This is a genomic window from Vibrio sp. 10N.222.51.C5, assembly GCF_041474575.1.
GTDB classification, from domain to species: Bacteria; Pseudomonadota; Gammaproteobacteria; order Enterobacterales; family Vibrionaceae; genus Vibrio; species Vibrio crassostreae_C.
Map to the genome: position 1 here is coordinate 114171 of NZ_JBFRUJ010000015.1, position 57671 is coordinate 171841.

General features: G+C 44.0%; 55 protein-coding genes, 2 tRNA genes and 1 pseudogene (2 of these 58 cut by a window edge). 18 read left to right on the forward strand and 40 right to left on the reverse strand.

Annotation, left to right across the window (positions count from 1 at the left end):
* The 5 genes and pseudogenes from AB4558_RS05655 to AB4558_RS05675 form a co-directional block, all read right to left on the reverse strand.
* Positions 1 to 315, reverse strand: partial view of an AAA family ATPase gene (locus AB4558_RS05655; RefSeq protein ID WP_372158304.1) — the beginning only. Its footprint begins 3402 nt before the window's first position; 315 of the gene's 3717 nt are visible here — the first part of the coding sequence; it begins with the start codon at positions 313 to 315; its stop codon lies beyond the left edge, outside the window.
* Between the two features lie 5 nt (positions 316 to 320).
* On the reverse strand, positions 321 to 1574 hold the full coding sequence (gene sbcD, locus AB4558_RS05660) for an exonuclease subunit SbcD (protein ID WP_372074067.1): 1254 nt from the start codon (positions 1572 to 1574) through the stop codon (positions 321 to 323).
* A 213-nt stretch (positions 1575 to 1787) separates the two neighbouring features.
* Positions 1788 to 1945: pseudogene (locus tag AB4558_RS05665) on the reverse strand (porin family protein); the annotation flags it as partial.
* A gap of 13 nt (positions 1946 to 1958) precedes the next feature.
* Positions 1959 to 2555, reverse strand: coding sequence for a LysE/ArgO family amino acid transporter (locus AB4558_RS05670; protein ID WP_017059193.1), 597 nt, complete (start codon positions 2553 to 2555; stop codon positions 1959 to 1961).
* 14 nt (positions 2556 to 2569) lie between these two features.
* Positions 2570 to 3094, reverse strand: coding sequence for a GNAT family N-acetyltransferase (locus AB4558_RS05675; RefSeq protein ID WP_017059192.1), 525 nt, complete (start codon positions 3092 to 3094; stop codon positions 2570 to 2572).
* A 459-nt stretch (positions 3095 to 3553) separates the two neighbouring features.
* On the opposite strand from AB4558_RS05675, the gene AB4558_RS05680 reads away from it, so the two are divergent.
* Positions 3554 to 4297 carry a class I SAM-dependent methyltransferase gene (locus AB4558_RS05680; RefSeq protein ID WP_029235856.1) on the forward strand — a complete coding sequence of 248 codons (744 nt, stop codon included), beginning with the start codon at positions 3554 to 3556 and terminating at the stop codon, positions 4295 to 4297.
* Positions 4298 to 4426: 129 nt separating this feature from the next.
* Here the strand turns inward: AB4558_RS05680 and AB4558_RS05685 are convergent, their stop codons facing one another.
* From AB4558_RS05685 to AB4558_RS05700, 4 genes are all read right to left on the reverse strand, one after another.
* Positions 4427 to 6472, reverse strand: a complete 2046-nt coding sequence (locus AB4558_RS05685) for a TonB-dependent receptor domain-containing protein (RefSeq protein ID WP_102333278.1) — start codon at positions 6470 to 6472, stop codon at positions 4427 to 4429.
* Positions 6473 to 6653: 181 nt separating this feature from the next.
* Entirely contained in the window at positions 6654 to 7574 is a 921-nt protein-coding gene (locus AB4558_RS05690; RefSeq protein WP_017059189.1) for a LysR family transcriptional regulator, read from the reverse strand.
* A gap of 229 nt (positions 7575 to 7803) precedes the next feature.
* A complete protein-coding gene (locus AB4558_RS05695; protein WP_372074065.1) occupies positions 7804 to 9993 on the reverse strand; it encodes an immunoglobulin-like domain-containing protein in 2190 nt (729 codons plus the stop codon).
* 487 nt (positions 9994 to 10480) lie between these two features.
* The gene (locus AB4558_RS05700) at positions 10481 to 11479 is read right to left on the reverse strand and encodes a DHH family phosphoesterase (protein ID WP_372074063.1); all 999 of its coding nucleotides are present in this window, start codon (positions 11477 to 11479) and stop codon (positions 10481 to 10483) included.
* 239 nt (positions 11480 to 11718) lie between these two features.
* Here AB4558_RS05700 and AB4558_RS05705 point away from each other — a divergent pair, with 239 nt between their 5' ends.
* Positions 11719 to 11958 carry a PAS factor family protein gene (locus tag AB4558_RS05705; RefSeq protein ID WP_004733935.1) on the forward strand — a complete coding sequence of 80 codons (240 nt, stop codon included), beginning with the start codon at positions 11719 to 11721 and terminating at the stop codon, positions 11956 to 11958.
* Positions 11959 to 12103: 145 nt separating this feature from the next.
* Here AB4558_RS05705 and AB4558_RS05710 read toward each other — a convergent pair whose 3' ends face one another.
* The 4 genes from AB4558_RS05710 to AB4558_RS05725 form a co-directional block, all read right to left on the reverse strand.
* Positions 12104 to 13828 carry a methyl-accepting chemotaxis protein gene (locus AB4558_RS05710; protein WP_372074118.1) on the reverse strand — a complete coding sequence of 575 codons (1725 nt, stop codon included), beginning with the start codon at positions 13826 to 13828 and terminating at the stop codon, positions 12104 to 12106.
* Positions 13829 to 14446: 618 nt separating this feature from the next.
* Positions 14447 to 14863 carry a MarR family winged helix-turn-helix transcriptional regulator gene (locus AB4558_RS05715; RefSeq protein WP_017059185.1) on the reverse strand — a complete coding sequence of 139 codons (417 nt, stop codon included), beginning with the start codon at positions 14861 to 14863 and terminating at the stop codon, positions 14447 to 14449.
* Entirely contained in the window at positions 14841 to 15836 is a 996-nt protein-coding gene (gene dmeF, locus AB4558_RS05720) for a CDF family Co(II)/Ni(II) efflux transporter DmeF (protein ID WP_372074061.1), read from the reverse strand. Before dmeF ends, AB4558_RS05715 begins: the two co-directional genes overlap by 23 nt.
* A 276-nt stretch (positions 15837 to 16112) precedes the next feature.
* The gene (locus AB4558_RS05725; protein WP_017059183.1) at positions 16113 to 16985 is read right to left on the reverse strand and encodes a LysR family transcriptional regulator; all 873 of its coding nucleotides are present in this window, start codon (positions 16983 to 16985) and stop codon (positions 16113 to 16115) included.
* 214 nt (positions 16986 to 17199) lie between these two features.
* On the opposite strand from AB4558_RS05725, the gene AB4558_RS05730 reads away from it, so the two are divergent.
* On the forward strand, positions 17200 to 18459 hold the full coding sequence (locus AB4558_RS05730) for an adenylosuccinate synthase (RefSeq protein WP_017059182.1): 1260 nt from the start codon (positions 17200 to 17202) through the stop codon (positions 18457 to 18459).
* A 131-nt stretch (positions 18460 to 18590) separates the two neighbouring features.
* Here the strand turns inward: AB4558_RS05730 and AB4558_RS05735 are convergent.
* Positions 18591 to 18667, reverse strand: a tRNA-Val gene (locus AB4558_RS05735).
* 70 nt (positions 18668 to 18737) lie between these two features.
* Positions 18738 to 18814: transfer RNA gene (locus AB4558_RS05740), tRNA-Val, on the reverse strand.
* Positions 18815 to 19572: 758 nt separating this feature from the next.
* On the opposite strand from AB4558_RS05740, the gene AB4558_RS05745 reads away from it, so the two are divergent.
* The gene (locus tag AB4558_RS05745) at positions 19573 to 20586 is read left to right on the forward strand and encodes a porin (protein WP_065584214.1); all 1014 of its coding nucleotides are present in this window, start codon (positions 19573 to 19575) and stop codon (positions 20584 to 20586) included.
* 127 nt (positions 20587 to 20713) lie between these two features.
* Here the strand turns inward: AB4558_RS05745 and AB4558_RS05750 are convergent, their stop codons facing one another.
* Positions 20714 to 21373 (reverse strand): DUF2726 domain-containing protein, encoded by a 660-nt coding sequence (locus AB4558_RS05750; RefSeq protein ID WP_017065541.1) that lies wholly within the window; start codon positions 21371 to 21373, stop codon positions 20714 to 20716.
* 273 nt (positions 21374 to 21646) lie between these two features.
* On the opposite strand from AB4558_RS05750, the gene AB4558_RS05755 reads away from it, so the two are divergent.
* Positions 21647 to 21832 carry a hypothetical protein gene (locus AB4558_RS05755; protein WP_017059179.1) on the forward strand — a complete coding sequence of 62 codons (186 nt, stop codon included), beginning with the start codon at positions 21647 to 21649 and terminating at the stop codon, positions 21830 to 21832.
* A gap of 153 nt (positions 21833 to 21985) precedes the next feature.
* Here AB4558_RS05755 and AB4558_RS05760 read toward each other — a convergent pair whose 3' ends face one another.
* The gene (locus AB4558_RS05760) at positions 21986 to 23950 is read right to left on the reverse strand and encodes a diguanylate cyclase domain-containing protein (RefSeq protein WP_372158311.1); all 1965 of its coding nucleotides are present in this window, start codon (positions 23948 to 23950) and stop codon (positions 21986 to 21988) included.
* 261 nt (positions 23951 to 24211) lie between these two features.
* On the opposite strand from AB4558_RS05760, the gene AB4558_RS05765 reads away from it, so the two are divergent.
* Positions 24212 to 25318: a M20/M25/M40 family metallo-hydrolase gene (locus AB4558_RS05765; protein ID WP_372158314.1), complete on the forward strand. Its 1107-nt coding sequence runs from the start codon at positions 24212 to 24214 to the stop codon at positions 25316 to 25318.
* A gap of 108 nt (positions 25319 to 25426) precedes the next feature.
* On the opposite strand, the gene AB4558_RS05770 is transcribed toward AB4558_RS05765, so the two are convergent.
* Both AB4558_RS05770 and AB4558_RS05775 read right to left on the reverse strand, forming a co-directional pair.
* Positions 25427 to 25849: a DUF3859 domain-containing protein gene (locus AB4558_RS05770; protein WP_017068290.1), complete on the reverse strand. Its 423-nt coding sequence runs from the start codon at positions 25847 to 25849 to the stop codon at positions 25427 to 25429.
* A gap of 74 nt (positions 25850 to 25923) precedes the next feature.
* Positions 25924 to 26292, reverse strand: a complete 369-nt coding sequence (locus AB4558_RS05775) for an ATP-binding protein (protein WP_372158318.1) — start codon at positions 26290 to 26292, stop codon at positions 25924 to 25926.
* A 275-nt stretch (positions 26293 to 26567) separates the two neighbouring features.
* Here AB4558_RS05775 and metA point away from each other — a divergent pair, with 275 nt between their 5' ends.
* A complete protein-coding gene (gene metA / locus AB4558_RS05780) occupies positions 26568 to 27509 on the forward strand; it encodes a homoserine O-succinyltransferase (RefSeq protein ID WP_017066439.1) in 942 nt (313 codons plus the stop codon).
* Between the two features lie 168 nt (positions 27510 to 27677).
* Positions 27678 to 28445: a type IV pilus biogenesis/stability protein PilW gene (pilW, locus tag AB4558_RS05785; protein WP_017065536.1), complete on the forward strand. Its 768-nt coding sequence runs from the start codon at positions 27678 to 27680 to the stop codon at positions 28443 to 28445.
* Between the two features lie 90 nt (positions 28446 to 28535).
* Here the strand turns inward: pilW and rlmF are convergent, their stop codons facing one another.
* The gene (rlmF, locus tag AB4558_RS05790) at positions 28536 to 29858 is read right to left on the reverse strand and encodes a 23S rRNA (adenine(1618)-N(6))-methyltransferase RlmF (RefSeq protein ID WP_372158321.1); all 1323 of its coding nucleotides are present in this window, start codon (positions 29856 to 29858) and stop codon (positions 28536 to 28538) included.
* Between the two features lie 4 nt (positions 29859 to 29862).
* Complete coding sequence (locus AB4558_RS05795) at positions 29863 to 30360, reverse strand: YgjP-like metallopeptidase domain-containing protein (protein ID WP_004734935.1); 498 nt, start codon at positions 30358 to 30360, stop codon at positions 29863 to 29865.
* Between the two features lie 137 nt (positions 30361 to 30497).
* On the opposite strand from AB4558_RS05795, the gene AB4558_RS05800 reads away from it, so the two are divergent.
* Complete coding sequence (locus tag AB4558_RS05800) at positions 30498 to 30734, forward strand: glutaredoxin family protein (RefSeq protein ID WP_016786183.1); 237 nt, start codon at positions 30498 to 30500, stop codon at positions 30732 to 30734.
* Between the two features lie 89 nt (positions 30735 to 30823).
* Here AB4558_RS05800 and AB4558_RS05805 read toward each other — a convergent pair whose 3' ends face one another.
* Entirely contained in the window at positions 30824 to 31696 is an 873-nt protein-coding gene (locus AB4558_RS05805; RefSeq protein WP_372074058.1) for a LysR family transcriptional regulator, read from the reverse strand.
* A gap of 110 nt (positions 31697 to 31806) precedes the next feature.
* On the opposite strand from AB4558_RS05805, the gene AB4558_RS05810 reads away from it, so the two are divergent.
* On the forward strand, positions 31807 to 33006 hold the full coding sequence (locus AB4558_RS05810; RefSeq protein ID WP_372074056.1) for an MFS transporter: 1200 nt from the start codon (positions 31807 to 31809) through the stop codon (positions 33004 to 33006).
* 85 nt (positions 33007 to 33091) lie between these two features.
* Positions 33092 to 33658: a DUF1415 domain-containing protein gene (locus AB4558_RS05815; RefSeq protein WP_017065531.1), complete on the forward strand. Its 567-nt coding sequence runs from the start codon at positions 33092 to 33094 to the stop codon at positions 33656 to 33658.
* Positions 33659 to 33686: 28 nt separating this feature from the next.
* Here AB4558_RS05815 and AB4558_RS05820 read toward each other — a convergent pair whose 3' ends face one another.
* Positions 33687 to 34757, reverse strand: coding sequence for a diguanylate cyclase domain-containing protein (locus tag AB4558_RS05820; protein WP_372074054.1), 1071 nt, complete (start codon positions 34755 to 34757; stop codon positions 33687 to 33689).
* Positions 34758 to 34970: 213 nt separating this feature from the next.
* On the opposite strand from AB4558_RS05820, the gene AB4558_RS05825 reads away from it, so the two are divergent.
* Complete coding sequence (locus tag AB4558_RS05825) at positions 34971 to 35546, forward strand: nucleoside triphosphate pyrophosphohydrolase family protein (protein ID WP_008217561.1); 576 nt, start codon at positions 34971 to 34973, stop codon at positions 35544 to 35546.
* Between the two features lie 156 nt (positions 35547 to 35702).
* On the opposite strand, the gene AB4558_RS05830 is transcribed toward AB4558_RS05825, so the two are convergent.
* The 4 genes from AB4558_RS05830 to gntH all read right to left on the reverse strand — a co-directional run bounded on the left by AB4558_RS05830 (position 35703) and on the right by gntH (position 39262).
* Positions 35703 to 36191: a GNAT family N-acetyltransferase gene (locus AB4558_RS05830; protein WP_017068284.1), complete on the reverse strand. Its 489-nt coding sequence runs from the start codon at positions 36189 to 36191 to the stop codon at positions 35703 to 35705.
* Positions 36192 to 36306: 115 nt separating this feature from the next.
* Positions 36307 to 36816 carry a hypothetical protein gene (locus AB4558_RS05835; protein ID WP_372074052.1) on the reverse strand — a complete coding sequence of 170 codons (510 nt, stop codon included), beginning with the start codon at positions 36814 to 36816 and terminating at the stop codon, positions 36307 to 36309.
* Positions 36817 to 36995: 179 nt separating this feature from the next.
* Entirely contained in the window at positions 36996 to 37511 is a 516-nt protein-coding gene (locus AB4558_RS05840; RefSeq protein WP_017068282.1) for a hypothetical protein, read from the reverse strand.
* 125 nt (positions 37512 to 37636) lie between these two features.
* Entirely contained in the window at positions 37637 to 39262 is a 1626-nt protein-coding gene (gntH, locus tag AB4558_RS05845; protein WP_017068281.1) for a guanitoxin biosynthesis MBL fold metallo-hydrolase GntH, read from the reverse strand.
* A gap of 193 nt (positions 39263 to 39455) precedes the next feature.
* Here gntH and AB4558_RS05850 point away from each other — a divergent pair, with 193 nt between their 5' ends.
* The 3 genes from AB4558_RS05850 (at position 39456) to AB4558_RS05860 (ending at position 41406) form a co-directional block, all read left to right on the forward strand.
* Positions 39456 to 40295: a LysR family transcriptional regulator gene (locus AB4558_RS05850; RefSeq protein ID WP_372074051.1), complete on the forward strand. Its 840-nt coding sequence runs from the start codon at positions 39456 to 39458 to the stop codon at positions 40293 to 40295.
* A 98-nt stretch (positions 40296 to 40393) separates the two neighbouring features.
* Positions 40394 to 41113 (forward strand): hypothetical protein, encoded by a 720-nt coding sequence (locus AB4558_RS05855; protein ID WP_372074049.1) that lies wholly within the window; start codon positions 40394 to 40396, stop codon positions 41111 to 41113.
* Positions 41114 to 41172: 59 nt separating this feature from the next.
* A complete protein-coding gene (locus tag AB4558_RS05860) occupies positions 41173 to 41406 on the forward strand; it encodes a hypothetical protein (RefSeq protein WP_372074047.1) in 234 nt (77 codons plus the stop codon).
* Between the two features lie 225 nt (positions 41407 to 41631).
* Here the strand turns inward: AB4558_RS05860 and AB4558_RS05865 are convergent, their stop codons facing one another.
* The 11 genes from AB4558_RS05865 to AB4558_RS05915 form a co-directional block, all read right to left on the reverse strand.
* Positions 41632 to 43098, reverse strand: coding sequence for a lytic polysaccharide monooxygenase (locus tag AB4558_RS05865; RefSeq protein ID WP_372074116.1), 1467 nt, complete (start codon positions 43096 to 43098; stop codon positions 41632 to 41634).
* Between the two features lie 487 nt (positions 43099 to 43585).
* Complete coding sequence (locus tag AB4558_RS05870) at positions 43586 to 43945, reverse strand: DUF6559 family protein (protein ID WP_102320089.1); 360 nt, start codon at positions 43943 to 43945, stop codon at positions 43586 to 43588.
* A gap of 29 nt (positions 43946 to 43974) precedes the next feature.
* Positions 43975 to 44733, reverse strand: a complete 759-nt coding sequence (gene btuD / locus AB4558_RS05875) for a vitamin B12 ABC transporter ATP-binding protein BtuD (protein WP_372074045.1) — start codon at positions 44731 to 44733, stop codon at positions 43975 to 43977.
* Positions 44720 to 45715, reverse strand: a complete 996-nt coding sequence (btuC, locus tag AB4558_RS05880; protein ID WP_017070911.1) for a vitamin B12 ABC transporter permease BtuC — start codon at positions 45713 to 45715, stop codon at positions 44720 to 44722. The genes btuD and btuC overlap by 14 nt, the downstream gene beginning before the upstream one ends.
* Positions 45716 to 45848: 133 nt before the next feature.
* Positions 45849 to 46877, reverse strand: a complete 1029-nt coding sequence (locus AB4558_RS05885; RefSeq protein ID WP_372074043.1) for a succinylglutamate desuccinylase — start codon at positions 46875 to 46877, stop codon at positions 45849 to 45851.
* A gap of 278 nt (positions 46878 to 47155) precedes the next feature.
* Positions 47156 to 48952: a M3 family oligoendopeptidase gene (locus tag AB4558_RS05890; RefSeq protein ID WP_372074042.1), complete on the reverse strand. Its 1797-nt coding sequence runs from the start codon at positions 48950 to 48952 to the stop codon at positions 47156 to 47158.
* 139 nt (positions 48953 to 49091) lie between these two features.
* Complete coding sequence (cobC, locus tag AB4558_RS05895; protein WP_372074040.1) at positions 49092 to 49709, reverse strand: alpha-ribazole phosphatase family protein; 618 nt, start codon at positions 49707 to 49709, stop codon at positions 49092 to 49094.
* Between the two features lie 9 nt (positions 49710 to 49718).
* Positions 49719 to 50339, reverse strand: coding sequence for a bifunctional adenosylcobinamide kinase/adenosylcobinamide-phosphate guanylyltransferase (gene cobU / locus AB4558_RS05900; protein ID WP_372074038.1), 621 nt, complete (start codon positions 50337 to 50339; stop codon positions 49719 to 49721).
* Between the two features lie 9 nt (positions 50340 to 50348).
* Positions 50349 to 51155 carry an adenosylcobinamide-GDP ribazoletransferase gene (locus tag AB4558_RS05905; protein WP_372074036.1) on the reverse strand — a complete coding sequence of 269 codons (807 nt, stop codon included), beginning with the start codon at positions 51153 to 51155 and terminating at the stop codon, positions 50349 to 50351.
* On the reverse strand, positions 51155 to 52219 hold the full coding sequence (gene cobT, locus AB4558_RS05910; RefSeq protein WP_372074034.1) for a nicotinate-nucleotide--dimethylbenzimidazole phosphoribosyltransferase: 1065 nt from the start codon (positions 52217 to 52219) through the stop codon (positions 51155 to 51157). The genes AB4558_RS05905 and cobT overlap by 1 nt, the downstream gene beginning before the upstream one ends.
* 43 nt (positions 52220 to 52262) lie before the next feature.
* Positions 52263 to 52874 (reverse strand): flavin reductase family protein, encoded by a 612-nt coding sequence (locus tag AB4558_RS05915; RefSeq protein WP_017065519.1) that lies wholly within the window; start codon positions 52872 to 52874, stop codon positions 52263 to 52265.
* A gap of 718 nt (positions 52875 to 53592) precedes the next feature.
* On the opposite strand from AB4558_RS05915, the gene AB4558_RS05920 reads away from it, so the two are divergent.
* Together AB4558_RS05920 and AB4558_RS05925 are read left to right on the forward strand one after the other, a co-directional pair.
* A complete protein-coding gene (locus AB4558_RS05920) occupies positions 53593 to 54288 on the forward strand; it encodes an NAD-dependent epimerase/dehydratase family protein (protein WP_371714330.1) in 696 nt (231 codons plus the stop codon).
* A gap of 185 nt (positions 54289 to 54473) precedes the next feature.
* Entirely contained in the window at positions 54474 to 55847 is a 1374-nt protein-coding gene (locus tag AB4558_RS05925) for an L-cystine transporter (RefSeq protein ID WP_372074032.1), read from the forward strand.
* Between the two features lie 112 nt (positions 55848 to 55959).
* Here AB4558_RS05925 and AB4558_RS05930 read toward each other — a convergent pair whose 3' ends face one another.
* The gene (locus tag AB4558_RS05930) at positions 55960 to 56352 is read right to left on the reverse strand and encodes a heme-binding protein (RefSeq protein ID WP_372074031.1); all 393 of its coding nucleotides are present in this window, start codon (positions 56350 to 56352) and stop codon (positions 55960 to 55962) included.
* A 9-nt stretch (positions 56353 to 56361) separates the two neighbouring features.
* Complete coding sequence (locus AB4558_RS05935) at positions 56362 to 57372, reverse strand: aldo/keto reductase family oxidoreductase (protein WP_372074029.1); 1011 nt, start codon at positions 57370 to 57372, stop codon at positions 56362 to 56364.
* A 132-nt stretch (positions 57373 to 57504) separates the two neighbouring features.
* Between AB4558_RS05935 and AB4558_RS05940 the strand changes: the two genes are divergently transcribed.
* On the forward strand, positions 57505 to 57671 hold the 5' portion of the coding sequence (locus AB4558_RS05940) for a LysR family transcriptional regulator (RefSeq protein ID WP_372074027.1). Its footprint extends 718 nt past the window's final position; the window shows 167 of its 885 coding nt (coding positions 1-167); it begins with the start codon at positions 57505 to 57507; the stop codon falls past the right edge of the window.

Below are 57671 nucleotides of genomic sequence, written 5' to 3' on the forward strand. Positions count from 1 at the left end.
GTGTTTTCCACGCGCTCGCTTTTGGTGGAAATTAGATCGGTACGTTTTACCTTGAACTTCAAATTCCAGTTCAGCAAAACACTCACCCGTGCCACGCGTCATTAATTCGTTGTTGCCTTTAGCTATGCTCTTTAAACGCGGTGTGCGGTGGAACAATGCCAAACAAATCGCATCAAGAATGGTGGTTTTACCCGCCCCTGTTGGGCCAGTAATCGCAAACAGACCATTTTCTGCAAACGGTGATTGGGTGAAATCGAGCTTCCAACGCCCTTTCAAAGAGTTCAGGTTTTCAAATTCTAGGCTTAAAATCTTCATACTGGTTACTCTTCTACTTTATTTGGTGTTTGAGCGCTTTCAGACACTTCAACCATCACTTGTTTAAACTTCACCGTCATTCGCTCTAAACGTGCTTTTTCAGAATCGGTTTCAAACTCTTCTAAGGCAATACGCTTCGTAAACACGTCCATCGGGCTCAGTTCAGATAAGGTCTCTGCCGACTCTTGCTCTAATGCTTGATTACGACGCTCTCTTGCTCGGCGCAGTTGAAGTACTTCCACATTCAATCCTTCGGTCAGTGCGCGCATACGTTCTTGTAGATCCGACAAGTAATCTTGCGCTTGCACTTCTATCGATAACCATACGCTTTGGTCGCTATCTAAACCTATGTATTGGTTAAGCTGAGATTCGATCTCGCTCAAGTCGCCTTTGATTTCAGCTAGAGGTTGGAATGTGGGAACAGGCAGTTGAGAAATGGTGCGCTCACCTTCAACAAACTCAACCACACACACTTGTTTTTGAGACTTAAGTTCATCAAAACTTAGTGGGATTGGAGAGCCTGAATAACGAATGTATTCACGCTTTGCCACCACTTGTGGGCGGTGGATATGACCAAGTGCAATATAGTCTGCGTCTGGGAAGCCATCAGCGGCAAAACCATCAAGGTTGCCGACATAGATATCACGTACCGAATCCGATTGTTGAACACCCATCGCAGTTAAGTGGCCGGTAGCGATGATCGGCATGTGCTCGCTGTTTGCAAACGTCGCGCGCTTAGCAACCGCCGCATCATAAACACTTTGATAATGCTGTTTGATTGCATCGCCGAGTTGCTTCTGACGCTCAACGCCAGTGACACCCGCCTGGCTCATCAACACATCGCGAGGGCGAATAAAAGGAATGGCACAAACCAGCGCTTCTACATCGCCGTTCTTACCTTTTAGTTCGACAACCTGAGTCGCATGATCTTCATTGGTGTTCGGAATTACGTCTGCGCCCATGTACTTCAGTAATTGCTGTGTCTCCTTCAACACAGACACCGAGTCATGGTTACCACCTAATAACACCAATTTGCAACCGATCTTGTTCGAATCGACCACAAACTTGTTATACATCTCACGAGCGTAACTCGGCGGTGTACTGGTATCGAAAATGTCGCCAGCAACAATGATCGCGTCGATGTCGTGCTCTGTAACTTGCTCAAGTAACCATTGTAAAAACCGTTCATGTTCATTCTTACGGCTTTTATTGTAGAAGTTTTGGCCAAGGTGCCAATCGGACGTGTGAAGAATCTTCATTGCTGCTCACTGGAAGTCGGTAATACCTTTAATCTACCAAAATAGTCGAGATAATTCCCTTTTATAAGCTTGTGAAAACCAACTAATTTCAGGCTTTGGACCAACTCCGCCCATAGCGTGACCAATCGTTATTTTTGACATAAAAAAACCGCTCAACGTTAGAGCGGTTTTAGGTGTCCATAGCTTTAGCTTTAAGCTATTTCACAGAGGTCGTCAAAAATTGTACGAAGCGCCCAGAGTTACTGTGCTAAACGCTACATCACGGCTTTCGGGCCGAAGAATTCGATATTTACTGCATCTGCTTGTGAGATTAAACGTAAGGTTAGGCTTTCTACTGGCGTGTATTCAACACCTATACCAAAATGGAAGCCTAATTACGCGCAGCTAGACAATCAAAGATATTGCAATAGATGCCATGATCACGCCAACGACAAATTCCAACACCTTCCACGCTCTCGGGTTCTTAAACATTGGAGCCAAGAAGCGAGCGCCATATCCAAGTGAAAAGAAGAACACGAATGACGCCGATACCGCCCCAGCGCCAAACAACATTTGATCCGGTTGATATTGAGTTGAGATAGACCCCAGCAATACCACAGTATCCAAATACACATGCGGGTTAAGCCAAGTGAACGCCAAACACATCGCAATCGCTTTGGTTAATGAGTCTTTAGTTTCTGCCGTGGCTTCTAAGGCGTGGTTTTCGGTAAATGCTGATCGGAAGCTTAAGAATGAATAGACACCCAAAAAGATAGCGCCACCATAACGGGCGAACTGCTCAATTTGTGGGAACTGCTTAACGATTGCGCCAAAGCCCGTCACGCCAAAGCTAATCAGTAAGGCGTCAGAAATGGCACATACAGCACAAACTGCCAATACGTGTTGGTTCTTAAGCCCTTGCTTTAAAACAAACGCATTTTGAGAGCCAATCGCAAGAATCAGCGAAAGGCCAAGGGAGAAACCTGCAAAGTAAGTCGACATCTAAGGCTAGTCTCTTAACGCAACTCAATACTCATAAACTGGCTGTGCGGGTCTAACACATAATCAGCAAAGGGTTCACAGTATCCGAAGCCAAACTTTTCATACAGGTTACGCGCAGCCTTAAAGTAGTCTTCTGAGCCGGTCTCTAAACTGATTGTTTGATACTGGCGGGCGGTTGCTGTATCCAATACGTGCTGTAAAAGTTGGCTCGCAACACCTGACTTTCGAGCAAACTGTGAGGTTCTCATCGATTTGAGTTCAGCGTGTTGGGTATTTAGCTCTTTAATGGCAACACACCCAAGTAGTTGGCTGTCTTTCCAAGCACTGAAAAAAGTAATCTCTGGTGACTTGAGCCCATCTAGATCCAGTGCATGAACGCTTTCGGCTGGCGAAGTGGCGTACATATCAGCGAGGTGCTCTTCAAGTAATTCAATGACTTCCCCACCCGACAAGTCATCCACCTTAATTTCTATTGAAGCACTGCTTTCCAATGCTGTTCTATTTTCCATTGAACCCTGTGCATTTATTGCTGATGTCATTGTTTCAACTCTCCTTGTTTAGTTCGCTTATTTAGCTTGAGTGATTTGGTTTTTATCAACAGCCCACTTTCCTGAATTGTTTCCTTTTCAAGAACTCGGTTTGAATCAGTAAAATTACTGATTAATCATAAAATTATAAATGTCACACTGGGTTTACCTAGATACCATATTTTTCCTATCTCGTCTCGTGATAAAAGCGTTCCGCAAAGCCCGTATGGTCGCTGCATTGAGGGAGCAACACCTGTTTTAGTTAACGAATAAGTAGTCAGGGCAAAGTGAATAGCGATGACACGCGTACTGATGTTGTTGGCAGCTTAAACATCCCTTTAAACGGTCTCATTTAAAACGACCATAAGTTAGAAAATAAAACGCTTTCATTGATCGAATATTTGATTGCGATTTTCCAATTTCGGTATATGATGCGCCACCCTAATTTTTCAGCTTATGCTGCAGGCAAATATGTCCGCCAACGCACTCTATACCGACCTATCCGGTTACTATGATTTAATGTGTGTAGATATTGACTACCAAGCGCAAAGTAACTGCGTACGTAGACTCCATCAAATCTTTGGAAATGAAGGAAAAACACACCTCGACTTAGCTTGTGGCACTGGCCCACACGTTCGTCATTTTATTGATTTCGGTTACCAAAGCGGTGGCCTAGATCTTAACAAGCCGATGTTAGATATCGCAGAAGTTCGCTGCCCGGAAGCCAAGTTCTCAGTACAAAACATGAGTAACTTTGAGGTCACGGAACCACTCGATCTTATCACTTGCTTCCTGTATTCCATCCATTACAACGATGGCCTTGAGAAGCTTAAAGAGTGTATTGAAAGTGTGCATCGTGCGTTAAAGCCAGAAGGTATTTTCTGTTTTAACGTGGTTGATAAAGACAAGATCAGCAATGACCTGTTTGTTAGACACACAACAAACCAAGACAAAGACGATTTCACGTTCCGTTCTGGTTGGTATTACTCTGGTCAGGGTGATAAGCAAGCGCTAAAGCTTAGCATCGAAAAGACGACTGCTGGTGAAACTCAAGTGTGGAATGATGAACACCCAATGGTGGCATTCTCGTTTAAAGAGTTAATCGAGATATTGAAGCCCTACTTCGAGGTTAATATCTTCGAGCACGATTACGATAAGCTGATTCCTTGGGATACTCAGTCCGGTAATGCGCTGATCACATGTGTCAAAATCTAGATTAATAGATAAACGGCAAATTAAACCAAATCTATAGATCAAAAAAGAACCCACACTCGCCATTCTCCTTTTAGAGCATCAGCCAGTGTGGGTTCTTTTGTATCAAGCTATCAGTTACTGAACTCTAAATTAGAAGTCCGCTGTCATACCTACGTAGTAAGTACGTGGCTCTTCAACATAGCCCATGCTCTCTAGCTCTTGTGATACAGCTTCGTCAGTTAAGTTCGTGATACCTGCACGTAGTCGTACTGAAGCATTCACGTTGTAGATAGCACCTAGGTTCAGCGTTGTGTAAGCGTCTTGAGTTAGATCGCTTTCGATCTGACGTTCACCACGGTAACGCGCACTCACGAAGGTACTTAGATCGTAAGTTGGGCTCCAGTTCAGTTTAACTAAACCCGAATGCTTGTAACGCTCAAGTAATTCGTCACCAGTAGACTTATCTTCAGTGTCTAAGAATGTGTAATTACCAGACACACCCCATTCATCAGTAATTTGGAATTGGCCTGTAAGCTCAGCACCTTGAACTACAGCCTCTGATACGTTTGTATAAGTACGCTTACCATTCACATAGCCAGTTGAGCTTGAACTATCAGCGCAACCTTTACCCGATTCAAACACTCCGCCGTTCTCACAATAGGTTTCATCACGATCAATTAGGTCGTTGATTTCATTTCGGAATAAGGCACCTTCAACATTCCAACGAGGTTGGCTATAAATCGCAGCGATCTCATAGTTCAAGCTGGTTTCGGGCTTAAGATCTTCATTACCATGTAAATCACATACGCCTTTACAGCTATTAACTGTGTAGTCTGTCTGATTTTGAGTCAATGTTGGTGCTTTAAATGCTTTACCCACACCACCCTTGATGATCAGGTCATTCGTTGTTTGATGAACCAAGTACACACGTGGGCTGAACTCTTCACCGTACAGTTCATGCTTATCTAAACGACCACCAATGGTTGCCGTTAGTTGATCCGTCATTAACCATTGGTCTTGAACAAATAACGCACCTTGATAAGCTTCAGATGTACCATTGACTAAGTTTTCTTTGTTGGTTAATTCACTCAACTGGTAGTCCATACCAAACGTTACGGTGTGACTATCACCAAGATAAGTGGTCGCCGAAGCTTCAACAATTTGAGTCAGCTCTTCGATGTCACTGCTATAGTTAGTATCTGAGTCCGCAGCATCATTATCTGTCACATTTTCACGTGAATAACGTACTTGCGTGTCACCCCAGCTCCAAAAACCACTATGTGTGATCGCTTGGCTCTGACGTACAACACGTGTGTCAGACTCAATCACAGATGATACGTTTTCCGCAGATGACTCACGTTCGTCGTCACTGTAACCAAAATCGAAATCAATGGTTTGGTTGTCTGTTGCATTCCATGTCAGGCTCGCGAGTAAGCTTAATGTCTCTCTTTCTTCTAACGCAGTAATGTCTGAACGATCGTAACCAGAGCTATGCGTACCAGAATAGGGTTGCCAAGCATCACGGCTAGTTTGGTTAACAGATAGGCGAGCAAACAACTCGTCTTCAATCAACGCACCAGATGTCGTGAAGCCCATCGAATACTCTTCCCCTCCATCACCATCAAGTGGAGATGAAGTGTCCATGCTCAGTGTAGAGCTCCAATCGTTTTCTGGAGCCTTAGTGATGATGTTGATTGTACCGCCCATACCATCTGAACCGTAAAGTGCAGACATTGGGCCACGGATTATTTCAACACGTTCGATCGAATCAGCAGGAATCGTTGATAGGTCGAAGTCGTTACCACGGATGATGGCACTTGCAGAGCTTAAACGACGACCGTTCACCATGATAAGAGTGTAATCTGAATCCATACCACGAATAGAGATCATCTGACGGCCAGCACGTGTGCTATCAAAGTCAGATTCGACACTCGTTGATTCTGCAACGATGTCCGCCAAGGTAATACCAGGGCTGTCTTCAATGTCTTGCGCGGTGATAACCGACATTGAAGCTGGCGCTTGTTTTAGTGCCATCTCGGTACGAGTTGCCGTAACAACCATTTGCTCATCTGTTGCTTGCGCTTCTTCTTGCGCCAACACGTTAGCTGAAAGTGAGGTACAAATAACAGCGACTGCGATCGAAAGGGGTTTACGAACCAAAAGAGGTTTGCGAATCAAAAGAGATCTCTCAGACATGATATTCATTCTTATATGTGATTGGTAATGATAATGGTTTGCATTAAACAACCAACTACCACTCTTATCAACGAAAGTTTCATACCAAAAATCGATTCTCGTTATTCACCATTCAAATAATGAAAGAGATCTATATCCAACTCGATAGGTATTCGTAATTTTCATTCACCCTGCAGATGGATTATGTATAAAGCTCTTTGAATATATTGCGAACCCAGCGACACATCGGGTCGTTATGAAAGCGCTTATGCCAGTATAAGTAGACGTCTTCTGATGGGTGGCGCAACGCTTTAGGCACGCGTTTACAAACAAGATCTCTTTGCGTAGCGGCTTGTTGAGCAAAAGGTGTCGGTAAATGAAAGATGATGTCGGTTGCTTCTGCCATATCCGGCGCGACGTTAAAATTGGAAAGCTGAATTGGAATGGACAGCTGGCGCTGCTTATCAATCAAGCCAAGATCTTTAAATCGACTTTCGATCGAGAGCTTCTTATCCCCTTGCAGTGAGATTTGACCAAGTTGGCTATTCAACAAGTCATCAACCGTGATCTCTTTGTCCGCCAAAGGATGTTTTTTACTCATCAGCAAACGGTAATCGCGGCTAATCACGAACATTCGATACAAATTTTGCTCTGAACTTAACGGCTCGTGGGTCGACAACACAAAGTGCGCATCACCGGATAACAGAGGCTCAAAGTGTCGTTTAGGAATCGAGTCGATATCAACAGTCATGTTTGGCGCTTGTTGACGTATCTCCGCAACTACCTTGGGCAGCAAGTGCGCGACATTAGGCACTAAACCAAAGAAACGAACCGTACTGTCACTGCTTTGTGGTTCGAATACATCGCCATGTACCAGCTTTTCTAAACGTGTCAGAACCGAATTGAGATCTTGCTTAATGGCTTCTGCTTTTGGCGTTAACTCATAGCCATAAGCCGCTCGCACCAATAGATCATCATTGAAAACGGTACGCAGTTTTTGCAGAGATCGGCTCACCGTAGGTTGGCTCATATCCAGCGCCAATGCCGTGTTGGAAACGTGCTTCTCTTCAAGAAGGTGTTTAAGAATAACGAGTAGATTGAGGTCGACTTGAGCAAGATTCATTATGCAAATATTAACAATATATAAAATTCAATGTGCGCATAGTGCTATTTCTTAACATGTAATACAATTGATAATCACTCCTATTTTGATCTAGAGCAATATGCAGAGCAGAGTTTAAGGTTAAGTGGGTTTTAAAGCTCTAAGTCAGAACTGTTTAAACATAAAAAAGAGAGGCACAATGGCCTCTCTTTGATCGTCTACTTTATATTGCTAGCGTTGAGCTTTCAGACTACAGCTTTGTCCAAGCATCTTGCCAGTATTGGCTATCTGCTGGAGCGTAAGACGCGCTTGCACACCATGCCGTGTATGGCCAAGGCTTACATTCGTACAAGCCATTATCGCTGCCGACCACAATGTCACCCGCTGCGTAGTTGGTGCCCGCTTCATATGGAGGATAATCACCTGGAGGAGGTGTTGTACCACCACCGTCTTTAACAGCGAACGAATCGTTTACCATCACCATTTCACCGTCAGATGCTTTACCGACCACTTCAAGTCCATATTGCCCTTCCGCTACATCGTATAAGTCGATGGTAATGGCGCGGCTGTCCGTTACGTTAACCTTAGTTTGCTCAACCACAGTACCTGCACTGTTGATCACCATAGCGGTAACATCTAACGCTTCATTTGATGTCAGTGTTAGATCTAAACGAACATTGCCGTTATCTGGCGCATATTGTGATTGAAGTCCTGAAACCGAAAGCTCTAAGTCATCGCCCGGATCTGGGTTACCACCACATGAAGAGTCTGAAACTTTTCTCCAAACGCCCCACTCACCTGTTGTTCCTGGCTCTTCGCCGCGAGTGTACCAACCTGCTCCCCACGTTGAACCGTCATGAGATACTTGGTCACCTTCAACATAAACGGTGTCGGCATCCCATGCAGCAGCACAGTTAGAACCATCAGTTACAGACACTTTACGGTCAACGGTTACGGTTTGGTTCGCGCTGTCTGTCACGCTATACACAAGTGTGTAGTTGCCGATTTCATTTACATCGACACTGCCAGTGTGTGTAATAGTGCTTGTCAGGTCGCCATCTTCAGCATCATTCGCCGTCACGCCTGCCATAGCATCAAATGCAGTACCCAACACAACTGTTGTGTCAGATACGCCATTAAATACTGGCTTCTGGCTGTAAACCTCTACCGTTCTCGCTTTAGTGGTTTCGTTGTTATCGCTGTCTTTCACTCGGTAAGTCAAAACGTAAGTGCCAATAACACTGGTTTCAACGTAACCTTCAACATCGATTGATGACGTTAGATCGCCGTCTTCTTTGTCTGTTGCCGTCACGCCATCCATAGGATCAAACGTTGTGCCGTGAAGAACACGCGTATTTTCGACACCTTTAAGAACGGGCTCGCCCTCGACTGGTGGTGGCGTTACCTGACCGTGTACAAACGGGCCGTAGTCTTTAATGAACTGCTCGTTGTATTGTTGGCCGTTTTTGTTGGTGCCCATGTCCCAGTTGATAGACCAAGTCATCACACCACGTAGCGGTTGACCTTGCGCCGTTAGGCTATCAAATGCGTCGTATAAATCTTGTGGCTCTTGTACAAAACCGGTTGCTGCAGCATCGATGCTTGAAGGAATACCAAACACGAGCTTGTCATGTGGGATCTTGTGGAAACCACGCGTTCCGTTGATAAGAGAATCAGAAATGTAGTAGATGAACTCTTCTTTTAACGCATCGTTGTTTTGAGCAATCCAACCCACGCCTTCAACCCAGATACCATCGCCACCTTGGTTGTAGAATTGTGGGTTAATCCAGTCGTAATAGCCTTCTAGATTATCGATATAAGGAACGTACTTACCGGCTGTCGTGAGATACGGGAACTCAGGCGCCATAGTAATAAGGAAGTTTTTACCTTCAGCACGGTAGTGGTCTTTTACCAACTTAAGAGCATCAGGAATCACGGTTTGATTGTTTGCGGCGGTTACGGCTGCTTGTTCAAGGTCAATATCTAGGCCATCGAAACCGTAACGCTCAGTTAGACGGATAATCTCATCAGCAAAGGCTCTTTCATCACCGGTTTCTAGCTCTACGTGTGCATCAGCACCACCCAAAGCCAACAGTACAGAGCGACCTTGCTTGTTGAGTTCCGAGATTTGGTCAATAAATTGTTCTTCTGAAAGCCCAATGGTTGGGTCCAGTTTAAAAGTTGGGATTCGACCATCAGCCACATCGTAGACCTTCATGAATGACACATTCACGATGTTGTACATTGGGTTCACTTCATCCAGCGTCACACATGGCGCATTACCACCTTGGTAGCCGCCACCGTCACACCAGTTATGCCAATAGCCAACCACGACGCCAGAGTCTGGATTCGTCATATCTGAACCATTCGCATAAACAGCGCCAGACATTGCCGCCATGCCGAGCGATACTGCTAATTGTAGAGCTTTACGTTTCAACATTAGTCCCACTTCCTTACTTAACAGCTGTGCCAATCACAACCGAACCAATTCATTGTAATCATGAATATTTATAGAGAAGTAATGGAATTTATAGGAAAAGATGACCTTTGATTTAACTTGTGATTTTAAGTCACAGATTGAATATCAGAATCAATATGATTTTGACTTTTCATTCAAATTGAAATGCTAAAAACTGTTATTTTCGGCTGAATGCATTGACCATATAAATATTTAATCAACCTTAATTCACTAAGATAATTAACCAAAAATATAAAAAATCACCGATAGGAAAAAATAAACTTTAAATCGGCAAAAATCATCCCAAATACGCCGTAATTACTGACCTAAGACCAGATACCATTGCGAGTGATATCACTAAAACAGCCTGGATATAGCCATCATACATGTGCTAGCAATACGCACGTATAACGGAATATAGGAGCAAGAATTTGTAGGATTTTGAATGTATACGTCGGGAGTTTTTCAGTTAACCGTCAGTGCCAGATGAATAATATGCATCCAATAGTGAAATAAAATTCACCTTATCAAGTTCATTAAGTTGATTAATTCCAGCCGCTGCTTTTCTTCCTCCGCCAGTCGCAAAACTTGAGCAAATTTCGTCTGCACCCGTTCTATTTGATAATGGCGCACGTAAGCTCACCGTGTAAGACTCGCCGTCTTGGTTTTTCGTTAATACTGCTTGCGCTCGGTTTGGATCTTGATTAACGATTTCATTACCAAATACGCCACTGATGCGCCTTGCCCACGTCTCACCTGGCAGTTCAAACACACGTGCGACTTCACTTTCATAAACAGGAGCAAGGTTTGATAACTGCTGGCGATCATTTTGATAAGCATCTCGTAGTCGATAAAACACAGAGTCTTTATCATCCAAAAGATCAAACGGATTCGGGTATTGATAAAGGGTTTTGTAGAGCTCAGCTGGCGTGAAATGCAAATCACTCAGTGACGAACCGTAACCGTTGTAGTTAACCAAGGTACCTAGCTCTTCTAGAAACTCTTTTTGAGATTGAGCGAATCCATTTTCATCCGCTAGCCGCGCCGCCACCGTTTTTAGATTGTCGCCAAAGGCAGCTGCGATTGCCCAAGCCACATGCGCACCATTCAGCTTCTGGTTAATCAGCAAGCTCGTGCAGCTCTCTGGCGCGGTATCAATCAGAGTATCTAAATGACTAGAAGTTGGGACATCCCCTGTTCGGTGGTGATCGCAATAAAATACATTGATGTTTGCGTCTAGCAGTGAGTGCAGTGCAGGCAGGTTTTTCTCCATCGATACATCTAAAACGGTAACGGAAGAAACATCACCTTGCTTACCCGGATCCATAATTTGAGTAACAACTTGAGAGACCAACTTAATATCACGCTTAACACCAGTAATGAGCACGTTCTCTCTTGGCTCACTTAATCGCAGCTGTAACAACGCGATTATGCCATCTGCGTCTCCGTTGAATACGTCGTAGTGCATGTTGTTCCTCTTCCTATAGATTTAACCGTTTGCCAGAAACGCGCCAATTCGTTTGTGTGTTCGATAGTCTGTCATTATTTTAGTTATATTTCACAGATACTTAAGTCTATTTTGGAATGCCTTATTCTCATTAGATTGAAAAGATAAACACATTAATAATATTGTATGACTTATATCACAGTAAAAGAATACGAAAAGATTATAAAATAAGCGCCTCCCACTTAATGATAAAGAGACGAATGAACACTACCACCACTCTTGTTTATGACACTTTGAAAAGCCTTGCTGCTCACGCTCCTGAGCAACATGCCGAGATTCGCCAGCGTTTATATGAGCAGTTGAGCCTGCCATTTAACAAGCAGCTCTCGTTATACGCTAATGTGCTTGGTCCTATCAGCTCAGGTAAGTTAGCGGGATGCGACAATATTGATAAAGCGGTTGAACTGGCACTGGATGTGCTGGAAGGCCGAAATAAGTAGTCCCCCCTTTAATACGTAATATAACGGCCCAGATCTTCCCCCAGATCGGGCCGTTTTTTCATTCTCGTCATTTATCTATTTGAATTTCAGGCACAAAAAAGGCGTAGATGATCCACGCCTTTTGTTTTAGTAAGTTCTATGTTGTTTATGAAGTCTTGAACTGCGCGACCGCTTGGTCCATATCGTTCGCTTGCTCTGCTACCTTGTCCACTTCAACTAAGCAATGCTGCGCCGAAGCGTTATTGTCGTTCGAGATAGTGTTCAGCTCAGTAATTGAGTCACTCACTTGCGCCATTACTGCGCCCTGCTCTTCAATCGCTGAAGCAATACGTTCTGAATTACCTTGGATGCTTTCCATGTCGCTCAAGATAAGTTGCAAGCTCGCATCCAGCTCTTCCGAATCTTTCAGCGTTAGTTGACCTTGTTGATTACACTCGCCAATCTCTGCCATCGACGCCTGCATCTGGCTTTGAATTGCACTCACCACTGAAGTTATCTCTGTGGTCGATTGATGCGTTCTGCTTGCTAGTGCGCGTACTTCATCGGCAACTACCGCAAAGCCACGACCTTGTTCACCCGCACGTGCTGCTTCAATTGCTGCGTTCAATGCCAATAGGTTAGTTTGTTCTGCAATGCCTTGGATGATGTTTACTGCATCGCCGATCTGGTCAACATGATGGTTCAGTGAACTGATCGAATCTTGGCTGCTTGAAAGACGTTCAGACAACTGGGTGATGTTGCTGATGGTTTCAACCACCACTTCACGGCCTTTATCGGCATTCACTTTCGCTTGATGTACACCTTCAGCGGCAACCGATGTGCTTTCAGAGATCTCGCCAATGGTGAGTACCATCTCTTGAACTGACGTTGTCATTGTAGATGTGTGATTTGCTTGAACTTCAAACTGTTTGATTACTGACTCTAGCTCATCATGCATGTTCGATGTGCTTTGTGTCAGTTGCAGTGACTTAGATTGAGAGGCAGCGATAAGCCCTTCCAGTTGATCCAACAGTTGGTTGAAGTATTGGCCTAAAGTGCTGAGTTCGTCTTTGCCATCAAGGTGCGAACGAATAGACACGTCGTTAGAATCAACGATGTTACGAATCACCGAAAGCAGTGACTCAATTTTACCAATGATAGAACGGACGATTAACCAGCTGAACAGAATGATCGACACGAGTAGCGTGACGCAAAGGATGTTGTTGATCAGCGATAGCTTGTCCATCTCTTGCTGCGTTTGTTGGTCTAGCACCGCGGAGAACTCTTTAAATTGAGTTTCGATAGCATGAGAACCCGAGCGAGCTTGCCCAAGCAGACCTTCGTTGTGCTTCAAGCCAATCACTCGCTTTTGCTCAACCACTTGGCGAGCAGCGTCAATCAAAGCAGCTGAGCTACTCATATTTGAAGTTATAGAAAGAACACTCGGGTCAAACTCCCCCTTCTCAATTAAGTCATTGAACAGGTAAAGCTCGATTTTTTGTTCCGCACTGGCTGTCGCGCTGATGCTATCGAGCAAAACATGAAACTCGCCTAGCATACCTTTGTCACGTGATAGCCCATAGACTTCGCTCGCTTTAACTAAGTTAACAAAGCTGGTGTGGTAAGTTTCGATGTCTTCACGTAAGTGTGTGCTGTTGGCTAAACCTAAATCACTGAGCACTGTATCTAGCTCAGATTCAGACGCTAAGAATTTTTTGTAGTTTACGTCGAACTTGTCGAGGTATTTCATATCGCTACGCAGTAAAAAATCTTTCTCGTTACGGCGAAAGTTGAGCAAACGCACTTCAAGCTCTTTGGTAATTTGTTTGGCTTCGCTCATTTGAGCGGTGGTGTCTGCAAATTGTGATGTGGTAAACAGCAGTGAAATCATGCCGAAGATGGAGAACATCCCCAACGAATAGAGCTTTCTCTTTATGTTCATATACGTGGCTCGTCTTTACTAAATTAACTATGAGTATCTAAATAAATCGCATCAAAGAATGGATATCCAACTTGCGCGACCTGATTATTGTTATATTTTTTGTATCAGTAATGAGCACTAAATCTAGCGACTGTTCAGCCCACCAGCAGTGACATTCTCAATGGTATTCAAACAGAGAATGAATCTTTTCACTAAAGATAAAAGCATCAATAACACAAATTGAATACATGTACATTAGTTGAATGATAAAAGTGAGAGACAGCTATTTGACGGAACATAAATGGTTTGAATGTCATGGTATACAAGGCATTGAATTAAAAGACTTTGACGCACATTTGGATGCATTATTTATGATGACATTTTTTTGGCTCTCCAGAAGAGCACGAGCGAAGCGCAATATTGGAGGTTTTGACTTGGTTTTTAAACAGTGAATCCGTCTATTGATGATTGTACAGTAGAGCGTAAACGGCGAAAAAAATGGACCTACTCAATTCGAGTCAGGTCCATCTTTTGATTTTCTAGTCAATCGCTTTGCAGCTAAAGAGTTAGGTGCGAATTCAAGGCTGGCTAAAACGCTTTCACCATCTTGGTTAGGCACTTCAATAATACCGCTTTCTCGTCTTCTTCGATGTCTTGCGTCAGCTCATTAACCAAATTCAAGTGAAGCTGGTTATGGTGGACGTGGATCTTCTGACCTTCATCAGTTAATGCCACCACAATTGCACGACGATCCGTTGGGTGTTCATGGCGTTCAATCAATTCAGCTTTAACCAGCTTTTCGATTTGAACAGTAAGTGTACCCGTGGTGATACCTAACTTTTCAGCGAGCTCTTTCATTCTTAACGCGCCATGCATACCAAGTACTTCAATGGTGTGTACTTGAGCCAGGGAATAACCCGTCTCTTTGACAACAGACTGCTCCCACGAAGACATTTTATCGTAGAACTCAGTCAGTATTTGGTTAAGCTGTTCTATATTTCGCATGGTCGTTTGAATGCACTTCAAGAGTAAGATGATTAATCTTATCAAACTTGGCGAGCATTTGTTTATATTCAGAGACGGTTTTATCACTGTTTGATTCAAGAGTAATCGCTGCTGAATAGTGATGCCCACTCACCTTCCACATATGGAAATCGGTGACCGACGCATAAGGCGTTAAGGTTTTGGTCACTGAGTCACGATAATCTTGGTCGATATTCTCATCCAGCAGGATTGGGCTGGTTTGTTTCATAAGGTTCATCGTCCACTTAGCAATCACGAATGCGCCAACCATTCCCATTGCTGCATCTAACCAGTTCCAACCGTAAAACTTACCAAATAGCAGCGCAACAATCGCAAGCAGCGAAGTTAGAGTATCCGCCAACACATGCATGTAGGCTGCGCGTAGGTTGTGATCATGATGGTGTCCGTGATGCTCGCCATGTTTATGACCACGGTCGCTGTCGTGCTCATGGCTATGTGAATGACCGTGATTCTTACTATGATTGTGGCCATGCTCGTGTCCGTGATCATGATGGTGATCGCCAAGTAAAAACATACTCACCACATTCACAGTTAAACCAATACAAGCAACGATGATCGCTTCATTGAACTGAATCGCTTGTGGGTTAAACAAACGATGTACTGATTCCACCAGCATCAACAATGCCACAATCCCCAATGCAATCGCGCTGGTGTAGCCCCCTAACACGCTGACTTTGCCAGTACCGAAAGAGAAACGTTCGCTCTCGGCATGTTTCTTCGCATAACGGTATGCAAATAAGGTGATACCAAACGCTGCGGCGTGCGTCCCCATGTGCCAACCATCGGCAAGCAATGCCATCGAGCCGTAAATAGTACCTGTAACAATTTCGACAACCATGGTAACGACGGTCAATAACAGGACATAGAACGTGCGTTTCTCACCTTGACTGTTATGTGAAGAAAAGTTGTGTTGGTGACGTGTTGGAAAACTCAAAATGGCGTCCTTAGCTTGTGTTTGTGGTTAGATGATCGTTGCAAATAAAAGCCCTTTGATTGACAAGTAATTTGATAATCAAAGTAATAATTTGAAATTTAGTTTGATTATCAAACTTTGTCAACGATGAATTTTGAAACTCTGATTTGCGGGACGAATAGTTGATGGTGAGCGCTAGTTTGTTCCAAAGATTATTGATTCAGTAAAAACGAGGCTTTCCAGGGACAAAAAAGCCCACTCGAGGTGGGCTGATTGAGTCAAACTCAATGATTGTATTTATTTGTTTTGCAATGAAATAATCTCATCATTCACCCAACCTAACAGCTGCTTGGTTGCTTTCGACAAGACTTGGTTCTGCCGAACAATATAACCAAGACTGGTGCTCGAGAAGTTGGTCAATGGTGTCACTTTCGAATGCAGGTGCTGCTTGGTTGATACCGCAAACTCCGGGACAATAGCCACACCAAATCCCGCTTCTGCCCAGTCGATTTGAGCATCGACACTCCCTACTTCCATCACCCTATAATTAGGTAGATTAAGGCTTGGTAAACCTTCATCAATAAAGTCACGCGTTCTCGTATCATGACCTAGTAGAATCAAAGTGAGCTCTGCATCAGAGTCTCGGATATCAAACCCATCGCCAAGCGCACACCAAGAAAGCTCTTGCAGCTTAGTGAAATACAAAGACTCGTTGTGCTGCTCTTTGGCGATAACAAAACCAATATCCGCTTGAGCATTTTTAACTAAATTCGATGCCTGAGATGACGTGGTATTCAAGAGCGTAAGGTCAATACCGGGATACTGCGCTTTGAACTTCTGGAACGGACGAATTAGCAAAAATCGAGAAATGATGTCACTTACGGCAATGGTTAACGTCCCTATTTTAAGGTCGTTAATGGCATTGAGATCGGCCTGACAAATCTGCAGTTCGAGTAGCGTTCTTTGGCTTGTTTCCAATAGCCGTTCACCCGCTTGAGTCAATTGAAAAGGGCTTCTCTCTATCAACTTTATGCGTGTTTGTTGTTCCAGTTGTTTTAGGTGCAAACTCACATTGGGTTGTGTCATGTGCAGTGCATTGGCCGCTTTCCCAAAATGCTTGTACTCCGCAAGCGTCACAAACGTCTTCAACAAATTAATATCGAGCATCATGTCCTCTCTCTCGTGTCACTAATATCATTCCCTAAAAGTAAAGAATGCCCCATCGTCATTCCCTACAGTGAGGAACGAACGTGATAGGGAATCTCGTTTGTAGCTTAAGACTTTAAGGATATATGAAATCCTTATCAAGATAATAAAGATAATTAATTTCTCTTATCCACCTTATAGGCCTAACATGATTCCTCAATCAGTTAGGAGAAAAATTATGCCATCTATCGTTGTTGTGGGCGCAAACTGGGGTGATGAAGGCAAAGGCCGCATCGTCGATTTTTTAGCAGACCAAGCTTCTGCTAGCATTCGTTTCCAAGGCGGAAACAATGCAGGTCATACTGTGGTAAATGACTTCGGTACATTCAAACTGCACCAACTACCTAGTGGTATTTTTAATCCTAATTGTACGGCGGTTCTTGGCCCTGGCATGGTGATCAGCCCTGCTGCGCTAACTGAAGAGATTGCAGAAGTTCAAGAGGCTGGCATCAAAGTGAAAATGGCGATCTCAGATCGTGCGACACTGTGTCTCCCTTTACATGCTCTTGAAGATACGCTTGAAGAAGAGCGTTTGGGCGATGGCGCTTACGGCTCTACACGTCAAGGCATTGCACCAGCGTACGGCGATCGTGTAATGAAGAAAGGCATTCTTGTCGGTTGGCTGAATCAACCTGAAATTTTAGAGCAGCGTATTCAATTCCTACTTGATTGGAAGATGCCTCAGCTTAAAGCGCTCTACCCTCAATGTGACTTCTCCCAGACTGCTTCTGAAATGACAGAATGGCTACTTGAAGTAACTAAAGCGTGGCGCCCGTTCATCTGCAACGTAACTGAGCCGCTTAAAGCGCTGCAATCACAAGACGCAAACCTACTGTTTGAAGCTCAGTTAGGCGCAGGTCGCGACCTTGTCTACGGTGAATACCCTTGGACAACATCTTCGAATGTAACCGCAGCTTATGCTGGCATTGGTAGCGGTTTACCTGCACTTCGTCCTGAACGTGTTATCGCTGTTGCTAAATCATTCAGCTCGTCTGTTGGTACTGGCACGCTAGTAACTGCAATGGAAGAACAAGACAGCTTCCGCGAAAGCTCTAACGAATACGGCGCAACAACAGGCCGCCCACGTGACATGGGTTACTTTGATGCAGTGGCAACTCGCAACGGTGTTGACCTACAAGCTGCAACGGAAATAGCACTGACTAAGATCGATTGCCTATCTGGTTTGTCTGAACTTAAGATCTGTACCGCTTACTCAGGTGAACATACTGAGAACCCGATTTGGCCACAAACGGCTGAGCTAAAACCTGTATATGAAGATATGGCAGGCTGGGATGAAGACATCACTGGCTGCCGCACGTTTGAGAGCCTTCCTCAAGCGGCACAAGATTACGTTACACGTATCGAAGAGCTGATGGGTGTACCAATTGTGATGGTATCGGTAGGTCCTGAGCGCGAGCAAATGATCATTCGAGCTTAGCTTAGAAGACGACAAGATCTACATCAAAGCCCACATTCAGTGGACTTTTTTGATTGTTCATAAAGAACGAGATAACACAAGGAATTACAGGCACAAAAAAGCCCACGCTAGGTGGGCTCTTTCGTATAATGTGGTGCCCGCTACTGGACTCGAACCAGTGACACCTTGCATGTCATGCAAGTACTCTAACCAACTGAGCTAAGCGGGCGATGTTCTAATTTCTTATTACTACCATTGTGACAAACTCAATAGTTATGCAATAAAAACTAAAGAAGGAATGGTGCGTCCGAGTGAACTCGAATCACCGACCCCCGCCATGTCAAGGCGGTACTCTAACCAACTGAGCTACGGACGCATTCCCTTAGAACGCCAACGATGATATCCATGATAAACAGATGGTGCAAGTATTAACTGGCATCTTGCGATTCGTTTGCTCACTTTGCAATCAAAGACATAACAACATATCGATTTTACACCCAGATTATCGTCAAACCGCTGAAAAACAAAGTTTAGTTAGAAAAAATTCTAATCCTTGATGACAACCAATTAACTAACCTAATGTGTTCAATTTGGGATTTTTGTTGTCTATACCGTTTTTCTTGGCCTTTACAGTAACCATACAGGTATAGATCAATGCCTATATTTAGTGTCAAAAATTTTGCTTGCCCATTGGGTTACCGTAGTATTTTGATCATTATAAGTGAAAGGCACGCAGAGGCTTTGTAACTCACTGAAATACATCATTCATAAAAATCACCACGATTTTGTAATCGTCGTCATCGAATTACTAGGCCGCAATGACTAAATTCGGATTTTTCATATAAAGTGGCCGGGTTATTACCAACATACATAAATACGATAGCACTCTATAGTCGAAAAACATCAGCTACAATTAATCTCCCTCAAGAGCAACAATCTATAAGCAATTCAAAAACCAACCCCACACATCATAGCTATTTTGAATACATACAGCACAGTAATACATAATGAAATTTGCATAATGGTAAAGCGCGCCTATATTCATAACCTGTAGGAATCAATAATCTAAATTCAATGCTATACGTGAATTTATGGTTTGCGATAAATACAAGTGTGAAAAATAGGGAATAAATTATGAAAAAATCACATATCGCCATTGCAGTGGTGAGCATACTATCGACATCTGCCGTATCGGCGGCGACCATTTATGAGACAGATGAAACAGTATTCAATATCGGCGGCCGCGCAGAAGTTCGAGGGAATTTCTCTGATGCGAATAAAAGTGCTGGTAATAGTAGCACCTATAGTGATAGATCACGTGTCCGCTTAAGTGTCGATGGCACACAAAAAGCGTCGGACGATATTTCCTTTTTTGGGAAATATGAATTCGAACTAACAGAGTCTGAAGATGGCGCATCAGATGATATCGGCATTAACACTCGATTCTTATATACGGGTGTTCAAACCAATCACGGTAACGTCTATTATGGCCACCAAAATAATGCCGTTACCTACTTAACCGATTGGACGGATATGGCTGAAACCTTCAGCGGCTATATCAATGAATACACGGTGTCGACTGCTGATCGAGCAAAAAATGTTTTACGTTATGAACTGACAAGCGACAACATCACCTTTCAAATTGATGGCAATTTCAATTCAGATAGTGAATCAGCACAAAGTGACGGCTTCGGTGCAGTTGTCGCCGGCAGCACTTCGATTGGGTTAGATATTGGCGTCGGTTATGCGTCAAGTGATGAAACCTATGGCGTTGGGACAGATACAGAAACTTCTGATGCCTATATTGGTGCGGTTAAGTACACCAACGATCAGGGGGTTTGGTTCGCCGCACTCTATCAATTTGGTAGTATTTCAGGTCTAGGCGTAAAAGATTCAGACTACGATTCTGCCGATGCTTACTTGGGATACTCGTTTGGTGTCAACACCGTCAACCTGACCTACAGCTACTTTGAAGCTGACGATATTGCAGATTACGACATTAACTTTATCGGTCTAGAATACGCACGTTATATTGGCGATGTGGCCTTCTTTGGTAGTTATAAGTTTAACATGTTAGACGAGGGCGAAGGTGGGCAAGGCGATAACGACGAAGATGAGCTACAGCTCGGTATGCGTTACGCGTTTTAGTCTAAACCAATCCACTTAATATTAGTAAAGCCGAGCATAATCAATGCTCGGCTTTTTAGTTTGTATAACTTATTCGTATCTAAGCGATTGAATGGAGTCCAACCGGATGCATTACTATCGATACCAACTATTCTTCAACATCGAATACAACGTTGTAGTTTTCGGTATAGGTGCAGTTTGGCTGGCGGCTACAAGTGAAGAAGCGTCGGCCTTTGTAATCGCCTTGGCTTGCCAGTTTGATGATCATTGGGCTACCACACTTCTTACAAAATCGCACTTCTTTTGATGGCTCGATTAAATCGATGTGTGCTGCCAGTAACCTCTTCAAACGGCTCACTTGGTAGCTGTGTTTAATAGATGCACCAATCAGAGGTAAACCTGCCGATTTACACACGTGAATTAGTAGCTTTTCGCGATCGACTTTCCCTTTATTGAGCTCTTTGCCGTTATCAAGTTCGATAATAACGCGGGGCTCTAGCGTTCGCGGGTCGCAAACAACAAAGTCGAAGTAACTACGTGAGATCTTGTTGTTGGCGATAAACCAATTCTTCTTATTGTTCGTCTTAGCAGGAACAAGTACGTTCGACATGCTGACTTTAGCAAACACTTCCCCATGGTTGCCCACAGCTGATTTTAGCGCATTATAGAATGTCGCCTGTTGCGCCGACATCAACGCGCCTTTCTTCTGATAAGCGTGGTCTTTGGTGTCATCGTGTTTCACCACATACTTTTGAATAAAGTAAAAGAACACAACCAGAACAATTACAACGATAAAGATATTAGTCATTTTCCAGCACAATCAAGTCTGTATAGGGATTAAGAGAGTAGCTAGCGTATGTAGAAAAGCATCACCTGGCAAGCAAAAGAGCGAGAGTTGCCAACCAGAATCACGACCTTTGAGCGCAGTGCCCAACGAGAGGTCGCTCCTTCACTAGACACACCTCTCTTATTTTGATAATTAAATCATCAATTACACTCTAGATTGATTTAGATCAATTCACCTAGATTTGTGATCAACTAGCCTAAAAAACGTTAGGCAAATGTTAATAAGGAAATTGATATGGAACTTAAACAAGACCCAAGATGTTATACCGACGTATGTGTAGATGGTAAATGGTTCCACTATGACCACTGCGGAACCCAAGCCTACATGTTAAAGGGAGGAGCTTCGGCTGTGATTGAACTCGCTAGCGAACCAGCGACAGAAGGCGAATTGGTTGAAATGCTTCAAGGTGTCGCTAAGTAACTCATTTAGAAAATGTTGATATAGATAAACTCGACATATCGCTAAGTAAACCCCACTTCTCACTCAAATTTTGATATTAGCGATCTCAGAGTGTTCCAGAAGCCATTCTTATCTCACGAAGATCAGAATGGCTTTTTGTTTCCAGATTAGCGATTAACTTTCAGCAATGATGACTTGATTCCTACCCGACTCTTTCGCTTGATATAGTGCATCATCCGCGGCTTTGAGGTACTTCTTGTAAGTATCTTGATTGAGTTGCTCATGAACAATACCAATCGACGCTCCTATCGATGTGGTGAGGTCTAAAGAGCCGGAGTGCGTATCAATGGGTGTTTCAGAAATAGCTAAACGGATAACGTTCAACTGTTGCTCAGGATCAATGGAACCAGACAGCAACAAAACAAACTCTTCCCCACCCCATCTTGCCACTACATCGTTTGTTGATAAGATTTTCTCTAAACGCTTAGCGACTTCCACCAGCACTTGGTCACCAATATCATGGCCATAAGTGTCATTAACTTGTTTGAAGCGGTCTAAATCTAGAATAGCGAGCGTATACCCAAACGACGACAAATGACGTGGCATCGGCTGAGTTAACCGTTGCTCTAAGTAACGCCTATTGTATAAGCCTGTCAGTTCGCATCTTGTTGATTGCTTAAGTAGTTCTTTGTTGGTCTTCTGGATCGAGCGTAACCTTATCAATAGTAACGTGGCGCTTATCATCACCATGATACCCAAAGCGACGACGATTCGATTCCGTAATTGCTGCTTATCTAATGTCAGCTCACCCAACTCTTTTTCTGCGTTAAGCAGTTCGTTTTCTTGAGCTAATGATGCCGTAGCGAAATCTTGCTCGAGTAAAAAGATATCACTCTGGCGCTTATCAAATAGCAGCGCTTTATTACCCTTGTAATAGAGCTTGAAGTAGCGAAGTGTGTTCTCGCTGTCGCCTCTTGAATCATAGTATTCAGCAAGTGTTCTTAAGCCGAGGACCTTCCAGCTGCGAGTCCCCACAACATCGAACATTGCAGACGATCGCTTTAGATCAGCAAAAACAAAATTATCTCGGTTCAAACCAATGTTCGCTAAGGCTCTATTTAGGTAACACTGCCCCAATTGAAGTGTGTATTTGTCCACGCCTGGGTATCTAAGACACAAGTTTGCGACTTGTCGTGCTGACTCAAAGTTCTTTTCCGCCAACAACACATCACTCTCTGCTTTTAATAGGATGATTTTGTATCGTTCACTCACGTTATCGCCATTTAGCTTAGCCGCACTTTGATATGCTTCTCGGCCTTTGACTAAATCACCACTGCGCAGATAAGCAAAAGACTCATTCACATGCAGCACGCCGATGGTAGACGCTTCGAGTAGTCCACTCTTGTAATAGAGCTTTTTGGCTCTTTTAATCAGCTTGAGCGCTTTAGGCCAGTCTTCCAAATAGATATAAAGCAGTGCCATATTTGACACTAACTTGCTGTTGTAGATGTGATGAGGGTACTTCTTACCAAGGTCTAAACCTTTATGGAAAAAGTATTGAGCTTCAGGAAAGTCATTGCGGATGTTATTGATGACACCAGCCGTGTTATAGGCCTTAATCAACAACTCTTCATAGTGAAGCGATTCTGCGATATCTATCGCTGCTCTGATTTGGATTTCAGATTCCGCTAGCTCACCCTTACTGATGTATTCAATCGCCAATTCAACGAGAGATTGGGCCTTTAGCCAACCCATATGTTCGTGTTGTGCGAGTGCTTTAATCTGCCTGACGTATTCGGAAACCGCTTCGGTATCCAACTTATGTTGCGCGAGGTTGGACAAAATCATCAATTCGTAAGCACGATAGATGGCTTTATCTTGGTCTGGGAACTTGGCTTGGAGAGCCTCAAGTTGTTGGGAAGCTAAATTAGGGTCACCGCGAGATACATCGAGAATATCGATCAACGCAGATCCATATTGAGAGAGTGATAACTCTTTCTCTGGACTATAAACACTCGGGTTTTCAGGGCGAATATGCTTTAAATCGTCGTCATAAGTTGGATAGAGCAAATACAGCCCCAGCACAATACTCATCAGCACCACGAAAAGGAATGAACCTAACACATTGTTTCTATTCATTTATCAGGGCCATTATTGATTGAATTCCAATTTTATTGACGTTTTTTTAAGAGCGGTCAAACATTATACCCGACAGATATACAGATTAAAATCCTGCGCACTGGTGGATCTGAATTGGGTTTTTCTCATTAATTAGAATAATCAGGCAACTTTCTTGATTTAACTCAGACAATCATCTACCTCATTGGCGTTATAGTGATTTTCCTGTTCCTACCTCCGCGGCTTCTTTTTGAACAAGCGGAAGCATAATGAGAATTAACAATGACCCAAATTAATGAACAACGTCTTGTAGAACATTTCTGCGATCTAGTGAAAATTGATAGTGAATCTCGTAACGAAAAAGCGATTGCTGAAGCTTTGGCTGAGCAACTCGGTGAACTAGGTTTTGAAGTTCACAAACTGGCGGTTCCTGAAGAAGTGTCTAATGGTTTCAACATCTACGCTCGTCTAGATGGCACTCTTCCAGGTAGCACAGTGTTCAGCTGCCACATGGACACAGTAACGCCAGGCATCGGCATTGAGCCAATCATCGAAGACGGTATCATCCGTTCAAAAGGCAACACAATTCTAGGTGGTGACGACAAGTCTGGTATCGCAGCTATCATTGAAGCGGTTCGTTGCATTAAAGCTGAAGGACAAGAGCACAAAACTATCGAGATTGCATTTACTGTATTCGAAGAAGGCGGTCTGTTCGGCTCTTTGAACTTCGATATGTCTTACATTCAATCTGAGCACGCAATCGTACTTGATACAGGCGGTCCAATTGGCACTATCGTAAACGCAGCGCCTGGCCAGCAGAAGATTGTTGCTAAAATCAAAGGTCGCCCTGCTCACGCTGGTTTAGCACCAGAAGAAGGCATCAGCGCAATTCAAGTTGCTGCAGACGCTATCACTAAGACGAACCTACTTCGTATCGATGAAGAAACGACAGCAAACGTTGGTATTGTTGAAGGTGGTCAAGCAACTAACATCGTAATGCCAGAGCTTAAAGTCGTGGCTGAAGCACGTTCTCTAAACGGCGAAAAGCTAACGGCTCAAGTTGAACATATGATCTCTACATTCCAAGAAAGTGCTAAGCAGTTCGGCGCTGAAGTAGAAATCGAATCAACTCGTGCTTACGATGCATTCGTTATTGCAGACGATCATCCGCACATTCTTTCTATCAAATCGGCGTTTGAGAAGCTTGGCGTCACAGCGAACACTAAACGCACTGGCGGCGGTAGCGATGCAAACAACTTCAACGCAAAAGGCCTGACAACAGTTAACCTTTCTACTGGTATGGCGAAAGTTCACACCACTGAAGAGTACATTGCAGTGAAAGACATGGTCGCAATCACTGAGTTTGTTGTGGCTTACGTAACGCAATAATCGAATCCATTAGTTGGGTAGTCACTTCTATCTAGCACAATGAAAAAAGCCGAGACATCAACACGATGCTCGGCTTTTTGCTATTTAGGTGAACATAGAAGGTCGAATCTAAAACCCTCTACGCTTCCAGAATTGGCCTTCGTCTTTTGCAACAAGGTCGAATGTCTTATCGGCAATGATGTTGCCTTTTAACTCCACGGTCATGCGCCACTTGCCTAGCTTGTTTGAGATAGGCGCCCAGACGGTGTCACCTAAGTAAAAATCCCAGTCGTTGTTACCGACATGCTCTTCACCATCGAACGGTTCGAGCACTTCGCCCTTGTCTGTGGTGATATTCGGGTGATAGATGCAGTAGCGGATCTTTTCGCCTTTGGCTTTTTTGATATTCAAGATATAGCCAAATTCCACGTCGATTTCAGCATCAACGGTGGTGGTGAACTCTTGGATTTTTGGAAGGTCTTTAGATTTGGAATCCCACGTGGAATAGATACCATAAGAAGTCATGTCGACCACAACTGAGCGCTTTGCCATTTCAATCTTTACCTTGGAGTTATTCTATTAATTTAATTCTATTTGCCATTCAGCCAAGCTGGATAAGCACGAGGCTATTCTTGCCAGTCTTTCGCCATACGCTTAATTACTGAAGGTTCAATGTCGTGAATAGTGCCATATTGCTCTCGGCAGACTTCGATAATTAATTCTGCTTTATATTTGCGTGCAAGTTGGCGGTAGGCTCTCATTTCCCAATGCTTAATAAAGGTATTTGAAACAACCACATCAAGCCTTTGCTTTAAGCCGTTTTCAGCTGTGTTTTGACACCACTCATGAGCTTGTTGCAGCTGCCTAGGATCAAAATGGTACTCACCTTGCTCATTCACATAATACATATCGGCTTCGACATGCAATGCATCGTAGGTTTTTGCTTTTGTTGATTTGCCAGAACCGGGCAACCCTCGAATGAGTATTAACTTCATCTGTCACTGTACAGGCTAATTTGAAAACATGAGTTTATCGTAAATAGTAACGAGTTGCTCTGATAACTGCCTCTGCTCAGCATACGAAAACCAAGTACTTACACACGACTCAGACAATCACTGAATACAATGAGACTCCCCTCGAAGCGCGTGGATTGCTTCTGATAGAAAACACAAATAATTTACATCTATCCATTTTGCATATCGACAAGCGTATCAAATTACTATAGATTTAGATGTATAGACGTCTACATATCTAGCTTAGGGAGAAAGCTGTGCCTATTCGCATTCCAGACCAATTGCCAGCATCCGATGTTCTTCGTGAAGAAAACATCTTCGTTATGCCGTTATCAAGAGCATCGACACAGGAAATTCGTCCACTTCGAGTCTTGATCCTCAACCTAATGCCGAAGAAGATTGAAACCGAAACTCAATTCTTACGCCTACTATCAAACAGCCCTTTACAAGTGGACGTAGAGCTGCTGCGCATTGATGATCGACCAAGTAAAAACACACCGACTGAACACCTTGATAACTTCTACCGCCAATTTGAAATGGTCAAAGAAAGAAACTTTGATGGATTGATCATCACTGGTGCGCCGCTTGGCTTGGTTCAATTTGAAGATGTGATCTACTGGGACCATCTGAAAACCATCATGGAATGGGCAAACAAGCACGTTACTTCAACTCTATACGTGTGTTGGGCGGCTCAGGCTGGTTTGAAATTACTCTATGATTTGCCAAAACGCACTCGTAAAGAGAAGCTGTCTGGTGTTTATAACCACGAGATACATAACCCATACCACCCTATTTTACGTGGCTTCGACGATACATTCTTAGCTCCGCACTCTCGCTATGCGGACTTCTCTCAAGAGTACTTAGCGGAACATACTGACCTTGATGTTCTTGCGACTTCTGATGTTGCGGGCGTATACCTAGCGGCGACCAAAGATAAACGAAACGTGTTTGTAACGGGTCACCCTGAGTACGACTCTCACACACTTCACAATGAGTACATTCGTGATTTGGGTGAAGGCATGGAGCCTGTGATACCAATCAACTACTACCCGAATAACAATCCAGACAACAAACCGGTTGCAAGCTGGCGCAGCCACGGACACTTGTTGTTCTCAAACTGGCTAAACTACTGCGTTTACCAACAAACGCCTTACGATCTGGATCATTTCAGCGAAGACAACTTTACCAAAGACGATTAAGTTCTTTCTCCCGATTCGCAAACACATAAACCGTGTTCAGTATGTTGTTGATAAAACGACGAATTGGACGCGGTTTTTTTATGGTGTGTGGGTCGCATTCCATGATAGATTTACGACTTCAATGGGTTTGATTTCATATGATGGGTTGGTGTTCATAAGGAGCTTCACATGCCTGCCAAGCCATCATTTTCAAATCCGATTTCGTTGTCCCGCCCTCTTTCGTTATCAAGTGTGGTACTACTTGCCTCGCTTTCCTTGGCCGGTTGTGTCTCTGTCACTGAAGGACCGCCAAAGATTGAAAGTGATCCTATCGCGATGTCTGAATCTCGAATCGAATTAGGTTTGGGCTATATGGGACAAGGCAATATGGTGAGAGCGCGTGAAAACCTTGAGCTCGCGATTAAACACGCACCTAGCTACTACCGTGCTCGGCTTTCAATGGCGCATTACTACGAACAAGTGGGTGAAGTAGATGAAGCGAGAAGCACTTACCGCAAAGCACTCAGTCTTGATTCAAGAAATGGCAATGTATTGAACAACTACGGTACCTTCTTGTGTAAACAGGGCGAATACGAACAAGCCGATAATTACTTCAATCGCGCCATCGACCAACCCTACTACTACTTGGTGTCTGCAAGTTATGAAAACGCCGCGTTTTGCGCATTTAAGGCTGGCAATACCGACCAAGCGAAGTACTACTTCAGCAGAGCGATTGACCACGATCCAAACCGCGTAAAATCGATACTACAGTTATCAAAAATTGAAGTGAGTGACGCCGATTACAATGACGCTCGAATCCGTTTATTCAAATTCCACCAGCGTTATGGCTATCAAATTCCATCGCTTAAAATCTTGGTCGATCTCGAAAACAAAGCAGGTAACAAAGCTCTAGAGCAGAAATATCAGAGTAAGTTAGATGAGTTGCTTTCTGCTTAGATTATATGCAAAACACAAAAAAAACGGGCTTGTTGCGTTAACAACAAGCCCGTCCGTATTTCAGCTTAATATGTTAACTAAGTGCAGCCGCTATTTTAGCGCGATCCACTCTTGTCTTTGCTCATCGTCCATAAAGGTCCATGCGATAAAGCGACTTACCTTCTGGCCTTGTGACATCTCGACGACTTTTACTTGTTTCGCTCGCAGCTTGCCCAGTTCTGAACGAACCATATCGACGTTGTCTTTCTTAGAAATCAATGTCGTAAACCACAAAACTTGAGTAGCAAAAAGTTGACTCTCTCTTGCCATCTTCATAATGAAAGCGGCTTCACCACCTGGGCACCAAAGCTCGGCTTTTTGACCACCAAAGTTTAAGGTTGGTTTAGCTTGCTTAGTTGATTTATCTAACTTAACTGGCTTCTTGTTCGTTTCAGGCTTGAATGACTGACCGGCTTTCTTAGCACGGTTCGCCGCTAGATTATCCAGTTTACGTTGTGACCCCTTTTCAGCCTCTTCAAGAGAGCTGTGGAATGGCGGGTTACAAATAGTGACATCGTAACGTTCATTATCCTTAATCACGCCCTTAAAGATAGATTCAGAGTCAGCTTGTAGGCGAGCGCGGATCTTACCTTTTAGATTAGGGTTGCTTTCCGCTATGAAGTTCGCTGTTTTGATGGAGACTGAATCAACATCTGTCCCTGTACAACGCCACTTATACTCTGTCGCACCAATGATTGGGTAGATACAGTTTGCACCGACACCAATATCTAATGCTTTCACAGACGCGTGGTTATAGGGTTCACCTTGGCCATCGCTATTAAGGATGTCGGCCACTCTGTGAATGTAGTCTGCACGACCAGGAATTGGCGGGCACAAGTAACCAGCAGGAATATCCCAATGTTTAACGCCATAGTGATGCGCCAACAAAGCTTTGTTGAGTAGCTTAACAGCCAATGGATCAGAGAAATTAATGGTGTCTTCGCCAACCGGATTCTTGATCAGATGCTCTCTTAGCTCAGGCAAGGCTGCAACTAGTAACTCGAAGTTATAGCGGCCAGTGTGCTGGTTTCTTGGGTGTAATCCACCTTGAGGTTTTTCAGCCGAGCGTCTTTTCTGAGCTGCGTTCTTGTTAAAAGCCGTTTTATTGAAAGAACCCTTATTCGATGATCCTTTATTGGCACCCGGTTTACCTCTGCTATCTTTTGCAAAAGGTCGCTTTGCTTTGTTATTGCCCGCGCCTTTAGGTGCACTATTCTTGCGGCTTTTATCAGATGTGTTCTTTGTAGAAATACGCTTGTCGCTGCTTGGCTTAGCTGTACTTGGCTTAACATCAGCTTGGTTGCCTTTTGTTTTTGCTGATGAAGTGCTGTTTTTCGACAGGCTTAGCGTCGTTCTATTTTGTGATTGGCTCATTGGGCTACTTCTTTAAATCTAAATACATCATGAATAAACGGGCATCCAACTCAAGTTGATGATATTCCGGTTCCATGTGACAGCATAGTTGGTAAAAGGCTTTGTCGTGCTCTTTCTCTTTGATATGCGCCAGTTCGTGTACCACCAGCATTCTTAGCAAAGGTTCTGGTGCATTTTTAAAAACACTGGCGATACGAATTTCATTCTTTGATTTGATCTTTCCACCGTGATTCTTAGCAACGTAAGAATGCAGACCTAACGCATTATTGATTAGGTGTATCTTGCCGTCGTAAATCACTTTGCTGATCGGTGGTGTTTTTTTCATGTAGCGATTTTTTATCTCAATCGCATAGTCAAACAGGGCTTTCTCGCTTTTTATTTCATGATTCTTTGGGTAGCGAGCTTCAAACCAAGGCACCAATTTACCCGACTCTACAAGTTGAGTAACAGGATCAAGAATGTGCTTAGGATAGCCTTGAATATAGCGTAAAGAAGGATGCATGCTGAAAGACCGTACAAGTTACACCACGACAATACGTTGTGGTCTTGAAAATTGAGCCGCATAGTGTAACTGATCACACTTTTCTAATCACCTAGGATTCGTTACACTTTAGCGAGATTCACCAAGAGAATGAAAAAATGAAACGTGTTGTATTGTACGTCGCAGACAAATGCCCGCACTGTAAAGATGCCCAAAGGTATTTAGACTCTAAGAAAATTGTTTACCGCCTAACGAATGCAAAGATGCAGCGTGGTCGTAAAGAATTGCAAGCGATGGGTGCTCGTTCTATCCCCGTGCTTAAGATCGGCGATCAAGTGATGGTCGGTTGGAATCAGAAGAACTTCGATAAGATGTATAACTCAAAGAACACTTAACGTGATTTAAGAGACTTATATTTCTACAAACAAAGCCCGAATGTCCAACCTAGGATGTTCGGGCTTTGTTTTGTCTATGACATTCTAAATCACACATACCGCTTAACGAAATCAATAAAGGTTCTGTCAGCTTTCGACAAATACCCTTCCTTTCTCCAGGCCAACGATAGATTCAGTTTTACAGGGTCTTTAAATGGCACGCCTACGACATCTTCCTCGTATTCTGTCACCAAGCTAAGCAGCGCAGTAATGGCAAACTCTCGCTTGACGATAGAAAGAATCATCGGTAATAAATTGGTTTCGAAGGCGATGGTCATATCGAGGTTGTACTTCTTACAAGTCGCATCAATAAAATCACGGTGGAAGTAGCCTGATTTGAACATGATCAGCTCTTGAGCAAAAAATTCTTCAAAGGTGATGGATGGTTGCGTTGCCAGTGGGTGATCTTTGCCAACGACAGCTAACATTTCTGAGCTTAACAGGTGGTCAGTTTCAAGATCATCAGGGACATTCTCATGGTTGATTACGCCAATATCGAGTTCGCCGTTTAACAACATTTCACGAATAGAAGCGGTGCCAGCATCAATCAAGGTCAACTTTAGATTTGGGTATTGGCTTTTGAATGCCATCACAACTTGCGGGAAAAAGTAACTCCCCATCATGCTTGGTGCGCCTAATCGAACCTCGCCTTTTTCTAGCCCCTTTAGTTCATTCATCGCGAGCTGAGCATCATCAAACTGCTGGGCGATTCGCTTTGCATGCTCAAACAGTACTTTGCCCTCCTCCGTTAAAGTGACGGATTTCTCGCCTCGACGAAATAGAATCAACTCTAGTGTCTGTTCTAGTTTTTTAATGGAGATACTCAATGCAGGCTGTGCGATATGCAGCGCTTTGGCCGCCTGGGTGAAGTTACAAAACTGAGCAACAGCCAGAAAATGTCGAAGTGGTTTTGATTCAAGCATGGCGATATATTTAATATATAGAGGTGATATTTTTAATATATTTCTTTAATCACACCTGTACTGATAACTTGTTCACAAATAGCTTACTAACTCGCGCAGGCACAACGTAAATGTTTGATAAAGGCAGTCCTCAATACAAACGTATCACTCAATCATTGGCGATTGGTTCATTTATCATTTTCTGTAACCTTTACCTCTTTCAGCCTATCTTGCCGCACATGGCGGAGCACTTCCAAGTATCTGAAACTCAGATCAACTGGTTATTTGCTGCTACAACACTCGGCCTTTCGATTAGCTTGGTACCTTGGGCAATCGCTTCTGAAACCTTCGGTCGAAAACCCATTATTCTGTTCAGTCTGTTCGCTATTCCTTTGATTGGATTGAGCATGGTGTTCACAACCACTCTACTGCAACTTGTTGTTGCCAGAGCATTCATGGGAATCGCAGTCGCTGCTTTTGCGGGCGTGGCGGTTGCCTATATGGTCGAAGAGTTATCACCCAAAGCATTCGCAGTCGCGATCGGCGGTTATATTGCAGCCAACTCATTGGGTGGAATTTTCGGACGTGTATTGGGTGGCTTGATTACGGATTATTTTGACTGGCACGCAACGGTTTTGTTTTTCGTGGTCGGCTCCTTAATCGGCGCTCTCTATATTGCGTATAGTCTGCCTGACCAACAAAACTTCAAACCTCAAAAAGGGTTGTTCTTTCATCATAACCGCTCGGTTGTGATGCACTTAAGAAACCGTGCCTTGTGGCTCGCGATGTTGATTGGTGGCGCTAACTTCGCGCTATTCGTTAACCTGTATTCAGTAATGGGCTTTAGGTTGGTATCCGAACCTCACTCAGTGCCTGTTGGTTTAGCTTCACTGATATTCCTATGTTACTTGGCCGGTACGGTAAGCTCTAAGCTCTCCAACAAATGGACACTTCGCTTTGACCCGTTAAACGGTATATTGATGGGCGTGTGTATTAGCTTAATCGGAATGCTAATTTCTGCCGTCGACAAAGTCCCGTTCATGCTAGCAGGCTTGTTATTGATTAGTGGCGGCGCGTTCTTCGCCCATACCCTTGCCTACTCTTGGGTAAGTCAAAAAGCACCGAGCGCCAAAGCGACAGCAACGGCACTTTACTTAGTTCACTACTACATTGGCGGGAGCTTAGGTGGTTTCTTACTCTTATATTGTTGGCAGCTGTTCGGTTGGAATGGCGTGATTGCGGGCGGTTCAATCTTCTATGTCGCGATATTTGCTTGGGTCTACCAGTTGAAACAGCTACAAGTATCGGCGTCTAAACTTGCACAAGCATAAGTACGACTAAGGTTGTAACTCAATTATTGCTTTTGATTGACGTCCGTTCTGATATCCTACGCAAAATTTCATTTCGGAACCTGTTATGTCGAACACTCAAAGCACAGATCTTCAAACCATCCACGACCAAGTAAAACAGTGGTTAGACGATGTCGTTATTGGCCTAAACCTGTGTCCATTCGCAGCCAAGCCACAACGTAATAAACAGATTAAGATCTTTGTGAGTGAAGCAAATACGGAAGAAGCGTTGTTGCAAGACATCATGACGCATTTCGTAGAGTTAGATAACACGCCAGTCGCGGAATTAGAGACGACTTTGGTTGTTGTACCTAACATGCTGCAAGATTTCTTCGACTACAACATGTTCATTGATTGGATTGAAGCGTTGATCAAGCAAGAAGATTGGGAAGGCGTTTACCAAGTAGCAACCTTCCACCCAGACTATTGTTTTGGTGGTGCGGATCCAGAAGACGATGAAAACCTAACGAACCGTTCTCCGTACCCGGTTTACCATTTGATTCGTGAAGCGAGTATGGAAAAAGTGTTGAAGCACTACCCTAACCCTGAAGCGATTCCTGATACCAACATCGCGAGAGTTGAATCCTTAACTCCGGAAGAACGTCGTCAACTGTTCCCTTATCTGTTCAGCTAATCGTTCAGTTAATCGCTAACAAAATGGCTCATATTCCTGAGCGTTCTTGATGATATGGACGAGAAATGAACTGATCTCGTCCATTTTGTTTCGCAATATACAGGCATTCATCGGCAACTTTGATGAGCTTATCTAACGCCGACATCCTTTCCCCTTTGGTATCCCCGGTACTCAACTCAAAATGACACGCACCGATTGATATAGTGACAGGCTTTCTATCCAGTGTGATTTTCTTCATCTCTTGCAAAAGAGTCATGAACTTATCTTCAACACAACTTGGTGTTTTATTTGGGTACCAAAGAATGAACTCCTCGCCACCAAAGCGCGCCACAAACTCACCTTCTTGAGTGTTATTGCTCAGCACGCTCGCCACTTTCTTTAATACAACATCGCCCATTTGGTGACCGTAAATGTCGTTAACCTGTTTAAAGAAGTCGATGTCGACAACCGCCAAGGTTCCCTTTCCTAAAGAGCCTTTTAACTGCTCGACTTCCGCATTCAACGTTTTAAACAAGCAACGTCTATTTGGCAAGTGTGTCAGAGGATCATACAGAGCTTGATACTCCAATTTCTCATTCAACTCTTTGAGTTTTCGTTCTTGCTGCCTTCTAACCAGCTCCACTTCGATCCATGATGCCATTAGTCTCATCACGTCGACATCGAACTCTTTAAACTCACGATGATAGGGCGCTGGACTTGAAAAGTTTAAGGTGCCATAAAGCTCATCATTAACGAAAATGGGAACCCCAATATAAGACTCCAAGCCAAAAGACTGGTAAGCAGGGTGCTTCGCATACTTATCGTGTTTACCACAATGCTCAATGCAGATAGGACCAATCGATTTACAGGTAATTTCGCAATAGGTTGAACGATAATCAAAAGTGTCACCGCTATTGAGTTCTACCCCTTCAGGCGTAACACAATGTTCAACAACATAAGTATTGCCATCGACTTTCGATAAGATACCAATATCAAGGTTGAAGCGTTCAAGCCCCATAATAAGCAGCTGAGCGATCTGAATATCGAAGCCCTTTCGATAATCATTGGTGATTTGATACAAGCGGCGTATAACAATTTCGCTTTCACTGGCTTGGTTCATAAATGGGATTCCACTACTGCTGACATTAATGACAACATTAATATTTCGTATATTAAGAAGAGTAAAGTGTAAAAAAACATAATAATCAATTAGTTTGTATGCAAAATACCTCATTGGTCCAATGAATAAAAGTCGCGTTCTTCCACTTTGCGTTAGCACCCCATTCCTACCTTTGTTAAAATGGTCCATTAACGAAACAAAATGGATAGGAATATGAACCTTTCTCAACTAAACCAAGAAATCTACGATCACCTTTACCGCGACATTGAAGAGTTCCGCAGTACTTTTGATCTGCCGGTTGCTGCTCCTGAAACAATGGACGAAAAAGGCGATACGCTACATACCTCTCTAGCGATCGAAGAGCTAACAGAACTTGCAGAAGCTGACTCTAAAATCGAACAAGCGGACGCTATTGTAGACAGCGTTTATGTTTTGATGGGACGTTTGGTTCACCTTGGCCAATCCAAAGTAGAAGACAACCTAGCGATCAGCTACTTAATCGACTTACTGTTGAACGTTGCCAAAAACCGTTCAATTGACTTCTTACCTTGCTGGGACGAAGTACACTCAAGCAACATGAGCAAAGTATGTCGCAACGAAACTGAATATGCTGAAACAGAAGCTTTCTATGCTGAGCAGAACATCAAGCTGATGGCGGTTCAAAAAGGCGAATACATCATCGCTAAGTGTGCGGAAGATTTCGTATCGGAAGGCAAGACAGTTCGCCAAGGTAAAGTACTAAAATCTGTACACTACCGTCCTGCGAACCTTGAGCCACTAACGGCTTAACTAAGTTTACGACTGAACTAAGGTTATGGCTGTAGCTCTTTAAAGCACCAGCGCACCAAAATAGCAAACGCCACGTTTAAATAACGTGGCGTTTTATTATCTGTCAGTTAATTCTAACTGTGTTAATCGTAGCTGTGTGTTAATCGTAGCTAAATGCTATACCAGTCGAGCCATATGATAAGCCGCCACATATTCGCCATTTCTGAAAGCGAACCCTGCGGACTCTCCTTCAATCACGAAACCGAACTTCTTATACAGGCTGATCGCTCTTTCATTATCGGTGTATACCGTTAACTCCATTCGCTTGATGTTAATCCAGTTATCACACAAGTCGATCGCGGTCGCGAGCAGCTGACTACCCACACCTTTGCCTAGCACATCGTCTTTAACACCCATACCAAATGAAGCCACATGTCGTCTTCTTGGATTCACGCACACTTCCATTCCCAAGTTGCCAACAATCTCATCGTCGATCATCGCGACATACGAGTACACGTTGTCAGGCATATTAGAGATTCGTTTTTGCCAGCTTTCCAGAGATGGATTTGGGAGTTGCAGCGTACCGGTATAAGCATTAGTGCATTCGTAAACTTCTTTTATTCCCTTTGCATCTGACGGTTCAGACCGTCTCACTATAATACTCATCGCAACTCCTACTATTTTCATCGCTAAATATGAAACACATCCTTAATGTGCACCTAGACACACTATCAAATAGTGAATATTTAACAATAGGTTAGATGAACTTATCTTATTGGGCTTAATTGATACTGAGTAAACGCCCTCTCTCAATATCTTGCTCAAGTACCTCCGGCGTTAAATCGCCATGTCCATGGTGGTCATGATTATGGTGATGACCATGATCGTGTCCGTGGGAATAACCTTTGTGTTCATTTGCTCTTTGAGCTAACTTGTGTGAGTCCAAATAGGTATCAGTTAAATCAGCACAATAATCTTGAGTCCATAAGCGACGAGCGTCGTCATCACTCATGATTTGCTCAGCTTTAGGGCCCAACTTATCCATGTAGTACATCCCCAACTCCTCACCTTCTACATTGGCGTGGTTGATAAGGTTCATAAACGCAGGCTCTTGATTCTCATCTGATAGATGCCCATTTTTGTAACACACGGTTAGACCAATAATGTCGTCGCCAAGTTGCTCTAATTCAGGGTTAAAATGATTGTGACTGTGATTATGTTCGGCAGCGGCGACAAGCATTGGAGTAAGTAAAACACATGCGATAGCCAGTAGCTTAATGGTATTTTTCATGGGATAGACCTTCTGTATTTTCGAATACAAAGTTGATTAGTTGGCTGACTTAGCTTCTTGTGAGCTAAGTTAAGGGGAACTTCAGACCATTTCAGCCTGAGTACCCCTCTGTCTCACTACAAATAATCAATATGGTTGGATAACGAGGCTCGATATAACGAGCGTTCTGTAGACAAAAATCACTTATCAACTACGATTCTTGCTGGTGCGATGGTGTAAGTCATTGGCTTCACCTCCCATTCACCTTTTGCTTCCAATGCAACCGCTAGTGCTTGCGCCTCTTCACATACCTTCGCTGGTTTTCCGTCAGCCCAGTACGATGGACCCGAGGTGTAGCCGCACATCACTGAAAACGTGTGTTGGCCATTCTTTGTGGTGTATTCCGTCATAATGACACCACCTTCTCCATGCGTTATTTTTAGTGAGCCTTCATCGGCGACATGCATTGCATCGGAAGGATTCGGTTTGACATACGTTGTGTAGGTCCCGCCATCTGACATGGATTGGTTGTCATACATGGTGTAGCCTTCTTTTTCTGAAGGTAAGGTCAGTTCGTAGTTAGGATCAATATCCGCTAAACGTTCTGAGTTATTCGTCGCACCAGGTTGATAGTTGTGAGCATTGGATTGTCCGTTAGCGAAAACAGACGCTGACACTAAAGATAGAATGACGACCGCTAAAATTGATTTTTTCATAATGAACTCCAGATATTCTAAGCAAAGAAGTTGTAAGCAATAGTTTTATGATTGAGTAAGAGAATGGGTTTGTTTACCTAACTTTTTAGGATGTGAGGGCAATATCAGCCCTCACTACAAATACCCTATTTGTTGTCGGTTCCTGCTCCTTCACCAGGCTCAGTTGGACGACTTACCGACTTGCGCTCAAGATTGTGGTGAGCACGCACTCTATCCATGTATTCTTGCTTGGTGTTCATACCTTGCTTCATTGCTTCTGGTACTTGTTCAGCTGGGATCACGATGTCACGGTCGACTGGCCACTCTGTTAACAGCTCTGGGTGGTAGCCTTCTGGGTAGTACAGCTTTGGATCCAACTCTAAATCACGAATCTCTTGTTCTTGTATGTCTTCACGGCTGTTTTTCGGCAGCGGGATTCTAAAGTCAGACCCATCTGCCATATCAAATTGTGGCGCTCTCGCATTCGGGAAATCAGGTAAAATACCTTCACGAACCCACGCATTATCTTTGGTCATGTTCACGACAATGCCATCTGGCGCACCGAAGTGGTAAGGCCCTTGCCAATGGTGGCGAACCTCTGCAACAGTTTCCTCATTGAGATATGGGTCGAATGTCATGTGCGTTGTCATGAACAAGCGCGGTTGTACTTCATTCGCCACATAACCCGCCGCGTACGCTGGTGTATGGTGAGTATCAACGGTGTAACGTGCTAGGAATGGCGGCACACCTTGAATAATCGAAGACACGCCAAACGTTTCGGTTTGCAGTTCAGTAATGAACAAGTCTGCACCTTTTGCGTATTTCAAATCCAACTCTGTTGGGCGACCATCTCCTGTCCAAACAAACGAAAGCACTCGACCGTCATCTTGAGTCCAATTTAAGCGGTAACCAGACGCGCCATCTTTTGCGTGACTGCGTCGCCAGTGAATCACTTCCACATTGTCTTGGTCATAGATAACGCCACCGTCGTCGCGGAAATCAAACTCGTGAACCACAATGTCGTTGCCTGATGGGAACACATCAAATGCATCGGTGTGCCAGTTCAACATTTGTTGCATGCCTTCAATCATATGACGAGTGCCATATTCTGGAGTCGCACCACTCGGGCCATAAATGTTAAGCGGCTTTTCCCAGCGACCATTCCAACCACCAAATTGATACAGATAAGGTAATGAGCCGTAATGATCTACGTGCAAGTGAGTAATGAAAATATGGTCGAGTTCATTCATCGCGACACCCGCCGCTACGTAGTTCGCAATTGATCCTTCACCTAAATCAAAGACAAAGTTAGAGCCGTTACCCAGTTCTACGTATATCGAGGTGTTTGCCTGCCCCGGGCGAATCATTGGTGATGTTCCCATGAACGTGACACGCATTTCATCCGGTTGAACTTCTTCAGTGCGTGGGAACCAGTTGGCGCCCGACACCATGTGATCGCCATAAGGTGCAATGCCCTCAAACATCAGGCCTTCTTTCCAACCTGAATTGGTTTCTTTGCGATAGTCACCATTGTTTACACCGCCCATTAACACAGAAAGCACTTCTTCTTCTGAAGAGTACAAGTTCCCCTTAGGTTGAGTGCTCAGATACTCTTCAAGGGTTTCACCCTCGTGATATTCAAATTTCTCGAGTTTTTGAATATCAGAGTTAGTCTGCTTGGTGTTGTATTGCATCATTGGGTCAGCAGCAAAAGCGGTTGTCGTGATGATCATTGCTGTAGAGATGATTGATAATTTTGCGAAAGTTCTCATAGTTTCACCTATCGGTCTGAGTATTTAGTAAATGAATGAAGTTCCTTCCTCACTCCGATGCAAACAAGTTTATTAATAAACAGAACCTTGATATATAGTGTAAACTTTACTTAAAACCTCCATTTCATTTATGAGTTAATAGTGACTCCACAATGATTTGAATGAGTGGCAATAAAAATAGAGGGAACTGAATTTGGACCTTAATCTACTGACGACATTTTTGGCCGTTTACAAACACAGCTCTATCACCGTGGCATCAGAGCAGCTCGATATTTCTCAACCCGCGGTAAGCGCGGCGATTAAGAGACTCGAAGGGGTCGTGGGCAAGGCTTTATTTGTGAGAGAAGGACGAGGTATCGCGCCTACTGGTGCAGCGGTATCACTCGCTAATAAGATAGAAGACCCATTGAACATCATTGGAACGGTTGAGCAGCAAAAGAATGACCTTAAAGTCTATTGCACAGAGAGCTTGCTTCATTTCGTTAGCAAGGTTGAAGGCGTAAGCTTTACGGAAGCGCCGCTCGAAGAGGAAGAACTGTTTGATGCGCTTACTGCGCAAAAAGTGGATATCGTCATTGATGTACTTTCGAGTAAGAAACACTCATTGATTGAAGAAACCATCGTCGATGAGGAACCCGTGTGTCTGACTCGAATTAACCACCCTCGAATTGGTGAGACACTGAGTAAAGAGGAGTATTTCCAAGAGGAACATATTGCACTCAAGATCAAACGCGCCAACATGAACACGGTCGAGTTTTTATCAGAGAGCGATATCGAGCCGAGAAAAGTCAGAATTGAAACCAGCTCAATTTCAAGCATGCTGATTTTGGCAAGCACGACAGATTATATCGCCGCTTCTACTCGCTCTTTTGCAGAAATGCTTGCACCAGCGCTTGGCTTACGCGTTCACCCTATCCCCATCAAATTAAGACCGATCACGTTTCGAATGCTCTATCACCGCCGCTACGCTAAAGACGAACAGCACATCAAAACCCGTGAAGCAATCAAATCAGCATTAAGGAAACATAAATGAAACTGAGGTTTTAACTAAAGTTAACCCTATTAATATAAATTCAGTTTAATCACATACTCTCCAGCAAGTTAATTCAATAGAACGACACTGGAGAATCCATGAAAAAACTTAACCTTATTGCTCTACCACTTACGTTACTCAGCAGCGCAGCGTTTGCGACTTCGACTCAAGTTTACATCGAACAAAACGTTGCCTCTAATGCTGCTGATAACGGTGTCTACACCACAGAAGCTGGCGCATTAATCGATACCTCAGAAAATGGACAAGTCTATATAGGTTTTGATGACCAGGGTTGGCTAGCCGCGGGTTATGGGCACGATTTTAACATCAGCGAGTCTTTCACGTTCAACCTATACGGTGAACTTGGTAAATGGGACAACGGTGAAGAGTTATTAATCGAAGGTATTATCGATTATCAAGTGAACGACAACTTCAATGTATTCAGTGGATTGGGATATAAACAGTCAGGGCAAGTACTCGAAAATGTAAGCGACACCGCGATTAACACCAATAAGTTCATCGCCGGTGCAGGGTACTCACTCGCCGGTTGGGATTTAGCTTACCAATACACTCACGAAAACAGTGATGGATCCAATGGCGGGTTTACCCATGACGGTGACAATATCTATTTTCATCAAGGTGACTACCGTACCAATGAGCACGAAGTCGTTCTCTCTAAAAGCATCGACGACTGGACGCCCTACGTGAAATACACCTACTTCAACACCAACGAGGGTAACCTACAAGTTGGCGACAATCTAATTGGCTCAATCGACAACGACAGCATCATTACACTTGGTTTGTCTTACGACTTCTAAACATCTCAGATTCAATTCTCATAGGCAGATGGATTTGCCCACCTTTCGAGGGCACTACTATGAAAATTACTTCTCAACGCAACAAAGTCATTAATATCGCTGCAGCGATCAGTATCGTTTTGTTTTCTGCGATTCCCACCTACGTAAGTGCTGATCACTTAGACCCCCATTATCTAGAGCCGAGTTATCTAGAAACCAGCTATCTAGACTCCTCCTCCGTCGAATTTATGACACCAGATTTTGATCAGGGGTATCTTAACGATGAGATTAAAGAAAACCTTATTCTGAAATAATTCGTCAACACATTACAAAACGTTATATAGCTCTTGTTTTCTATATAACTCTTATCCGATTACAGAGCTTTGCTCAGCGATTAAGACTCCGTTTCTGAGTCACTTTTCTCTAAGCTAATGACGTTCAAAACCGCAAATGCAGACGCTAAAAAAGACACCACACTCGTCAAAAAGTGTGGTGTCTTGGTTATTATTGCAAGGCTAATTAACTAACAATAGTTAAGATTAGTTGGCTGGACGCCAAACGCCCCATTTGTCATTTTCGTAAGTCGCTTTAGGGTTAGTACCACCTTGAACCCACCATTGTGCTTTCCATGACTGGTTCGAGTAAGTCACGACTTCGCCACCAAGGTAAGTCGCTGATGAGTCCCACGTACCTGGATCTGGCGTAGGGTCTGGGTCAGGAGTCGGATCAGGATCCGGCGTTGGATCTGGGTCTGGTGTCACGCCACCGTCATCGGCAATTACTTCAAAAGTGAAGGTTTCAACACTGTCGCTTTCAATCGAGCTAGCCATAAACGATAAAGTTTCGTTTGCAGTGATGCCAGTGGTATCAACTACGATAGAAGCCGTGCCGTTATTTTGAATGCTTACAGAAGTACCTTGAGTTTGAGTCAATGTCGCCGCTTCGCTTGTTGCAATTACAACTTTGTCGCCAGCATTCACTACGTTGTCACTCTTCACTAGCTCGTAGATATCACCTTTCAGTGGTTCAACACCACCGTCGCCACCGTCAATCAGCGTTAACTGACCAGAAGCACGGCTATCTTTTGAGTTGAAGAAGTTGCGTGAAGGATCGTTTTGGAAGTACATGTAGTGCTGCATTTCAGCGTGCCAATCACCAATGAAGATCGCGCCGTCTTTAAACTCTTCATGCCAGCCGTTAATTTCTGAAGCCAACAAACGAGCCCAATCGTTAACGTTTGAAGCATCAATGACGATGTCGAAGCTTCGCGCTACTTCACCATACTTGTTGATGATATCGTACTTAACGGTGTCGCCAGCTTGTGGAGTTCCAAAACCTTCTGAAATGAATAGGTCACCACGCACTAGATCAGGCTCTGGACCCGGCTCTGGTGGAGGGGTTGTGCCACCCGCGATAGTGATGTCTGAACAGTTGTAGAAGCCTTCGCCCACAGCATCATCACGTTGCCAACGAACGAATAGAATCGCATCGCCAGAACGGTCTGAAGGAATAGTGACATTAATGCGGTACTTGCCGCCATTAACCGGAACGTTACCCTCTTCTTGGATAAGATCTAAGTCTCCCCACGCTAGGCCTTTGCTTAGGTCCGCGTTTGGTTTCGTTAGGTAGAACTCCCAGAAAGAAGGGTTGTGTGGCGCTGTCGCATTGAATACATATTCAAACGTACCAGTATTTAGCTCGGTACGAGTCCAACCAGTATGAGGCGCACCCATGCCGCGTTTTTGCGAATCGTTGGCATAACATAACGTGCCGTCAGGAATCGCCGCTTTTACAGCATTGATATTATTGAAATCTTGGACATTTTTCGCGTACTCGTTACGTTGAACAAACGGGTATGAACCCGAAATGTCTTTTGCTTGAGCACACGCAGCATTAGGTGGTGTACCCGACCAAATCCCGCCTTGCTCGTAACACGTGTTCTGACGCGCGCTTGGAAACTCAGACCAACCATGAGCATTTGCCACTGACGGCACACTCGATAGCATAGCCATACCCACTGCTATTTTTAGAATATTATTATTTATTGTTGTCACTTTCCCACTCTCTATTATTTTACCCTAAACACAAAACCAATTGGTTACTAACCAACCAGCACTGTAATTCGAAGGTTTATAGTTTCCGACTTAAAGAACAACGAAAAATATATACGTCAATTTTATCAATAACAGCGGGTTTTATATTAATAGGAATCAGCATCACACAACTCAAACAAATGCGTTGTAGATAGATGATATTGGTTCGAATTATCAATTTTTACCCACAAAAATTACGCATTCCCTAAGAAGATAGATCGCTAGGAAGGTATTTTTTCATTGAATTAATTGGAGTGAAACGCTCGCATAAATAATGATATTGAGTGCTTTTTATCATCATTATTATTACGTTGTTGAGACTGCTGTAAAGTCGCTAAGCTATTGAGCGTATACGTTTATAAATGGATAAATCATTAAACGTTAATTTGAACGAGCTAAACTAATAGCGGCTATTCATGCCAAATCGATTCGACATATCATCGTCCATACGACCGCCCTTCCAACCGCCACCGCCCAACAAATTAAGTACATCACGCGCGTTATATTCCTCACCACCGAAGAAGTCATTAGACACATTATTACGCAGCAATTGAATGGCTGGAGCAATTTCAGCAGCAAGGTCTTGTGGATCAGCAAACAATGCTAAGGCAACCAGTTGTTGGCGCTTACTTAATTCACATGAACTCGTTTCTACTTGCCCAATAGAGAAAAAGTCACTGCTTCCGTACGCTTTCACCAACTTTGCAGAAAGTGATTTGATTACTTTCTTGATTCGTCGTCGTTGAATATATCTAAACATATAGATTGCCTTGTATTGATGAGCTTAAGTTAACCAAACAGCAGATAAGTTTGATTGTCGACCGAGATGCTTTTTACTTGCGTGTTAAATACGGATTCTAGCTGTTCAGGCACAAGCACTTGCTCTGCACTGCCAGATGCTTGTAGTACGCCCTTTTCGAGCAGCAGTACTTGGTCGGCATGCCTCAAGGTTCGGTTCAGGTCGTGGTTAGCCATAATAACCGCAATGCCCTTCTCAGCCACTCGTTCGATAAGCTTATACAGCAACGCTTCTTGAGCAATATCCAACGGCGCTGCAGGTTCGTCTAGGATCAGCAGCTTTGCGTAAGGATTGAGCGTCGGCCAAATTTGCAGGCACATTCCCGCCAAACGAACGCGTTGCCATTCACCACCAGACAGTGTCTGAATTGAGCGATGAAGTTTGTCTGCAATGTCTAGCATCTGGCTGATTTCTTCCAAAGCTGCGTTGATTTCAACATCAAGGCCGTGTGAGGAGCTTGGCAGTGACAATGCAAGATATTGGAACACTTCTAAGTTGAAGGCTGGCCTTGCGCTTTGGCACAAGTAAGCACGATGCAATGATAAATCTTGTAAAGACAGCTCCGACAAATCCTGCCCGTCGATCTTTATATCGCCTTTGTAACCATCACCAATTCCAGATATCGCTTCGAGCAAGGTACTTTTACCGCTGCCATTAGGGCCGATAACGTGAGTCACCTGCCCTTGCTTGAGCTCAAATGATAGTGGTAATAAACGAGCGCCAACGCTCAGGCTCTTAATTTGAATCATGATTTTTAATTAACATCCAAATGAAGATAGGCGCACCGATACTGGTGGTCATCACACCCAAAGGCAGCTCTGCGGAATCTAATAAGGTTCTTGCACAGATATCAGCAAACACCAACAACGCAGCGCCAGCAACGGCAGACAAAGGAAGAAGGTATTTGTTATCAGTACCAATCGCTAAACGCAATAAGTGTGGCACAACCAAGCCAACAAAGCTGATCACGCCACCTAAAGCTACCGCGCAGCCGACTAAAATAGACACGGCGAAAATTAGACGCCAGCGCAATCTCGGTACGTTTACGCCTAACTGTGCGGCATGCGTTTCGCCAATCATTAACTTATCTAGCTTACTACCTTGCAGGCACAGCCAAATAATCACGGGGATCATCACCAACGTGAGCGAGTGTTGATACCAAGTGACGCCACCTAAGCTGCCCATCAGCCAATACATCAATAAGCGTAGACTTAAGTCATCACTAAAATAGAACGCCCATGTCACCATCGCGCCAGAAAGAATGCCTAACGCGACACCCACCAGCAGTAATTTAGCCGTGGTGAGTCGCATCGTTTTTACCATGCTTACCAGTATCACGGTGAAACAGAGCGAGCCTAAAACGGCGGCAATCATGAACAGTTCTGGAGTCGGAGCAAACGGCAAGAAGAACAGCACAATAACCATGGCTAAGCTTGCACCGCCAGAAATGCCGAGCACACCAGGCTCAGCCAATACGTTGCCTAATAAGACTTGTAAGCTTGCGCCAGATACTGCTAGCCCTGCCCCGATAGCAATAGCTGCTAATAATCGAGGTAAGCGTAAATCAATCAGTAGTTTTTGTTCTAACGTGGACAAGGTGTCCAGAGGGGAAATGAAGAGATCGCCAACCATTAGGTAAATTGCACTCAGCGCGACAAGCAGTGCTGCCATCAGATAAATGGCTCTAGTCCATTTGCGCTGTTTTTGGTGAAGAAGTTGTTGGAAATCCATATCAAGCTACTTTGAAAATGTTCGCGTAACCTTACCTGTATCCCCAAATAAACTCAAGGCTCACACCGTAATGCGAACCTTGATATTTCAACCAGTTGAGCGGTTGTTTTCGTCGTTTAAACCCGAATCGATATTAATCGTACACAAGCTGACCATGGTCGAATCGCGTTTCAACTTCACACACCATTAAGGCTGCTCGTTGACCGATAGCAACATTACGATTAGGGAACACCACCGCTTCGTTTTCATTCTTAGCCATTAACGGTTTATCACCATCATGACCGAATACTTCACCGTGCTTGAACGCGGTAAAGTTCTCTACAGAATCTGAGAACATGAAATCGAAGTCATCATGTAAACGAACAATGGTTCTGCTCACGCGATAAGTGATGGTTCGCTTAGGTAAATGCTCTGGCTCAACTTCAGCAATCAAGTTACGCATCGCCAAGTCAAAAGCCGTTAGCTTATCAAGTTGGTTCTCACCAATTCTCGCGACCTGCCCTAGTTCCATTGTCAGTGCTTGCGCTTCGAAGTTTTCAGCACTGTACCAACTGAATGTACTGGTTGGCGCATTTGACAACAACACTGCTTCCACGTGCGCACTGTTAATGAAATCAAACAGCTCTTTACTGCGTACTTCGTGGCGAACTTTAGGGCTCACTGCAAACGAGTAATGCTTAGACAAACGGATCGCACAGTGCAGATCTAAGTGCCAACGAGTGGCAGGTACCGTTTCCTTGTAAAACTCAGTAACCAAGTACTTAAGGTTCTTCGCGATGTCCACTTCTCGATTGCTCTCGTACTGCTTTTCATCAAACAGACGATTCATGTTCACATCAAGAAAACGAGTATGCGCGTTAGTGGCTTCTGGGTGAGCTATGATAAACAAGCATCTCGCGTTTACTACTTGGAAACCTGTTTCAATATCCTCAATGAGCTTATCGATCAGCTCCATTGGTGAAGTTTCGTCGCCATGAACACCGGTTGAAAAAATGATGTTCTTGGTTTCAGAATTAAAATCCGCGGGAATCACTTCCAAGACACCGCGTTGATGAAGCTTAATTTGAACACCGTTACTCAGTACGGTCTGTCCTGCAACCACTTCTTGCTCAAGATCTAGGCTGTCAAAAAGAAATGATTGGCGAAAGAGGGTCTTCGTCATGCGCTACTCCTTAATTGCACGGCCGTATGTTAATAAATTGTACATAGAAATTGTGTTGCTAGGATCGCACTTATCAACAGAAACTCCGTTATCACTCACAAATACTACCCATATATTTTTATATTACCTGCTGACTTTACTAACCGACATCTGTTCCAAATAACTTTCTCTATTTAAAGAGACTTTTGGTTGTTTCGGCTTATCTCAGGTTATGCCAGCAAGATAAGAGCCACGTAAGCTAACACAGCTCTTACCTGCTATGAACAGATTGAGATCAATTAATCTTCCTGATCGAGCAATCTTTCAAATTCATCGATTTGAACTTTGACCATGTCGATGCTTTGTTGCCAAAAATCAGCTTGAGTCAGGTCCATTCCTAAGTGCTTTTGAACGACTTCTTCCGCCATCATGCTGCCCGTATCACGAAGTAACGAAACGTAATCGCCGTAGAATTGCTCACCTTTCGCATCGCGCTGAGCGTAAACACCTTTACTGAACAGGTAACCGAACAAGTATGGGTAGTTGTAGAAGCTTACTTGAGAGATGCTGAAATGCAGTTTGCTCGCCCAGAAGTAAGGGTCAGCTTCTGTCATTGCATCGCCATACCACTCTTTCCAAGTCGTTTCCATCAAGTCACACAGCTGCTGAGCCGTTAGCTCGCCTTTTTCACGCTGCTCGTAGAAGGCTTTTTCGAATTCGAAACGCACTGGAATGTTCACCATTAAAGCGAGTGAAGAAGACAACTCTTCCCATAACATCTCAAGTTTCTCGTTACGTGTTTGAGCTTGTTTTAACAAATGGTCTCTAACGATATTTTCAGCAAAAATCGAAGCGGTTTCTGCTAGCGTCATTGGGTAGCGTGTTTGACACAACGGCATGTCTTTCATCACCCAGTTGTGGAACGCGTGGCCTAACTCGTGTGCCAATGTCATTAAATCTGAGCGGCTACCGCTCCATGTCATGAACACAAGCGGAGTGCGTGTAGCAGCAAACTTGGTGCAGTAAGCGCCTAAACGTTTGTTGGCTGCTGGTGCGGCATCAATCCAACCATTATCAACCATCAAAGCGACAAAATCAGCCATCTCTGGATTTACTTCAGCGAACGCAGTTTTGATCACGTCGATCGCCTCATCAAATGGGTAAACCTTAGATTCAGCGTCACCCAGCGGCGGCATCGCAGCTAAGTGATTCCAAGGCTTCATTTCATCTAGCCCGTGAACTCTTGCCATTAACAAACCTGCTTTCTGACCAACAGCTCGATTAGCTTTCGCTACCGACATCATGGTGTCTAGCGTTTCTGGCACAATGCGGCTGCCGTGTAGGCTTGGATCTAGGAAATGCACATCGCTAATCTTCGAACGCTTTTTGTTTTCAGTCAGTCGCCAACCCGCCAATGCATTTAGAATCGAAGCAAAAGACTCTTGGTGCGTTTTCATCGCACCTTGAACCGCGCGCCATGCTGGTTCTTGTTTGTCGAATTCGCTGCCGTACAACAGGCTCGCGGCTTGTGAAAAGCCTAGGGCTTCCTCTTCACCGTCCAGCTTTAGCGACAGTTTTAAAGATCCGGTTAGGTTATCGTATAAACGACCCCATGCATCACGGCCATCCACTTTCATTGCTGCTAACAGCTGTTCTTCAGCCACACTGAGTCGGCTGCTTGAAAGCTTACGTGAACTCTCAATCGCGAAGCGTTGGCCTGCTACGTCCGCACTATCATGCTCTAATACTGCATCAATAAATTCTGGTTCTGCGTGAATTAGCGTATCTTCGTAAGGGCTGAACGCTTGAGACATTTCAGAGTTCAGCTTCGCTACACGACCAAGCAATGCTTTCGCTTCTGTGTGTGTCGCGTCGACCGATGCGTGGCAATTAGCGAAGGTGTTGATTGTACTCAGTAACGTGCCTGCCGCTTCTGAAGTCTGAATCGCGTTTTGCATCGCTAGAATGATATGACGCTTTTCAACGTGTAGGTTCAACAGCTCAATGCACTGCTGAATGAGTTCAATGTCCTGTTCGATTTTTGCATCATTAAGATCGCTATAAGCAATGCTTAGATCCCAACTTGGTGTTGTCATGACTAAATTCCTTTCACGTAGGTAGTAATACCAATCAGGTATAGCGGCTGTGAACGCCGCTTTATACTTCTATTTATATTTCTGTTTCTATTTACAGATCTAAAAGATTGTTAATTCTTAAACTGTGTTTTTTGAACACTCAGAGAACAGGTATCCCTATCGATTTAACGCTGATAAAGCTCTGCGCAAACTGAGTGACTTGAATATGCGTTATCGATGCGTTTTCTATCGATAACTTCGAGTACAAACTCGGGTTTTTCCAATCAATATTAAGGCAGTGCGCTAGCAGTATGCGAATCACACCACCATGAGTAACCAACAATATGTTGTCACTTGAATCATTCAAAAGTTGCGACCAAGCTTGAGTTACTCTGTCGTGGAAGCTCTGTAAACTTTCTGCGCCAGTTAATTGATGATTAGCAGGGTCTTTCCAAAAGGTTTCTAACATTCCCCACTTGTCTTCAAGTTCATCAAATGGGACACCATCTACTTCACCGAAGTTCATTTCCTGAAAACCCGATGCAACTGATAAAGGCACAGACATACGCTCTGCAAACAAGCTCGCAAGATCACCACATCGTCTTAGTGGAGAGCTAACCACGCTATCGAAGGTAATGTCTTGTGTCGCAAGCGCCTCACATATCTGTTCTTGAAGCTCAGGGTTGACCAGCACATCAGATAAACCATTGAGTGCCGCTTTTCCTTCGACTTTGCCATGTCTTAGGAGGTAGATGTTTTTGGTTGTTCCATTGACCATGTGTGCGACCTAGCCTTGAGTATCAAGCAAGTGATTAGATGGTTTTAAGTGCAGCGGCAATCCGGCAGCAACCAGCGTGACGCGCTCAACGACGCGAGCTAGCGCTTGGTTCATTCGTCCTGCATTGTCTACAAATAAGCGCGACACTTTACCCAACGGCACCACACCTAAGCCAACTTCGTTAGAGACCATGATAATTTGCGCTGGGCTTTGCTCGACGCTTTTGACCAATACTTCAACCACGGCTTCAACCTGTTCATTGGTTGTATCGTCACCCAGTTCAAAGATGATGTTGTTCAACCACAAGGTTAGACAGTCAATCAACACCACATCTTCTTTCTCAAAAGACTGCAGTTTTTCGGCTAATTCGACGGGTACTTCATGCTCAATCCACTGCTCGCCACGACGTTGTTGATGGTGCGCGATTCGTTCTCGCATTTCATCATCAAGATATGTCGCTGTCGCAATATAATTGAGGCGTCCATTTGAACATGCTTCAAGCGCACATAATGCTTGTTGCTCTGCAAAACTAGACTTACCAGAACGAGCCCCGCCCAATACCAAATGGCTGTTTCGCTGGCTTGCTTGATTAATTTGATTAGCTTGAATAGTTTCATTCGTGTTGGTCATAGGAAGCCGTTATAGAAAGCCATTGTAAAATGCAGTAATGAATACAAGGTAAGTCAGCAACTCCATTAACTGTTGAGCCGCACCCAAGCAGTCCCCAGTAAAGCCGCCAATTCGAGCCGTTAACCACGTTTTAAAACCTGTTCTGAACAGATAGGCGACGACAGATAAAACCAAAGCGAATTCAAGACCAAACCACAGGCTAGGCAGCACGCCTACAAGCAATAAGAAGGTAAGTTCACCTTTGGTTTGCTTGTTGGCCAATGGTTTACTTTTACTGGTATCTAAATCGCTGACATAAGGCATGTCGTAAATTAGCGATGCAGCAATCGCGCGGCTAAAGGTATAACTGGTCACGATAACCATAAACAGTCCAGTCATGCTCACGAGTTCATTCAACAGCACCCACTTACCCAGCAGAGCCATAACCAGAGCAGACGCGCCATAGGTACCAATTCGACTGTCTTTCATGATGGTTAAACGGCGTTCTAGGGTCATGCCGCCACCAATACCATCGGCCATATCGGTCAAGCCGTCTTCATGGAATGCGCCAGTGAGCATCAGGCTAAAACTCATCATCAAAAAGATCGCCACCGCACTCGGCAGTATGGCATCGAGTAGCAAGAGCACACCGCCACACAGTACGCCAAGCAACAAACCAACCGTAGAGAAATAACGACCCGAACGGTTCATTCGCTCTGATGAATAGGGCATATTCTTCGGCATTGGCAAGCGAGAAAAGAAACCCATCGCCAGTGCAAACAGCTCCCACTGATGGGTGACTCGATCTTTCAACGATCTTTCTGGTACATCACTCATTAAACCGTGACTCCAGCACTTTCGAAGCTCGCCATGTTGTTATAGAACTCGGCTGCCGCACGAATGATTGGCATAGCTAGCGCAGCACCTGTGCCCTCGCCTAATCTCAATCCAAGATCGAGCAGTGGCTCAGCGTCGAGCAGCTCTAACAGAATTTTGTGTCCTGACTCTTCAGAGCGATGGGCGAAGATCATATAGTCTCGGCAACTCGGTTCAATTAAAGTCGCGACATACGCCGCAACCGACACGATAAAGCCATCGACTAATACTGGGGTTTTGTTTTGGTAAGCGCCAAGGAAAGCACCGACCATTTGAACGATTTCATAGCCACCGACTTGTGCGAGTACCTCTTTAATATCTTTAAGATCTGTAAGCTCTTTAACTTCTTTCGCATCTAAATCTTTGCAACGCGCGACACCTTGCTCAACCACCTCGACTTTTCGTGATAACTGTTCGTTGTTGATACCAGTGCCTAAGCCAACACACTCCGCTGCAGCACGATTCGCTAATGCACTTAAGATCGCTGATGCGCTGCTGGTATTTCCGATACCCATTTCACCAAACATGATGATATTGGTGCCATTCGAAATGGTTTTAGATACAAGATCTGTACCCAGTTCAATCCCACGTTCAACCGTTTCTAAACTCATTGCCGCTTCATTGGCAAAGTTATTGGTTCGCGTACCCAAACGCTGAGAGATCAACATGTCACTGTCTGATTCCACAGGCAACAATATCCCCGTGTCGACTACCGTGATATCGATATTATTCACCGCACAGAAGCAATTGATCGCCGCGCCATCGCTTAAGAAGTTCAACACCATCTGTTGTGTTACCGCGCTTGGAGCAATACTCACGCCTTCGTCAGCAATGCCATGGTCGCCAGCAAAAATGATGATACTTGGCTTATTCAATTCGATGTGTTCAACCGCAGCTTCTTTGCCTTGGCTCTGAATCAAAGCCAGTTGATGTGCGACTTTTTCTAGTAAGCCAAGTGCGCCAAGTGGCTTGGTTTTTTGGTCAATTCGGTGTTGGATGTACTGCGAGTATTGGGTATCTAACATAGTTTTTAAAAACGCTTATTCTGGGTACGTTGATATAGGGCTGCTACTTAGGGCGTGCGACAGAAAACACATTGGAAAGCGTGGCGTATTCACCGCCACCCAATCGAGATAAAGGATCAAGTGCTAACGCGTCGATCTTAAGACGCTCACTGTCTTTGTCGATCACGTCTTCGGAAATGTACACGGTTTCGACTTGAGCAAAGATAAGGCTTTGTGGCACTTCTCCAACCTCTTTTACTTCGTACAAGGTGCATCCAAAAGCGACCGCACACTCTTTCAATCTCGGTAAAGAGAAGCCTTCAAATTCAACCAGATCAATGTTATTCGCGGTGACTTCCGAATCACCATGTTCAAGGGTAGCTGCTGTCGCCGTCATGGTTTCGGCAGAACTTGAAGAAGCAATGTGAATCACTAGCTTACCCGTTTCTAGGGCATTACGAGTGGTATCTTTGATTTCGCCGGACGGCTTCTTCCCAACCGATAACATCAGTAACGGCGGATTACTAGAAACAGGCGTGAAATAAGAGAAAGGCGCGAGGTTGTACTCTTGGTCAGAAGATTCCGTCAATGCCCACGCAATCGGGCGAGGAACAACGGTTTGTGTCATCAGGTGATAAATCTGAGTGGGAGCAAGAGTATCAAGCTTGAGGTTCATAGCACGTCCTTGGTCTATGTGAATTACGACTCAGTTTACGTGTTAAGCAAGGCTGTATCTATGGCTATGTGGCAGAAACCGCAGAGAGTGTTCTTAATTTAAACAGATCACACTGGTTTTTTCTCAGATTGACAGTCAAATTGACGAACCCTAAAACACAAATAATACTGATAATAGATTTATCAATAACTTACATTTTGGCATCGTTTATGCCTTATCTAAATTACTTATTAATCTCTCCATTGATAAGTACCCATACAGTGAATGCCCACAACACTGACGCTACACGAAGAAAGACAATCGATTGAAAGACAAAACAGAACAACGATTTAGGAGGTGTAATGATTCCAAATTCAAGTAAAAGAAAACCAAATAAATCAAGTAAGAAAGCTAGCAAAAAGGTAAGGAAAATCCCACTGTCCTTTACCTAGTAAGAAGCAAGAAAAGTAACAAAGCCCGTCGCCCAGCGGGCTTTGTTATGTTTAACGCCTAACTTAAGTTTCAAACCGCATTTATCTTTCCCACCGCCATTATGTTTCATATCGTACTTATGCTTCAGACCGTACTTATGCGTCGAGCCAAACTAAATCATCTCTTTTTCCATAAACAGGCGACTCCCCACATACTACTGACCACTCGTTTAACAAACTTTTATTCGCTTAAAATTCAAACACTGTTTATATTAAACAAGCACTTGTGGAGTGAAGAAGGGATTAAAATGAGCATTTCTGGAGACAAAACATCGGTCGTGGTGGCTGGTGCAACCGGGTTAATTGGTCATCATGTGATGAAGTTGCTCATCGATGAACCCGCCGTTGATCATATCTATGCCCTATCTCGCCGAGCGTTAGATTCACAGTTTGATTCCAACAAGCTCCACACACTCATTCACAGCGACCTGCAAGTTACCAGTTGGGATGACACGAATGCGACGCCTAATCTTGGCGTTATCTGCTTAGGTACGACTAAGAAAAAGGCAGGATCAAAAGAAGCGCTTCGCAAAATCGATGTGGAACTGGTTAGCCAAGTCGCACAGTCGATGAAGTTTCTTGGGGTTCAACGCGTAGCGGTCGTTTCTAGCTATGGCGCTTCACCAGATTCCTATTCGCACTACCTTCGCTGTAAAGGACAAATGGAAAAAAATTTAAAACGTATTGGCTTCAAGCAGCTTTTCATCGCACGCCCTGGGCCTCTGGTGGGTGAGCGTGATGAACCTAGAGCTGATGAAAAACTCCTGCAAAGTGTCTTTCCTCTGCTGTCTCCATTTATGCTTGGTAAGTTCAAAAACCTACGCCCTATTCAGTCGGAAGACGTAGCCAAAGCAATGTTGTTCCGGTTATTCGAAAATAATTTCCAAAATATCGAAATTTACTCGTCAAGTGACATGCTCAATTTATTGGCAAAATATCGCTAAAAAGCTCACCTATTCATCACAATGTTGAATATCCACCCATCCTATTGAGTGGATATTACTAATCGTTCTAATAAATTACTTTTCCTTATTTTACGTTTTGTTACAGGTCGCTACTGTAGCTAACAGTATTTGCGCCCATATATCTAAGCGCCCTATCGATTTAAAGAGATTCATAAGGAAAACAAATGTCATTTTCAGCTATCGCTGCCTTAGCGGTATTCACTGGTATCCTCTTTTTTCTCTACGGACAGCAGAAAAAAGAAAACACACTTTCTCGCCTCGTTTTACTCGGTTTAGTATTTGGTAGCGCATTTGGTCTTGGTCTACAGCTGTTATTTGGTGAAGGCAATCCGGTCATCAACGAAACACTAGACTGGGTAAATATTGTTGGCCGTGGTTATGTTGGCCTACTGAAAATGGTGATCATGCCATTAGTATTGGTTTCAATGATTGCAGCAGTAGTGAAGCTTGAAAAAGGCGGCTCACTGGGCAAGATTTCTGGTATCACCATTTCTGTACTGTTAGCAACAACCGCGATTTCTGCGATTGTTGGTATTATTGTAACGCAAGCATTCGGCCTATCTGCTGAAGGTTTAACAGAAGGCGCTCGCGAAACAGCACGTATCGCAACACTTGAAAGCCGCATCGGTAGCGTTTCAGACCTAACAATTCCACAAATGCTGATCAGCTTTATTCCGACTAACCCATTTGCAGACCTAACGGGTGCTCGCTCTACGTCTATCATCGCGGTTGTTATCTTTGGTGTGCTAACGGGCATCGCTGCTCGTAAAGTGATGGCAGAGAAAGAAGAACTAGAATCTCCGATCCGTACGTTTGTTGAAGCGGCACAATCTATCGTTATGCGCTTAGTTAAGATGATCATGGCACTAACGCCATACGGCATCGCAGCGTTAATGGCGAAGGTAGTTGCAACATCAAGTGCTTCTGACATCCTCAGCCTACTGGGTTTCATCGTTGCATCTTACGTTGCGATTCTACTGATGTTCGTTGTACACGGTGTGTTGGTTTCTTTTGTTGGTGTAAACCCGAAAGAGTATTTCCAAAAGATCTGGCCTGTACTGACGTTCGCTTTCACGTCTCGTAGTTCTGCAGCAACGATTCCACTGAACGTTGAAGCTCAAATCACTAAGCTAAACGTGCCACCAGCGATTGCTAACCTGTCTGCCTCTTTCGGCGCAACAATTGGTCAAAACGGTTGTGCGGGTATCTACCCTGCAATGCTAGCAGTCATGGTTGCGCCTACAGTTGGCATCGACCCAATGGACATCAACTTCATTCTGTCTCTGATTGCTATTATCACAGTGAGCTCATTCGGTATTGCTGGCGTAGGTGGCGGTGCAACGTTCGCGGCGCTTATCGTACTTCCTGCTATGGGCCTTCCTGTAACGATTGCAGCACTGCTTATCTCTATCGAGCCACTTATCGATATGGCACGTACGGCGCTTAACGTATCTGGTGCTATGACAGCCGGTACGATCACAAGCCGCCTATTAGGCAAGAAAGACAAGCAACAAGATCTGGAACAAGCGAACGCTTAATGGGTTCGATTGATTCAAGCACTTGAGTCTCGTTAAACAAAAAAACCGATGCACATGCATCGGTTTTTTATTATCTGTTACTTCTAACTTCCATTACTTCACGAGCAACAGCTTAGAACACAAGTTGAATGACTTTTTCGGCAAGTGCTTCATCGTCGTCTTCACTTAATCCGCTGACACCAATAGCGCCAATCACCTGCCCATTTAATTCAATGGGAACACCGCCTTTAAAGCCAGTGATCTTTGGGTCAGTCCAGTAACTTAAGTCTTTACCAGTTTCTCTCGCCCAAGCACCTAAGTTACCGCTTGGCTGTCTATCTCTTGCAGATGTATAAGCTTTGTTCTGTGCTAACAATCCGGCTTGAACACTCACATTATCCATGCGAGTAAACGCCAGTAACTCACCGTGCGTATCACACACGCTCACCGCGATTGCTTGTTGATTACGCTCAGCAATGTCTAGAGCGTTAGACACCAGTTGTTGCGCGATCTTTTGATTCAACATATTCATTCCTTATGGCAGTGCTTGACCACGTGAGTACACGTATAGGTTGTACCACTCTTCACGAGACAGGTTTATCTGAGTCGCGACTGCCGAAGCTTTGATTCGCTCTAGATTTGTGGTGCCAATTACAGGTTGGATACGAGCAGGGTGACGAAGCAAAAATGCCAACACAATCGCTTCACTTTCTACGCCATATTGGTTCGCTAACTGAGCCACGTAGTGCGCTGTCTTTTTCACGTTTTCATGTTCTGAATACAAACCTTGCTCAGCAAATCGGCCTTGTGCCAAACAGCCCCAAGCTTGCAGTTGGATGTTATTCAATTGGCAATGTTCAAGAGTGCCTGCGGCGAAGTCTGATTGATGGTGCCCTTGCGAGTTAATCATCACCCCATCATTCAACCAATCCAATTTGGCTAAGCTCATCTCAACTTGATTCGCGACGATGGGTTGCCCAAGCGCAGATTGCAGGTACTGAATTTGATGGCTGTTCATGTTCGACACACCAAAATAATCGACCTTACCTTGCGCTTTTATGTTCTCTAACGTTCTTGCTAGCTCATCGAGTTCCATCAAAGGATCAGGGCGGTGCAATAACAGCACATCAAGCTTTTCAGTATTCAATCGATTGAGAATACCGTCTACCGATTGGCCTACCCAATCAGCCGAGAAATCATAACGACCAACATTGCCCTCGCCTTCAAAACGAATCCCACACTTAGATTGAATGAACATCTGTTCACGCAGATCAGGCGCTTGTTGTAATGCTTGACCAAAGGCTTGCTCAGCTTTGCTGAAGGTATAGATATCCGCATGGTCGAATAAGTTAATGCCCGATTCTAGTGCGGTGCCGATTACGCTTCGTGTTTGAGCAACATCCGCACTCGTCACTGTATTATCATTCCAGCCACCACCTAACCCCATGCAGCCATAGGCAATTTGCCCAACATTCGGTAGATAATTTGATAATGGGATACGTTTTTTGTCATTCGTTTTGTTTGTAGATTCAGTGCTGTTCGTCATATCGATTCTCGCTTAGAAGATTTGCTGACCAGAAATATGCCTCTATCATATTGTTCTTTTTAAAAAACAGAATATGCTAGTTACGAAATGATTGTTTGATATGACGAACAATAGATTGGTAGGAACGCGCGAATGAACGAACACAAAAGAATAGAACGACTGATCCTGTTTGTAGAACTTGCTCAGCAACTCAACTTTACCAAGGCAGCCGAAAAGCTCGGTATCTCTAAGAGCTACCTTTCTGAACAGATCAAACGTTTAGAGAACGATTTACAGTGCCCGCTTTTGGTCAGAACCAC

Excerpts from the sequence above, each read along its gene's own strand:
- sbcD (WP_372074067.1), bottom strand. The coding sequence starts at position 1,574 with ATGAAGATTCTTCACACGTCCGATTGGCACCTTGGCCAAAACTTCTAC.
- AB4558_RS05670 (WP_017059193.1), bottom strand. The coding sequence starts at position 2,555 with ATGTCGACTTACTTTGCAGGTTTCTCCCTTGGCCTTTCGCTGATTCTT.
- AB4558_RS05675 (WP_017059192.1), bottom strand. The coding sequence starts at position 3,094 with ATGACATCAGCAATAAATGCACAGGGTTCAATGGAAAATAGAACAGCA.
- AB4558_RS05680 (WP_029235856.1), top strand. The coding sequence starts at position 3,554 with ATGTCCGCCAACGCACTCTATACCGACCTATCCGGTTACTATGATTTA.
- AB4558_RS05685 (WP_102333278.1), bottom strand. The coding sequence starts at position 6,472 with ATGTCTGAGAGATCTCTTTTGATTCGCAAACCTCTTTTGGTTCGTAAA.
- AB4558_RS05690 (WP_017059189.1), bottom strand. The coding sequence starts at position 7,574 with ATGAATCTTGCTCAAGTCGACCTCAATCTACTCGTTATTCTTAAACAC.
- AB4558_RS05695 (WP_372074065.1), bottom strand. The coding sequence starts at position 9,993 with ATGTTGAAACGTAAAGCTCTACAATTAGCAGTATCGCTCGGCATGGCG.
- AB4558_RS05700 (WP_372074063.1), bottom strand. The coding sequence starts at position 11,479 with ATGCACTACGACGTATTCAACGGAGACGCAGATGGCATAATCGCGTTG.
- AB4558_RS05705 (WP_004733935.1), top strand. The coding sequence starts at position 11,719 with ATGAACACTACCACCACTCTTGTTTATGACACTTTGAAAAGCCTTGCT.
- AB4558_RS05710 (WP_372074118.1), bottom strand. The coding sequence starts at position 13,828 with ATGATTTCACTGCTGTTTACCACATCACAATTTGCAGACACCACCGCT.
- AB4558_RS05715 (WP_017059185.1), bottom strand. The coding sequence starts at position 14,863 with ATGCGAAATATAGAACAGCTTAACCAAATACTGACTGAGTTCTACGAT.
- AB4558_RS05725 (WP_017059183.1), bottom strand. The coding sequence starts at position 16,985 with ATGATGCTCGATATTAATTTGTTGAAGACGTTTGTGACGCTTGCGGAG.
- AB4558_RS05730 (WP_017059182.1), top strand. The coding sequence starts at position 17,200 with ATGCCATCTATCGTTGTTGTGGGCGCAAACTGGGGTGATGAAGGCAAA.
- AB4558_RS05745 (WP_065584214.1), top strand. The coding sequence starts at position 19,573 with ATGAAAAAATCACATATCGCCATTGCAGTGGTGAGCATACTATCGACA.
- AB4558_RS05750 (WP_017065541.1), bottom strand. The coding sequence starts at position 21,373 with ATGACTAATATCTTTATCGTTGTAATTGTTCTGGTTGTGTTCTTTTAC.
- AB4558_RS05755 (WP_017059179.1), top strand. The coding sequence starts at position 21,647 with ATGGAACTTAAACAAGACCCAAGATGTTATACCGACGTATGTGTAGAT.
- AB4558_RS05760 (WP_372158311.1), bottom strand. The coding sequence starts at position 23,950 with ATGAATAGAAACAATGTGTTAGGTTCATTCCTTTTCGTGGTGCTGATG.
- AB4558_RS05765 (WP_372158314.1), top strand. The coding sequence starts at position 24,212 with ATGACCCAAATTAATGAACAACGTCTTGTAGAACATTTCTGCGATCTA.
- AB4558_RS05770 (WP_017068290.1), bottom strand. The coding sequence starts at position 25,849 with ATGGCAAAGCGCTCAGTTGTGGTCGACATGACTTCTTATGGTATCTAT.
- AB4558_RS05775 (WP_372158318.1), bottom strand. The coding sequence starts at position 26,292 with ATGAAGTTAATACTCATTCGAGGGTTGCCCGGTTCTGGCAAATCAACA.
- pilW (WP_017065536.1), top strand. The coding sequence starts at position 27,678 with ATGCCTGCCAAGCCATCATTTTCAAATCCGATTTCGTTGTCCCGCCCT.
- rlmF (WP_372158321.1), bottom strand. The coding sequence starts at position 29,858 with ATGAGCCAATCACAAAATAGAACGACGCTAAGCCTGTCGAAAAACAGC.
- AB4558_RS05795 (WP_004734935.1), bottom strand. The coding sequence starts at position 30,360 with ATGCATCCTTCTTTACGCTATATTCAAGGCTATCCTAAGCACATTCTT.
- AB4558_RS05800 (WP_016786183.1), top strand. The coding sequence starts at position 30,498 with ATGAAACGTGTTGTATTGTACGTCGCAGACAAATGCCCGCACTGTAAA.
- AB4558_RS05805 (WP_372074058.1), bottom strand. The coding sequence starts at position 31,696 with ATGCTTGAATCAAAACCACTTCGACATTTTCTGGCTGTTGCTCAGTTT.
- AB4558_RS05810 (WP_372074056.1), top strand. The coding sequence starts at position 31,807 with ATGTTTGATAAAGGCAGTCCTCAATACAAACGTATCACTCAATCATTG.
- AB4558_RS05815 (WP_017065531.1), top strand. The coding sequence starts at position 33,092 with ATGTCGAACACTCAAAGCACAGATCTTCAAACCATCCACGACCAAGTA.
- AB4558_RS05820 (WP_372074054.1), bottom strand. The coding sequence starts at position 34,757 with ATGAACCAAGCCAGTGAAAGCGAAATTGTTATACGCCGCTTGTATCAA.
- AB4558_RS05825 (WP_008217561.1), top strand. The coding sequence starts at position 34,971 with ATGAACCTTTCTCAACTAAACCAAGAAATCTACGATCACCTTTACCGC.
- AB4558_RS05830 (WP_017068284.1), bottom strand. The coding sequence starts at position 36,191 with ATGAGTATTATAGTGAGACGGTCTGAACCGTCAGATGCAAAGGGAATA.
- AB4558_RS05835 (WP_372074052.1), bottom strand. The coding sequence starts at position 36,816 with ATGAAAAATACCATTAAGCTACTGGCTATCGCATGTGTTTTACTTACT.
- AB4558_RS05840 (WP_017068282.1), bottom strand. The coding sequence starts at position 37,511 with ATGAAAAAATCAATTTTAGCGGTCGTCATTCTATCTTTAGTGTCAGCG.
- gntH (WP_017068281.1), bottom strand. The coding sequence starts at position 39,262 with ATGAGAACTTTCGCAAAATTATCAATCATCTCTACAGCAATGATCATC.
- AB4558_RS05855 (WP_372074049.1), top strand. The coding sequence starts at position 40,394 with ATGAAAAAACTTAACCTTATTGCTCTACCACTTACGTTACTCAGCAGC.
- AB4558_RS05860 (WP_372074047.1), top strand. The coding sequence starts at position 41,173 with ATGAAAATTACTTCTCAACGCAACAAAGTCATTAATATCGCTGCAGCG.
- AB4558_RS05865 (WP_372074116.1), bottom strand. The coding sequence starts at position 43,098 with ATGCTATCGAGTGTGCCGTCAGTGGCAAATGCTCATGGTTGGTCTGAG.
- AB4558_RS05870 (WP_102320089.1), bottom strand. The coding sequence starts at position 43,945 with ATGTTTAGATATATTCAACGACGACGAATCAAGAAAGTAATCAAATCA.
- btuD (WP_372074045.1), bottom strand. The coding sequence starts at position 44,733 with ATGATTCAAATTAAGAGCCTGAGCGTTGGCGCTCGTTTATTACCACTA.
- btuC (WP_017070911.1), bottom strand. The coding sequence starts at position 45,715 with ATGGATTTCCAACAACTTCTTCACCAAAAACAGCGCAAATGGACTAGA.
- AB4558_RS05885 (WP_372074043.1), bottom strand. The coding sequence starts at position 46,877 with ATGACGAAGACCCTCTTTCGCCAATCATTTCTTTTTGACAGCCTAGAT.
- AB4558_RS05890 (WP_372074042.1), bottom strand. The coding sequence starts at position 48,952 with ATGACAACACCAAGTTGGGATCTAAGCATTGCTTATAGCGATCTTAAT.
- cobC (WP_372074040.1), bottom strand. The coding sequence starts at position 49,709 with ATGGTCAATGGAACAACCAAAAACATCTACCTCCTAAGACATGGCAAA.
- cobU (WP_372074038.1), bottom strand. The coding sequence starts at position 50,339 with ATGACCAACACGAATGAAACTATTCAAGCTAATCAAATTAATCAAGCA.
- AB4558_RS05905 (WP_372074036.1), bottom strand. The coding sequence starts at position 51,155 with ATGAGTGATGTACCAGAAAGATCGTTGAAAGATCGAGTCACCCATCAG.
- cobT (WP_372074034.1), bottom strand. The coding sequence starts at position 52,219 with ATGTTAGATACCCAATACTCGCAGTACATCCAACACCGAATTGACCAA.
- AB4558_RS05915 (WP_017065519.1), bottom strand. The coding sequence starts at position 52,874 with ATGAACCTCAAGCTTGATACTCTTGCTCCCACTCAGATTTATCACCTG.
- AB4558_RS05920 (WP_371714330.1), top strand. The coding sequence starts at position 53,593 with ATGAGCATTTCTGGAGACAAAACATCGGTCGTGGTGGCTGGTGCAACC.
- AB4558_RS05925 (WP_372074032.1), top strand. The coding sequence starts at position 54,474 with ATGTCATTTTCAGCTATCGCTGCCTTAGCGGTATTCACTGGTATCCTC.
- AB4558_RS05930 (WP_372074031.1), bottom strand. The coding sequence starts at position 56,352 with ATGTTGAATCAAAAGATCGCGCAACAACTGGTGTCTAACGCTCTAGAC.
- AB4558_RS05935 (WP_372074029.1), bottom strand. The coding sequence starts at position 57,372 with ATGACGAACAGCACTGAATCTACAAACAAAACGAATGACAAAAAACGT.